Origin of the sequence: Pseudomonas sp. GL-RE-26, assembly GCF_019956275.1 — a bacterium.
GTDB lineage: Bacteria > Pseudomonadota > Gammaproteobacteria > Pseudomonadales > Pseudomonadaceae > Aquipseudomonas > Aquipseudomonas grandcourensis.
On record NZ_JAHBDI010000015.1, the window covers coordinates 1 to 55,924 of the forward strand.

Annotated in this window: 53 protein-coding genes, 4 tRNA genes and 1 pseudogene (1 of these 58 cut by a window edge); 37 read left to right on the plus strand and 21 right to left on the minus strand. The window is 59.4% G+C overall.

The features are described from left to right. Positions 1-249: 249 nt before the first annotated feature. Both glyA and KGB07_RS12225 read right to left on the minus strand, forming a co-directional pair. Positions 250-1,503, minus strand: a complete 1,254-nt coding sequence (gene glyA, locus KGB07_RS12220; RefSeq protein ID WP_223465509.1) for a serine hydroxymethyltransferase — start codon at positions 1,501-1,503, stop codon at positions 250-252. A 221-nt stretch (positions 1,504-1,724) separates the two neighbouring features. Continuing rightward, positions 1,725-5,573 carry an EAL domain-containing protein gene (locus KGB07_RS12225; protein WP_223465510.1) on the minus strand — a complete coding sequence of 1,283 codons (3,849 nt, stop codon included), beginning with the start codon at positions 5,571-5,573 and terminating at the stop codon, positions 1,725-1,727. 276 nt (positions 5,574-5,849) lie between these two features. Between KGB07_RS12225 and ettA the strand changes: the two genes are divergently transcribed. Continuing rightward, positions 5,850-7,514 (plus strand): energy-dependent translational throttle protein EttA, encoded by a 1,665-nt coding sequence (ettA, locus tag KGB07_RS12230; RefSeq protein ID WP_046041761.1) that lies wholly within the window; start codon positions 5,850-5,852, stop codon positions 7,512-7,514. Positions 7,515-7,884: 370 nt separating this feature from the next. Further along, positions 7,885-9,222: an NADP-specific glutamate dehydrogenase gene (gene gdhA / locus KGB07_RS12235; protein ID WP_223465511.1), complete on the plus strand. Its 1,338-nt coding sequence runs from the start codon at positions 7,885-7,887 to the stop codon at positions 9,220-9,222. Here the strand turns inward: gdhA and KGB07_RS12240 are convergent. From KGB07_RS12240 to KGB07_RS12250, 3 genes are all read right to left on the minus strand, one after another. Continuing rightward, a complete protein-coding gene (locus KGB07_RS12240) occupies positions 9,219-9,713 on the minus strand; it encodes a GreA/GreB family elongation factor (RefSeq protein ID WP_046041763.1) in 495 nt (164 codons plus the stop codon). The genes gdhA and KGB07_RS12240 overlap by 4 nt on opposite strands. Positions 9,714-9,999: 286 nt before the next feature. Then, positions 10,000-11,853, minus strand: coding sequence for a DUF4105 domain-containing protein (locus tag KGB07_RS12245; RefSeq protein WP_223465512.1), 1,854 nt, complete (start codon positions 11,851-11,853; stop codon positions 10,000-10,002). Positions 11,854-11,946: 93 nt separating this feature from the next. Beyond that, positions 11,947-12,435, minus strand: a complete 489-nt coding sequence (locus KGB07_RS12250) for a DUF3015 domain-containing protein (protein ID WP_007970900.1) — start codon at positions 12,433-12,435, stop codon at positions 11,947-11,949. Between the two features lie 279 nt (positions 12,436-12,714). Here KGB07_RS12250 and KGB07_RS12255 point away from each other — a divergent pair, with 279 nt between their 5' ends. Both KGB07_RS12255 and KGB07_RS12260 read left to right on the plus strand, forming a co-directional pair. Continuing rightward, a complete protein-coding gene (locus KGB07_RS12255; protein WP_046041766.1) occupies positions 12,715-15,153 on the plus strand; it encodes a Lon protease family protein in 2,439 nt (812 codons plus the stop codon). A 337-nt stretch (positions 15,154-15,490) separates the two neighbouring features. Then, complete coding sequence (locus KGB07_RS12260; protein WP_046041767.1) at positions 15,491-15,832, plus strand: hypothetical protein; 342 nt, start codon at positions 15,491-15,493, stop codon at positions 15,830-15,832. Positions 15,833-15,838: 6 nt separating this feature from the next. Here the strand turns inward: KGB07_RS12260 and KGB07_RS12265 are convergent, their stop codons facing one another. Further along, positions 15,839-17,668, minus strand: a complete 1,830-nt coding sequence (locus KGB07_RS12265; RefSeq protein WP_223465515.1) for a hypothetical protein — start codon at positions 17,666-17,668, stop codon at positions 15,839-15,841. 170 nt (positions 17,669-17,838) lie between these two features. Between KGB07_RS12265 and KGB07_RS12270 the strand changes: the two genes are divergently transcribed. From KGB07_RS12270 to KGB07_RS12280, 3 genes are all read left to right on the plus strand, one after another. After that, positions 17,839-18,327: a TIGR00645 family protein gene (locus KGB07_RS12270; RefSeq protein ID WP_007990463.1), complete on the plus strand. Its 489-nt coding sequence runs from the start codon at positions 17,839-17,841 to the stop codon at positions 18,325-18,327. Positions 18,328-18,458: 131 nt separating this feature from the next. Continuing rightward, a complete protein-coding gene (locus KGB07_RS12275) occupies positions 18,459-18,749 on the plus strand; it encodes a DUF6482 family protein (protein ID WP_223465517.1) in 291 nt (96 codons plus the stop codon). A 121-nt stretch (positions 18,750-18,870) separates the two neighbouring features. Next, positions 18,871-19,488, plus strand: coding sequence for an FKBP-type peptidyl-prolyl cis-trans isomerase (locus KGB07_RS12280; RefSeq protein WP_008052058.1), 618 nt, complete (start codon positions 18,871-18,873; stop codon positions 19,486-19,488). Between the two features lie 133 nt (positions 19,489-19,621). On the opposite strand, the gene KGB07_RS12285 is transcribed toward KGB07_RS12280, so the two are convergent. The 3 genes from KGB07_RS12285 to KGB07_RS12295 form a co-directional block, all read right to left on the minus strand. Beyond that, entirely contained in the window at positions 19,622-19,879 is a 258-nt protein-coding gene (locus KGB07_RS12285; protein ID WP_223465518.1) for a hypothetical protein, read from the minus strand. Positions 19,880-20,082: 203 nt separating this feature from the next. Then, positions 20,083-20,424 carry a zinc ribbon domain-containing protein YjdM gene (locus KGB07_RS12290; protein ID WP_020798653.1) on the minus strand — a complete coding sequence of 114 codons (342 nt, stop codon included), beginning with the start codon at positions 20,422-20,424 and terminating at the stop codon, positions 20,083-20,085. A gap of 133 nt (positions 20,425-20,557) precedes the next feature. Continuing rightward, on the minus strand, positions 20,558-21,526 hold the full coding sequence (locus KGB07_RS12295) for a polyprenyl synthetase family protein (RefSeq protein ID WP_008052062.1): 969 nt from the start codon (positions 21,524-21,526) through the stop codon (positions 20,558-20,560). Between the two features lie 239 nt (positions 21,527-21,765). Here KGB07_RS12295 and rplU point away from each other — a divergent pair, with 239 nt between their 5' ends. From rplU to KGB07_RS12320, 5 genes are all read left to right on the plus strand, one after another. Next, complete coding sequence (rplU, locus tag KGB07_RS12300) at positions 21,766-22,080, plus strand: 50S ribosomal protein L21 (RefSeq protein WP_007950961.1); 315 nt, start codon at positions 21,766-21,768, stop codon at positions 22,078-22,080. Between the two features lie 35 nt (positions 22,081-22,115). Beyond that, positions 22,116-22,373: a 50S ribosomal protein L27 gene (rpmA, locus tag KGB07_RS12305; protein ID WP_003281574.1), complete on the plus strand. Its 258-nt coding sequence runs from the start codon at positions 22,116-22,118 to the stop codon at positions 22,371-22,373. A gap of 195 nt (positions 22,374-22,568) precedes the next feature. Beyond that, positions 22,569-23,792 carry an Obg family GTPase CgtA gene (cgtA, locus tag KGB07_RS12310; RefSeq protein ID WP_008052064.1) on the plus strand — a complete coding sequence of 408 codons (1,224 nt, stop codon included), beginning with the start codon at positions 22,569-22,571 and terminating at the stop codon, positions 23,790-23,792. Between the two features lie 137 nt (positions 23,793-23,929). Then, the gene (gene proB, locus KGB07_RS12315; RefSeq protein WP_046041771.1) at positions 23,930-25,048 is read left to right on the plus strand and encodes a glutamate 5-kinase; all 1,119 of its coding nucleotides are present in this window, start codon (positions 23,930-23,932) and stop codon (positions 25,046-25,048) included. 12 nt (positions 25,049-25,060) lie between these two features. Continuing rightward, positions 25,061-25,525 (plus strand): CreA family protein, encoded by a 465-nt coding sequence (locus tag KGB07_RS12320; protein ID WP_046041772.1) that lies wholly within the window; start codon positions 25,061-25,063, stop codon positions 25,523-25,525. Between the two features lie 181 nt (positions 25,526-25,706). Here KGB07_RS12320 and rpsT read toward each other — a convergent pair whose 3' ends face one another. After that, entirely contained in the window at positions 25,707-25,985 is a 279-nt protein-coding gene (gene rpsT, locus KGB07_RS12325) for a 30S ribosomal protein S20 (RefSeq protein ID WP_007970922.1), read from the minus strand. 388 nt (positions 25,986-26,373) lie between these two features. Here rpsT and murJ point away from each other — a divergent pair, with 388 nt between their 5' ends. The 6 genes from murJ (at position 26,374) to ispH (ending at position 33,931) form a co-directional block, all read left to right on the plus strand. Beyond that, complete coding sequence (murJ, locus tag KGB07_RS12330) at positions 26,374-27,912, plus strand: murein biosynthesis integral membrane protein MurJ (RefSeq protein ID WP_046041773.1); 1,539 nt, start codon at positions 26,374-26,376, stop codon at positions 27,910-27,912. Positions 27,913-28,041: 129 nt separating this feature from the next. Further along, a complete protein-coding gene (gene ribF / locus KGB07_RS12335) occupies positions 28,042-28,980 on the plus strand; it encodes a bifunctional riboflavin kinase/FAD synthetase (protein WP_223465519.1) in 939 nt (312 codons plus the stop codon). A gap of 13 nt (positions 28,981-28,993) precedes the next feature. Beyond that, a complete protein-coding gene (gene ileS / locus KGB07_RS12340) occupies positions 28,994-31,825 on the plus strand; it encodes an isoleucine--tRNA ligase (protein WP_046041775.1) in 2,832 nt (943 codons plus the stop codon). Continuing rightward, on the plus strand, positions 31,818-32,330 hold the full coding sequence (gene lspA, locus KGB07_RS12345) for a signal peptidase II (RefSeq protein WP_046041776.1): 513 nt from the start codon (positions 31,818-31,820) through the stop codon (positions 32,328-32,330). The genes ileS and lspA overlap by 8 nt, the downstream gene beginning before the upstream one ends. Further along, the gene (gene fkpB / locus KGB07_RS12350) at positions 32,323-32,775 is read left to right on the plus strand and encodes an FKBP-type peptidyl-prolyl cis-trans isomerase (RefSeq protein WP_046041777.1); all 453 of its coding nucleotides are present in this window, start codon (positions 32,323-32,325) and stop codon (positions 32,773-32,775) included. Before lspA ends, fkpB begins: the two co-directional genes overlap by 8 nt. 208 nt (positions 32,776-32,983) lie before the next feature. After that, complete coding sequence (gene ispH / locus KGB07_RS12355) at positions 32,984-33,931, plus strand: 4-hydroxy-3-methylbut-2-enyl diphosphate reductase (RefSeq protein WP_046041778.1); 948 nt, start codon at positions 32,984-32,986, stop codon at positions 33,929-33,931. On the opposite strand, the gene KGB07_RS12360 is transcribed toward ispH, so the two are convergent. After that, entirely contained in the window at positions 33,900-34,439 is a 540-nt protein-coding gene (locus KGB07_RS12360; protein ID WP_046041779.1) for a GspH/FimT family protein, read from the minus strand. The genes ispH and KGB07_RS12360 overlap by 32 nt on opposite strands. A 130-nt stretch (positions 34,440-34,569) precedes the next feature. Between KGB07_RS12360 and KGB07_RS12365 the strand changes: the two genes are divergently transcribed. The 7 genes from KGB07_RS12365 to thiO are packed head-to-tail and all read left to right on the plus strand — an operon-like array spanning position 34,570 to position 38,655. Beyond that, complete coding sequence (locus KGB07_RS12365; RefSeq protein WP_223465520.1) at positions 34,570-35,043, plus strand: GspH/FimT family protein; 474 nt, start codon at positions 34,570-34,572, stop codon at positions 35,041-35,043. After that, a complete protein-coding gene (gene pilV / locus KGB07_RS12370; protein WP_046041781.1) occupies positions 35,040-35,489 on the plus strand; it encodes a type IV pilus modification protein PilV in 450 nt (149 codons plus the stop codon). Before KGB07_RS12365 ends, pilV begins: the two co-directional genes overlap by 4 nt. After that, positions 35,486-36,193: a PilW family protein gene (locus KGB07_RS12375; protein WP_046041782.1), complete on the plus strand. Its 708-nt coding sequence runs from the start codon at positions 35,486-35,488 to the stop codon at positions 36,191-36,193. The genes pilV and KGB07_RS12375 overlap by 4 nt, the downstream gene beginning before the upstream one ends. A gap of 10 nt (positions 36,194-36,203) precedes the next feature. Next, on the plus strand, positions 36,204-36,683 hold the full coding sequence (locus KGB07_RS12380) for a PilX N-terminal domain-containing pilus assembly protein (protein WP_223465521.1): 480 nt from the start codon (positions 36,204-36,206) through the stop codon (positions 36,681-36,683). After that, positions 36,670-37,083, plus strand: a complete 414-nt coding sequence (locus KGB07_RS12385; RefSeq protein WP_223465522.1) for a hypothetical protein — start codon at positions 36,670-36,672, stop codon at positions 37,081-37,083. The genes KGB07_RS12380 and KGB07_RS12385 overlap by 14 nt, the downstream gene beginning before the upstream one ends. Before the next feature lie 14 nt (positions 37,084-37,097). Then, positions 37,098-37,499, plus strand: coding sequence for a type IV pilin protein (locus KGB07_RS12390; RefSeq protein WP_223465523.1), 402 nt, complete (start codon positions 37,098-37,100; stop codon positions 37,497-37,499). Positions 37,500-37,554: 55 nt separating this feature from the next. Continuing rightward, positions 37,555-38,655, plus strand: coding sequence for a glycine oxidase ThiO (gene thiO / locus KGB07_RS12395; RefSeq protein WP_046041786.1), 1,101 nt, complete (start codon positions 37,555-37,557; stop codon positions 38,653-38,655). Between the two features lie 13 nt (positions 38,656-38,668). Here the strand turns inward: thiO and KGB07_RS12400 are convergent, their stop codons facing one another. From KGB07_RS12400 to KGB07_RS12415, 4 genes and pseudogenes are all read right to left on the minus strand, one after another. Continuing rightward, positions 38,669-40,006, minus strand: coding sequence for a sigma-54-dependent transcriptional regulator (locus tag KGB07_RS12400; protein ID WP_223465524.1), 1,338 nt, complete (start codon positions 40,004-40,006; stop codon positions 38,669-38,671). Continuing rightward, positions 40,003-40,305 (minus strand): annotated as a pseudogene (locus tag KGB07_RS12405) (hypothetical protein); the annotation flags it as partial. The gene KGB07_RS12400 and the pseudogene KGB07_RS12405, both read right to left, overlap by 4 nt. A gap of 46 nt (positions 40,306-40,351) precedes the next feature. Further along, positions 40,352-40,585, minus strand: coding sequence for a PP0621 family protein (locus tag KGB07_RS12410; RefSeq protein WP_080925333.1), 234 nt, complete (start codon positions 40,583-40,585; stop codon positions 40,352-40,354). Between the two features lie 125 nt (positions 40,586-40,710). Then, complete coding sequence (locus KGB07_RS12415) at positions 40,711-41,733, minus strand: outer membrane protein assembly factor BamD (protein ID WP_046041789.1); 1,023 nt, start codon at positions 41,731-41,733, stop codon at positions 40,711-40,713. Between the two features lie 151 nt (positions 41,734-41,884). Between KGB07_RS12415 and rluD the strand changes: the two genes are divergently transcribed. The 7 genes from rluD (at position 41,885) to KGB07_RS12450 (ending at position 46,980) form a co-directional block, all read left to right on the plus strand. Next, positions 41,885-42,847 (plus strand): 23S rRNA pseudouridine(1911/1915/1917) synthase RluD, encoded by a 963-nt coding sequence (gene rluD / locus KGB07_RS12420; RefSeq protein ID WP_007990414.1) that lies wholly within the window; start codon positions 41,885-41,887, stop codon positions 42,845-42,847. Beyond that, positions 42,844-43,569: a peptidoglycan editing factor PgeF gene (pgeF, locus tag KGB07_RS12425; RefSeq protein ID WP_223465525.1), complete on the plus strand. Its 726-nt coding sequence runs from the start codon at positions 42,844-42,846 to the stop codon at positions 43,567-43,569. Before rluD ends, pgeF begins: the two co-directional genes overlap by 4 nt. A gap of 130 nt (positions 43,570-43,699) precedes the next feature. After that, positions 43,700-46,264, plus strand: a complete 2,565-nt coding sequence (gene clpB / locus KGB07_RS12430) for an ATP-dependent chaperone ClpB (protein ID WP_046041791.1) — start codon at positions 43,700-43,702, stop codon at positions 46,262-46,264. 300 nt (positions 46,265-46,564) lie between these two features. Beyond that, positions 46,565-46,640: transfer RNA gene (locus KGB07_RS12435), tRNA-Asn, on the plus strand. 9 nt (positions 46,641-46,649) lie between these two features. Beyond that, positions 46,650-46,726 (plus strand) — tRNA-Pro (locus KGB07_RS12440). A 5-nt stretch (positions 46,727-46,731) separates the two neighbouring features. Further along, positions 46,732-46,807 (plus strand) — tRNA-Lys (locus KGB07_RS12445). A 96-nt stretch (positions 46,808-46,903) separates the two neighbouring features. Next, positions 46,904-46,980 (plus strand) — tRNA-Pro (locus KGB07_RS12450). A 167-nt stretch (positions 46,981-47,147) separates the two neighbouring features. On the opposite strand, the gene KGB07_RS12455 is transcribed toward KGB07_RS12450, so the two are convergent. The 3 genes from KGB07_RS12455 to KGB07_RS12465 all read right to left on the minus strand — a co-directional run bounded on the left by KGB07_RS12455 (position 47,148) and on the right by KGB07_RS12465 (position 49,411). Then, positions 47,148-48,446, minus strand: a complete 1,299-nt coding sequence (locus KGB07_RS12455) for an NAD(P)/FAD-dependent oxidoreductase (protein ID WP_223465526.1) — start codon at positions 48,444-48,446, stop codon at positions 47,148-47,150. A 60-nt stretch (positions 48,447-48,506) separates the two neighbouring features. Continuing rightward, positions 48,507-48,680, minus strand: coding sequence for a DUF3094 domain-containing protein (locus KGB07_RS12460; protein ID WP_007970531.1), 174 nt, complete (start codon positions 48,678-48,680; stop codon positions 48,507-48,509). A 104-nt stretch (positions 48,681-48,784) separates the two neighbouring features. Next, on the minus strand, positions 48,785-49,411 hold the full coding sequence (locus KGB07_RS12465; RefSeq protein WP_046041794.1) for a DUF1780 domain-containing protein: 627 nt from the start codon (positions 49,409-49,411) through the stop codon (positions 48,785-48,787). Between the two features lie 219 nt (positions 49,412-49,630). Between KGB07_RS12465 and KGB07_RS12470 the strand changes: the two genes are divergently transcribed. The 3 genes from KGB07_RS12470 to KGB07_RS12480 are packed head-to-tail and all read left to right on the plus strand — an operon-like array spanning position 49,631 to position 53,483. Further along, positions 49,631-50,974 (plus strand): aromatic acid/H+ symport family MFS transporter, encoded by a 1,344-nt coding sequence (locus KGB07_RS12470; RefSeq protein ID WP_046041795.1) that lies wholly within the window; start codon positions 49,631-49,633, stop codon positions 50,972-50,974. A gap of 3 nt (positions 50,975-50,977) precedes the next feature. Beyond that, the gene (locus KGB07_RS12475; RefSeq protein WP_046041796.1) at positions 50,978-52,198 is read left to right on the plus strand and encodes a benzoate/H(+) symporter BenE family transporter; all 1,221 of its coding nucleotides are present in this window, start codon (positions 50,978-50,980) and stop codon (positions 52,196-52,198) included. Between the two features lie 16 nt (positions 52,199-52,214). Further along, positions 52,215-53,483, plus strand: a complete 1,269-nt coding sequence (locus tag KGB07_RS12480; protein ID WP_046041797.1) for an OprD family porin — start codon at positions 52,215-52,217, stop codon at positions 53,481-53,483. Positions 53,484-53,492: 9 nt separating this feature from the next. On the opposite strand, the gene KGB07_RS12485 is transcribed toward KGB07_RS12480, so the two are convergent. Continuing rightward, entirely contained in the window at positions 53,493-53,735 is a 243-nt protein-coding gene (locus tag KGB07_RS12485; RefSeq protein WP_046041798.1) for a DUF2790 domain-containing protein, read from the minus strand. Positions 53,736-53,856: 121 nt separating this feature from the next. Between KGB07_RS12485 and KGB07_RS12490 the strand changes: the two genes are divergently transcribed. Next, complete coding sequence (locus KGB07_RS12490) at positions 53,857-54,789, plus strand: LysR family transcriptional regulator (RefSeq protein ID WP_046041799.1); 933 nt, start codon at positions 53,857-53,859, stop codon at positions 54,787-54,789. 71 nt (positions 54,790-54,860) lie between these two features. Next, positions 54,861-55,550, plus strand: a complete 690-nt coding sequence (locus KGB07_RS12495) for an energy-coupling factor ABC transporter permease (protein WP_046041838.1) — start codon at positions 54,861-54,863, stop codon at positions 55,548-55,550. Positions 55,551-55,585: 35 nt separating this feature from the next. Here KGB07_RS12495 and yacG read toward each other — a convergent pair whose 3' ends face one another. Both yacG and coaE read right to left on the minus strand, forming a co-directional pair. Further along, positions 55,586-55,786, minus strand: coding sequence for a DNA gyrase inhibitor YacG (gene yacG, locus KGB07_RS12500; RefSeq protein ID WP_007970539.1), 201 nt, complete (start codon positions 55,784-55,786; stop codon positions 55,586-55,588). Then, positions 55,783-55,924, minus strand: the 3' end of a protein-coding gene (gene coaE, locus KGB07_RS12505) for a dephospho-CoA kinase (RefSeq protein ID WP_046041800.1). 482 nt of this gene lie beyond the right edge of the window; only the last 142 of its 624 coding nucleotides appear in the window; its start codon lies beyond the right edge, outside the window; it ends in the stop codon at positions 55,783-55,785. Before coaE ends, yacG begins: the two co-directional genes overlap by 4 nt.

Genomic DNA, 55,924 nt, shown 5'->3' on the forward strand with positions numbered 1-55,924 from the left:
CACCGGCTTGTTCCAAGGCCTGTTCGACCAGCGATGGATCAAGCAACGAGTCCAATCCCTCGAGGGAATTGGGAGTCGAGACGAAGTTGTGGGTCAGTTCCAGTGCCCGAGCCAGACGCATAAAAAAATCCGATGCCTATTCAGGCATCGGATTTTGATTTCTTGCGGCCAAAGGTCAAGCAATGAGGCTTAACTGATCGGCATTAGCCATCTCTGGCCGGTTTTTATAGTTGCGGTCTAGCGGGCTGATTAAGCGCCGTACACCGGCAGCTTCTTGCAGATGGCCTTGACCTTCTCACGAACGGCATCGATCACCGCTTCGTTGTTCAGGTCAGCCAGGATGTCGCAGATCCAGCCGGCCAGTTCCTTGCACTCTGCTTCCTTGAAGCCGCGAGTGGTCACAGCCGGGGTGCCGAAGCGCAGGCCGGAGGTGACGAACGGGGAGCGTGGGTCGTTTGGCACGGAGTTCTTGTTCACGGTGATGAACGCTTTGCCCAGAGCGGCATCTGCGTCTTTACCGGAGATTTCCTGCTTGATCAGCGACAACAGGAACAGGTGGTTCTCAGTACCGCCGGAAACCACGTCGAAACCGCGCTCGATGAACACGCTGGCCATGGCCTGGGCGTTCTTCACCACTTGCTGCTGGTAAACCTTGAACTCAGGCTGCAGCGCTTCCTTGAAGCAGATCGCCTTGGCCGCGATCACGTGCTCCAGCGGGCCGCCCTGGGCGCCCGGGAATACCGCGGAGTTCAGCTTCTTCTCGATGTCGACGTTGGCGCGAGCCAGGATCAGGCCGCCACGTGGACCGCGCAGGGTCTTGTGGGTGGTGGTGGTCACCACGTCAGCGAATGGAACCGGGTTCGGGTAGACGCCAGCGGCGACCAGACCGGCCACGTGGGCCATGTCGACGAACAGGTAAGCACCTACCTTGTCGGCGATTGCGCGAAAGCGCGGAAAGTCGAGGATCTGCGAGTAGGCAGAGAAACCGGCCACGATCATTTTTGGCTTGTGCTCAACGGCCAGGCGCTCGACTTCGTCGTAGTCGATCAGTCCATTGGCGTCGATGCCGTACTGGATAGCGTTGTACAGCTTGCCCGAAGACGAGACGCTTGCACCGTGGGTCAGGTGACCACCGTGGGCCAGGCTCATGCCCAGGAGGGTGTCGCCGGCCGACAGCAGGGCCAGGTAAACGGCGCTGTTGGCTTGCGAACCGGCGTGCGGCTGAACGTTGGCGTAATCGGCGCCGAACAGTTCTTTGGCGCGGTCGATAGCCAGCTGCTCGACGATGTCTACGTACTCGCAACCACCGTAGTAGCGCTTGCCCGGGTAGCCTTCGGCGTACTTGTTGGTCAGTACCGAGCCTTGAGCTTCCATCACCGCAGGGCTGGTGTAGTTTTCCGAAGCGATCAGCTCAATGTGCTCTTCCTGGCGCTGAGCTTCTTGCTCCATGGCGGCAAAGAGATCGGCGTCGTACTTGGCAATAGTCAAATCACGGCTGAACATGGCGGTCCTCAGGGATCGGGGGCGGAAAAGGGGGGCATTCTAACCCAATGGGTTTTAGATGGCATATGAAACGGCATCATGTCGCAGACAAGTGGTGTTCATGCGTGGGATTTTTAGTGTTTGTGGCGAGGGAGCTTGCTCCCGCTGGGCTGCGAAGCGGCCCCAAATCTTGCGAGCGCTACGCACTCGAGCGGGAGCAAGCTCCCTCGCCACAAGAGCGCTTAGTCAAGCATGAACAACGCATCATTACTGAACTGCGCCTCAAACCGACTCGCCGGCATCGGTCGGCCGAACAGATACCCCTGAACCTCATCGCAACCATGCTCACGCAGGAAGTCGAGCTGCTCATGGGTTTCCACGCCTTCGGCGATCACCGCCAGGTTCAGGCTGTGGGCCATGGCGATGATTGCCCGGGCAATTTGTGCATCCTGCTCGCCACTGGGCAGGCCATCGACAAAGGTGCGGTCGATCTTCAGAACGTCGATCGGGAACTGCTTGAGGTAGTTGAGCGATGAGTAACCGGTACCGAAATCGTCGACCGCAATGCTCAGTCCGAGGTTTTTCAGTCCGTCGAGGATCTGCATCGCCTCGCTGACTTCGCGCATCAGGATACTTTCGGTCAGTTCCAGTTCCAGGCATGCCGGCGGCAGGCCGGTTTCCTTGAGGATGGTAGCGATCCGTGTACCGAGCTGGCCGTCGGAGAACTGCCGCGCCGAGATGTTCACCGACACCTTCGGCACCCGTACCCTGGCCTGATGCCAGGCCTTGAGTTGACGGCAGGCTTCGCTGATCACCCAGTCGCCGACATCCACCACCAGCCCGAGCTCTTCGAGCACCGGAATGAAATCCCCCGGCGGCACCAGCCCGCGGCGTGGATGGCGCCAGCGCAACAGTGCCTCGGCGCCGGTCAGGCGCTTGCCGTCGCCGCTGAATTGCGGCTGGTAATACAGCACGAATTCGTTCTGTTCCAAGGCATGGCGCAAATCGCTTTCCAGCTCCAGACGTTCAAGCGCACTGGCGTTCATGTCCGCCTGATAGAACTGGAAGTTGTTCTTGCCACGCTCCTTGGCGTGGTACATCGCCGTGTCGGCATTCTTCATCAACTGGCTGAGTTCGTTGCCGTCCTGCGGACTCAGGGCGATGCCGATACTGGCCGTGACGAAGAACTCGCGGCCTTCGAGCACGAAGGGTTTCACCAGACTGGCAAGAATCTGTTCGGCCACATGGATCGCCCGGTTCAAGGCGATTTCACGGTTGGCTCGCGGTTGCAGGAGCAAGGTGAATTCGTCACCGCCCATGCGCGCCACCGTGTCGTCATCGGCGACGCAACCGAGCAGGCGCGTGGCCATTTCCTTGAGCATGCGGTCGCCGGCGGCGTGGCCCAGGGAGTCGTTGATCGGCTTGAAACGGTCGAGGTCGAGGAACATCAGCACCACCCACGACTTCTGCCGTTCGGCCGATTGCAGTGCCGTGTGCAGGCGGTCCTGGAACAGCGAACGGTTGGGCAAGTGGGTCAGGGCGTCGTAGTAGGCGAGGCGGTGAATCCGCTGCTCGCTGGCCTTGCGCTCGCTGATGTCGCTGAAGAAACACACATAGCTGGCCAGGTCGCCTTCGTCGTCGAGCACGGCGGTGATGCCGACCCAGGCCGGGTAATGCTCGCCGTTGCGACGCTTGAGCCAGACTTCGCCTTCCCAGGTGCTGTGCTGGCCCAATTGCTTGAGTACGTAACGCAGATGGGCTTCCTGCTGGTCGTCGACCGTCAGCATGTTCGGCAACTGGTCGAGGACCTGTTCCACGGCGTAACCGCTGACACGACTGAAGGCTTCGTTGGCCTGGACGATGTAGCCGGCCGGGTCGGTGATCAGGATCGCCGAGGTCGAGTGTTCGAATACCGTGGCGGCCATGCGCAAGTCTTTTTCGGCCCGGCGTTGCTGGCTGATGTCGCGGCCGACGCCGAGCACGCCTTCGAACGTACCGTGTTCGTCCCAGACCAATACCAGGCGCAGTTCGATCGGGATCTTGCGCCCGTCGGCCCGCAGGCAATCGAACAGGAACAGTTGGGTTTGCACCTGGCTGCGCAGCAGCGCCAGTCGGTCCGGTTGATCCAGTGCTTTGCTGACCCGGTCCATCAGTTGGTAGATGCCGGTCAGCTGTTGCGGGTTGGCGATGGTCGATTGCCAGCCGTTCTGGAAAATCCACTCGGCGTCGTAACCCAGCACCGCTTGTACCGAAGGGCTGACGTAATTGAGGTTAAGGCGGCTGTCGGTGGAGAAGATCACGTCGCTGATGCTTTCGGCCAGCATCCGGTAGCGCTGCTCGCTGTCGCGCAGGGATTCGCTGGCTTCGATCTGGTCGGTGATGTCCTTGGCCACGCCGATGATCCGAGTGACCTGGTCGTTCTTGTCCCGTGCCAGTGCCTGCTCGCGAATCTCGAAGCGTCGCCATTGGCCGTCCCGATGGCGGAAGCGCAACTGGCACTGCATCAACTGGCGATAACCGGCCTGGCGCTGGATCTGACGGGAGCGATGGTAATAGTCGGCGTCTTCGGGATGCAGGAGGATTTCCCAGAAGTATTCGCCCATCTGGTGCAGTTCGGTGCGGTTGTAACCCAGGGTCTGGCCCAGATGGTGGTTGCTGTAGATCATGCGCTGGCTGATCACATCCTGCACATACAGGTGATCCGGCACGGTGCGCACCACGTCCGACCAAAACCCTTCGCGCTCCTGCAGCGACAGTTCGATGAGCTTGCGGCTGGTGATGTCGGTGATGCTCAGGATCACCGCTTTATAGTCGTCCGGGGTTTGCGGCAGGCGCAGCATCAGCCACAGGTGCTGGTCGCGGCCGCTGGCGTCCTGCAGCTTGATTTCCAGCTCAAGCTGTTGCTGCTGGTTGAGCATCGCGTCGAGCACCTGGTTGCCGATGGCGGTGCCGTCCTGCGGTTTACCGTCGATCAGCAGTTTCCAAACTTTGTCGGCGCTATCGACATTAAGCAGTTGCAACGCTACCTGGTTGACCTCGGTGATCCGCAGTTCCTTGAGCAATGACCGGCGTTGCTCCGGGATCGCCAGACACGCTTGCAGTTGCTCGCTGCCCTGCAGTTGCGCCTTGTCGAAAAAGACCTTGAGTCCGGACATGTCGAGGACGCACAAGGCCACGCCGGTGCCTTCGAAAATGTCCTGATAACGCCGACGGCCTTCATTCAACTGACGCTGACGCCGGCGCATGTTCAGCAAGGCGAGGAACGGCAGCATGGAAAACGCCAGGCCAAGCAGGCATTTGCCGATGAACGCCGGCAGCAGCTCTTCCAGCACGCGCTGACGGTCGAACAAACCGCGCAGTTGCCAATCGCTGCTGCTCAGCGGAACGGTCAGCACGCTGTTGGCGACATCGTCCTCGGTCAGCGTACCCGGATTGACCGAGGGCTGCGCTTCGTCGCGGCTGATGATCTGATGATTGATACGGTTTTCCACCAGCCACAACGGGCGGCCGTCGGCCTCGCGTTGCTTGGTCAGGGACGAAAAGAAGGTGGGTGTCAGGCGCAAGACCCAATAGCCTCGGGAACTGCCGCTGGCCTGATGCAACAATAAATGCACCACGGAACCGTCGGTGGCATTGCTGAAGTAGTGCGCCTGGGCGTGGCTGCGGCGTACCAGTTCACCCAGGTAGTCTCTGTCATCGCTGTCGGGAGCGCTGTCACTGATGACTCTTCCCGAGGGGCTGAGCAACGCCAGGCTGCGCAGGTCTGGCAGCGACTGTTGCAGCTTGCGCAACAGGGCCTGCAATTCATCGGCGCCCTGCGGTTGCTCGACGATCGGCAACAGGTTGAGGGCGATCTGCGCGTTGAGCGCCATGTTCAGGCTGACCTGCGCGGCCAGATCGGCTGTGTAGTCGATGGTGTACTGGCGCTGGTTCTTCTGGGTTTCCCGCAACTGGTCGAGCAACTGCCAGAACAGCAGGGCCAACAACAATAATACGAGTGTCGCCAAGGTGCCCTTCAAGGTCCCGCGCAGGGGGGCGCCGGGCGCTGTGGCCGGCGCACTTGAAGTCAGAGGCGGAGGGACAATGGACAAGCTGTAATCCTGCGGTTTGGCTGGACTGGCGCGACGTGCACTATAAGCCGGACGCCCGAAGGGCGGCTAGCATGCCTTGAGTTGTGGCGAAGTGCCAGCCCCAGCCCGTCGGCTGGACTGCCATCTGTCATTAAGGTAGCTTTGCCGGTTACGCGGGAGCGTTCCAGCTCCTAGACTCAGACTTTTTCAGCGTCGCCTCTTATGGACGACGCGCACGGTCTGGCCGGGCATTGCCTGCGCTCCAATCATTCATCAGTCACTGACCCTAGGTTCTCCATGGCTCAATACGTATTCACCATGCATCGGCTGGGCAAAGTTGTTCCGCCGAAGCGGGAAATCCTGAAAAACATTTCTCTGTCCTTCTTCCCTGGCGCCAAGATTGGCGTACTCGGCCTCAACGGTTCGGGTAAGTCCACGCTGCTGAAAATCATGGCTGGCGTTGACACCGAATTCGACGGCGAAGCCCGCCCGATGCCGGAGCTGAACATCGGTTATCTGCCGCAAGAGCCGATCCTGGACCCGACCAAAACCGTGCGTGAAGTGGTCGAGGAAGCGGTCAGCGTGATCAAGAACGCCCAGGCGCGCCTGGACGAGGTCTATGCGGCTTACGCTGAAGAAGACGCCGACTTCGACAAACTGGCTGCCGAACAGGCCAAGCTCGAAGCGATCCTGCAAGCCAGCGACGGTCACAACCTCGATCGCCAGCTGGAAGTCGCCGCCGATGCACTGCGTCTGCCAGCCTGGGACGCCAAGGTCGAATTCCTCTCCGGTGGTGAAAAACGTCGCGTGGCCCTGTGCCGCCTGCTGCTGTCCGCACCGGACATGCTGCTGCTCGACGAACCGACCAACCACCTGGACGCCGATTCCGTTGCTTGGCTTGAGCACTTCCTGCACGACTTCCCGGGCACCGTGGTCGCGATCACGCACGACCGTTACTTCCTGGATAACGTTGCAGGCTGGATTCTGGAACTCGACCGCGGCGCGGGCATTCCTTACGAGGGCAACTATTCGGGTTGGCTGGAAGCCAAGTCCGATCGTCTGGCTGCCGAATCCAAGCAGCAGTCGGCCCACGAAAAAGCCATGAAGGAAGAGCTGGAGTGGGTGCGCAAAGGCGCCAAGGCCCGCCAGTCGAAATCCAAGGCTCGTCTGCAACGCTTCGAAGAAATGCAGTCGCAGGAATTCCAGAAGCGCAGCGAAACCAACGAGATCTACATCCCGGCTGGTCCACGCCTGGGCGACAAGGTCATCGAATTCAAGAACGTCACCAAGGGCTACGGCGATCGCGTGTTGATCGACAACCTGTCGTTCTCCATGCCTAAAGGCGCCATCGTTGGCGTGATCGGCGGTAACGGTGCCGGTAAGTCGACCCTGTTCCGCATGCTGATGGGCAAGGAAACGCCGGATTCGGGCAGCATCGAAGTCGGTGAAACCGTGCAGCTTGCTTGCGTGGATCAGAGCCGCGAAGACCTGGACGGCAGCAAGACCGTGTTCCAGCAGATTTCCGACGGTTCCGACCAGATCCGCATCGGCAACTACGAGATCCCGTCGCGTACCTACGTCGGTCGCTTCAACTTCAAGGGTGGCGATCAGCAGAAGTTCGTCAAGGACCTGTCTGGTGGTGAGCGCGGTCGCTTGCACCTGGCCCTGACCCTGAAGGAGGGCGGCAACGTCCTGCTGCTCGACGAACCGTCCAACGACCTCGACGTTGAAACCCTGCGTTCCCTGGAAGAAGCCCTGCTGGACTTCCCGGGCGCCGCCATTGTGATCTCCCACGACCGGTGGTTCCTTGACCGCGTCGCGACTCACATCCTGGCGTACGAAGACGACTCGCAAGCGGTGTTCTTCGAAGGTAACTACACCGAGTACGAAGCCGACCGTAGAAAGCGCCTCGGCGAAGCGGCTGCCCAGCCGCATCGTGTACGGCACAAGAAACTGGCCTGATTTCGGGTTGGTTGCATAAAGAGCGGAGCCTTCGGGCTCCGTTTTTTTGCGTTTTTTCAATGACACCGAGTCGCGCCATTCGCGAGCAAGCCCGCTCCCACAGGGTTTTGTGAAAGGCACAAATCTCAATTCAGCAGAAGATCCCCTGTGGGAGCGAGCCTGCTCGCGAAAGCGGTGTTTCTAATGGTGCATAACTTGAATTGCGAATCCCTGTTCAGGTGCAAAAAATGCTCAAAAAACAGGATTATTTATATCCTGTGCACCATTTAATTTCATAAGTGCGACATTTTGCGCTGTTCCTGTGCGCGAATCGTTTGTTACAGTCCGGCTCAATCTCCTCCAACGACAATAAATTTGCCGAGACTTTTCCATGATCGAATCCGTCGAATGCTTCCTTGCGCGCCTGAAAAAACGCGACCCGGATCAACCCGAATTTCACCAGGCTGTCGAAGAAGTCCTGCGTACCCTGTGGCCGTTTCTTGAAGCCAATCCGCATTACCTGACCTCGGGCATTCTGGAGCGCATCTGCGAGCCGGAGCGGGCTGTGGTGTTTCGTGTGTCGTGGGTCGACGACCAAGGCAAGGTCCAGGTCAATCGTGGTTTCCGCATCCAGATGAACAGCGCGATCGGCCCGTACAAGGGTGGCCTGCGTTTTCACCCGTCGGTGAACATGGGCGTCCTGAAATTCCTCGCCTTCGAACAGACCTTCAAAAACTCCCTGACTTCATTGCCAATGGGCGGCGGCAAGGGTGGTTCGGACTTCGACCCCAAAGGCAAAAGCGACGCGGAAGTCATGCGCTTCTGCCAGGCCTTCATGAGCGAGTTGTACCGCCACATTGGTGCCGACGTTGACGTGCCGGCCGGGGACATCGGTGTCGGTGCACGGGAAATCGGTTTCCTGTTCGGCCAGTACAAGCGCCTGAGCAACCAGTTCACCAGTGTGCTGACCGGCAAAGGCCCAAGCTACGGCGGCAGCCTGATTCGCCCGGAAGCCACCGGTTTCGGTTGCGTGTACTTCGCCGAAGAAATGCTCAAGCGTCGCGGCCTGGCCGTGGAAGGTATGCGCGTAGCGATCTCCGGCTCCGGCAACGTCGCGCAATACGCGGCGCGCAAGGTCATGGACCTGGGCGGCAAAGTGATTTCGCTGTCCGACTCCGAAGGCACGCTGTATTGCGAAAGCGGCTTGACCGAGGAGCAATGGCTAGCGGTGTTGGAACTGAAAAATGTACAGCGCGGGCGCATCCGTGAACTGGCTGGCCGTTTTGGCCTGGAGTTCCGCGCAGGTGAGCTGCCATGGAGCCTGAGCTGCGACATCGCCTTGCCGTGCGCGACGCAAAACGAACTGGATGCCGAAGCCGCTCGCACCTTGCTGCGCAATGGCTGCATCTGCGTGGCCGAAGGCGCGAACATGCCGACCACCCTTGAGGCGGTGGACTTGTTCATCGAAGCCGACATTATGTTTGCGCCGGGCAAGGCGTCCAACGCGGGTGGTGTGGCGGTGAGCGGGCTGGAGATGTCGCAGAACGCCATGCGCCTGGCATGGACCGGCGGCGAAGTGGACAGCAAGCTGCACGCGATCATGCAGTCGATTCACCACGCTTGCGTGCATTACGGTGAGGAGAACGGCCGGGTCAACTACGTCAAGGGCGCCAACATCGCCGGCTTCGTCAAAGTCGCCGATGCCATGCTCGCCCAAGGCATTGTCTAAGCCGGTTCGATACGGATCACCTCAATCAGTTGATCCCCGGCGGGACGCTGCCACAGCACTTCATCGTTGAGTCGTGCACCGAGTAGTGCCCGCCCCAGCGGTGAACCCCAATTGATCAGGCCGTGGGCGGCATCGGCCTGATCTTCGCCCACCAGTTGTACCCGGCGTTCGGTGGCGTGTTCATCGGCGTAGGTCACCCAACTGCCGATCTGCACTTTCTCGGTCGAAGTTGCGGCGGGTACCACCTGAGCGCTGCCCAGGCGCTGCTTGAAGTAACGCAAATCACGTTCGAGATCCGCCAGGCGCTGCTTGTCGGCCTGCTCGCCTTTTGCCGATTGTTCGGCGTGCAGGGTTTGCAGTTCGGCGACTTTTCCCTGCAACAGGTTCAGGCCTTGCGGCGTGACGTAATTGGGCTGCGCGCTGACCTGCCGTTCGACAGGCTGATCGGCTTGCGCGGCGGCGTTATCTTCATTGACGAAGGCACGGCTCATGGAATTCTCCCGGTATAGGGTTTGGGCCATGGTCTCAGGCATTTGGTTTCACTGGATGTCTGAAAGCGACTTATGGCGAGCGATATGCCCGGGCGGCGTCCTGATCTTTCTGCTGCTGCCAGGCTTTACACCCAGCCATCCCGCATACCACCACATCTCACTCTCCCAAGCCGATACGCGGCCCATAGATAAAGTCTAGAAGTGGATTCGTCGGGTGGTTGTGAAAGGTGTGCAGGCATTTCGTCGAACACCACACAGCCCCTGTGGGAGCGAGTGGTGTGTCAGGTCAGTAGTGATACCACTTCAGCTCCAGCATCACTTCGTTCTCGGCCGTCGCCAAATGGCTGAACTCGCGCTGGGCGCTCAAGCGCAGTCCGAGATTGCGGGATATTTCCCATTGCTGATTCAGGCTCAGGCTACGGCGTACTTCGCCATTGGTGAAAAAGTCGCCCTTGGCTTCCAGGCTCAAATTGCCCAGCGGGTTTTTCCACAACACACCGCTGTTGAACCCGGCAGCCGGGGCAATGAACGCGGCGAAGTCGTTGTTGTGCTCGATCCGCACGGTGCCCAGGGCAAAGCCGAGCGTGTCATCACCCAGTTGCCAGGTGCCACCACCACCGCCGTTGACGTGGCTGACCAGGGTCTGGTCATCGTGCTTGCCCGGCACCCGCTCCAGACCGCCGGTGACTTGCCATGACAGCGGTTGCAGCAGCTCGTTTCGCGGGGTCAGGGAGCGAATGGTGGCCAGGTCCAGTTGCTGCACTTGCCATTCATTGCCTTCGTACTGGCGCAGTTTCAACTGCAGGATTTCGATCTGCGCGCCAAGGGGAAAGCTTTCGTTGTTGTCATTGAGGTCGTGATAAGCCATGCGCAAGCCGTACTCACCAAAGGCTTTATCGCCACGGGTGCCGACGCCGAGCTGCCAGGTGCGGGACTCGTGACCGTCTTCAGGCAGGCCCGGTTGCGGGATATCCAGCTCCGGCGCCGGGTTCTGGTTGATTGCCCGCAGCAGTTCGAAGCTGCGCTGGGTGCGCGCCGGGTCGCGTTCCTGGCCGTTGGCGCGGTAACGCTCCAGACGATAGGCGGCATCGATGATCAGCGCCTGACGGTCGCGCGATTGCGCCTTGAACGCCGGGTCCTGCAATTGTTTCTGATCGGCGCTGACTTTCAGCACCCATTGCTGTTCTTCAGGATTTAACGGCTCGGCGCGGCTGAGCAGTTCGCGCTCCCGGGACGGACGATACTGGATGGACTCCACCAAGCCGGCATTTTTCACGGCTTTGACGGTGTCGGTCGGGATGGCGGTGAGCGGGAATTGCTCGGTCAGGCGCAGGCCCGGGCGGGCAACTTGCAGCAGTTCCAGCAAGCGGTATGAGCAGTTTTCGTCGAAGAAGAAATAGTCGAACTTGATCTGCTTCAGCTCCCAGACGTGCTCGACCATGCGCGCGGTTTCCTGTTGGGTCAGGTTCAGGCGGTACTCCCACAGGTCGCGGTTTTCAAGGCTGCGGTATTCCGAGAGTTTTTCCTGGTAGGGCACCATCGCGAACAGGCCGGGATAGCCGCCCATCAGGCCTTTCCAGGCATAGAGGATGCTGTTGTCCGAGCCCTCGATGTAGGCGCCGAAGTTGATCGCGTAACTGAGCAGCGAAGTCTTGTCGCTCTTCACTTCGGCCTGGTCGATGCGCAGCAGGGTATGGCCGAACATCGAGGACGGGCTGTTCAGGTAAGCCGCCGGGAAGATCATCACCGTGCTGTCGGGCGAGACGTCCTTGAACCATTGCTTGAACCCGGCGCAGTCCGGTGTCGGCAGGCCGGTCAGGCCGAGTTGTTCTTTCAGCCAGCGGGTGCGGGCCGGGTAGACGCATTGAGCATGTGTTTCACCGGCACTGGCCGGGGCGTACAAGGCTTGTACAGTCGCCGCCAGTTCATGGTCCGGATGTTCATTGCCGTCAGGGGCGAGGAAGAATTTCCGGTCACTGACATAGCTGCGCCAGCCGCCGAGCTTGGCGCTTTCGTAATGGCCCAGGGATATCCAGAAAGGGTCGTTGGCCAATTGCTGCAAACGTTGTGGGTCGATCTGAGGCGCGGCGAACAGCGGGGCGCAGACACACAGCGCCAGCCAGGCAAGGCGTTTGAGCATAGAAGGCAACTTAAATACTTGAGAAAAAGACCCAAAGAGGGGCAGGTCCAAAAAACAAAACCCGCTTCCCGTAAGAAGCGGGACGGGTCGAGCTTAAGCCTGAGTCGCGTACTTGGCCAGACGAGGATCGGCTTTGAGCACGGCCAGGGTATTGGTATGCACGTCTTCTGCGGTCACGTCAGCCTTGCTGAAGATCTGCTGGAAGTGCTCGTGAGTAACGGCGGCGAAGTGCGCACGGTCTTCCGGCGCCACGCCCAGTACCACGGCATAGGTGGTCAGCGCTTCGCCCTGACCCTTGGCCATGTCTTCGGACAGCTCGTTCATCATGCCATTCATGGCAAACCAGGATTTACCGCCATAGGTCAGCGACGCATTGGTTGCGCAACCGTTGGTGCCGGAGGTCATGCCGAAGGTTGCGTTGCCGGAGGTGCCGTTGGTGGTGGATGCCAGGAAGTGAGCTGGAGTACCACGCTGGCCTTCGAACAGCATGTTGCCCCAACCGCAATCCGGGCCGCCTGGCGCTTGCGCCATGGCATTGATGGATACAGCGGTGAAGAGAGTACCAAGAAGAATCCGTTTCATAGCTTTGTTCTCTTTGTGTGCGTACCAATAAACAAGGGAGTCTGGCCCGTTCCGGTGCCAGTGGGCCGGGCATTAGCCCAGCCGCGCAGTTTGGAGTTTAGGCACGATCACGGGGTTCCGTGTTTTTTTGCAAAACATTCATGGGAAACAGCGGCGCAAGCCCGGCCCGCCTGGGGTTGGCCGATTGACGATGCTCAGGCCTGCGGCGCTCCTTGCCAGTCGGGCATGGGCAGCGCCAGAATGCTGCCATCTGCCCCGCCTGATTGTTAAGGAAGCCCGATGCCTGATCCTGTTGCTGCCAGCTTGCGTCTGGCACCCGAAGCGCTGACCCGTCCGTTTTCCGCTGAACAGTTCAGCTTCTCTACCACCAATGATCTGGAGCCCTTTCGCGGTGTGCTTGGCCAGGAACGTGCGGTCGAAGCCTTGCAGTTCGGTGTGGCCATGCCGCGCCCCGGTTACAACGTATTCGTCATGGGCGAGCCCGGAACTGGCCGGTTCTCGTTCGTCAAACGCTACCTCAAGGCCGAAGGCAAGCGCCTGCAGACCCCGGCGGACTGGGTCTACGTCAACAATTTCGATGAACCTCGCGAACCACGTGCACTGGAGTTGCCGTCGGGCACTGCCGGTAACTTCATTGGCGATATCAACGTTTTGATCGACAACCTGCTGGCGACATTTCCGGCAGTCTTCGAGCATCCGTCCTACCAGCAGAAGAAAAGCAGCATCGACCGCGCCTTCAACCAGCGCTACGACAAGGCCCTGGACATCATCGAGCGTCTGGCCCTGGAAAAGGACGTCGCGCTCTACCGCGACGCCAGCAATATCGCCTTCACCCCAATGGGCGATGGCAAGGCGTTGGACGAAGCTGAATTCGCACAACTGCCGGAAGCCGAGCGCGATCGCTTCCACGAGGATATTTCGGTACTGGAGGAGCGCCTGAACGAAGAGCTCGCCAGCCTGCCGCAATGGAAGCGCGAGTCGAGCAACCAGCTGCGTCATCTGAACGAAGAAACCATCACCCTGGCCTTGCAGCCATTGTTGTCGCCATTGTCAGAGAAGTACGCCGAGAACGCGGCGGTATGCGGTTATCTGCAAGCCATGCAGGTGTACTTGCTCAAGACCGTGGTCGAGCAACTGGTGGATGACAGCAAGACTGACGCTGTCGCCCGCAAGTTGCTGGAAGAACAATACTCGCCGAGCCTGGTGGTCGGTCATTCGGTCAGCGGCGGTGCGCCGGTGGTGTTCGAGCCGCACCCGACCTACGAAAACCTCTTCGGTCGTATCGAATACAGCACCGATCAGGGCTCGCTGTACACCACCTACCGCCAACTGCGGCCGGGTGCCTTGCACCGGGCCAATGGCGGTTTCCTGATCCTTGAAGCGGACAAAATGCTCAGCGAGCCGTTCGTGTGGGATGCGCTGAAACGCGCCCTGCAATCGCGCAAGCTGAAAATGGAATCGCCGCTGGGTGAGCTCGGCCGTCTGGCCACCGTGACCCTGACACCGCAACACATTCCGTTGCAGGTCAAGGTCGTCATCATCGGTGCCCGTCAGCTGTATTACACGCTGCAAGACCTCGATCCGGACTTCCAGGAGATGTTCCGCGTCCTGGTGGACTTCGACGAAGACATCCCGATGGTCGACGAGAGCCTGGAGCAATTCGCCCAGTTGCTCAAAACCCGTACTTCCGAAGAAGGCATGGCACCGCTGACTGCCGATGCGGTGGCACGCCTGGCGACCTACAGCGCGCGTCTGGCCGAGCATCAGGGGCGCTTGTCGGCGCGTATCGGGGACTTGTTCCAACTGGTCAGCGAGGCGGATTTCATTCGTCACCTGGCAGGCGATGAAATGACCGACGCGGGGCACATCGAGCGTGCGCTCAAGGCCAAGGCCACGCGGACCGGGCGGGTTTCGGCGCGGATTCTCGATGACATGCTGGCCGGGATCATCCTGATCGACACCGCGGGCGCGGCGGTCGGCAAGTGCAACGGCTTGACGGTGCTGGAAGTCGGTGACTCGGCCTTTGGTATACCTGCGCGGATTTCCGCCACGGTGTACCCGGGCGGCAGCGGCATTGTCGACATCGAGCGCGAGGTCAACCTCGGCCAGCCGATCCACTCCAAAGGCGTGATGATCCTTACCGGTTATCTGGGCAGCCGTTACGCCCAGGAGTTTCCGCTGGCGATTTCCGCGAGCATCGCCCTGGAACAATCCTACGGTTATGTCGATGGCGACAGTGCTTCCTTGGGCGAGGCCTGCACCCTGATCTCGGCCTTGTCGAAAACCCCGCTCAAGCAGTGCTTTGCCATCACCGGTTCGATCAACCAGTTCGGCGAAGTGCAGGCGGTCGGCGGAGTCAACGAGAAGATCGAGGGCTTCTTCCGTCTGTGCGAAGCCCGCGGGTTGACCGGTGAGCAGGGAGCAATCATTCCTCACGCCAACGTCGCCACGCTGATGCTCGACGAGAAGGTGCTGGCGGCGGTGCGTGCGGGGCAGTTCCATGTCTACGCGGTCCGCCAGGCCGACGAAGCCTTGAGCTTGTTGGTCGGCGAGCCGGCCGGCGAGCCGAACGAGAATGGCGAATTCCCTGAAGGCAGCGTGAACGCACGGGTCGTGGAGCGCCTGCGGGTTATCGCGGAAATGATCAGCGAAGATGATCTTAAGGAAGCCGAGAAGGAGTTGGCGCAAGAGGCGTTGGCGGAAACCAAACCGGCCTGATGCATCGTTGATCTGAAACTGTGCAATCCCATGTGGGAGCGAGCTTGCTCGCGATAGCGGACTTTCATTCGACCAATATGTTGAATGTTCGACCGCCATCGTCGGAACGCCGCCCGGAGCAAGCTCGCTCCCACAGTTTTTTTGTGGTGCACGTCGAAAAGCGTCGTCGAAATGACGTCAATATTCACACTATGACCATTCGGCGCCTTTCGGTCTTGCTTCGGCCTGCAAGCCAGACTTTTCTTCTATTCTCTGCTCATGGATATCGACAGTAATCACAGGATCGAAACAGCCTTCCCATGGGGGCTGAATACCGGATCTACCGAGGGTCGCCGCCATGTCGCGCAACCTCTGTCTCACCCGTCAATGCCTGGGTCTTGTGACCCGTATCGAATGTTCCATCCGTCCATTGGCGGGAGATACGGGCATGTGGACTCTGCTGTTCGCCGCCGGAATGGCCGGTGAACAACCTTCGGCCATCAAGGCCCAAGGCCCGTTTCACGGTCCGTTCGTCGCTGAATCAATCCTCGACACCATCGTTGAAAGCCTGACCCTGCACGGCTACGAGTTGGCCGACGATCCGCAAATCTGGTGCCTGCACCTGCAAGCCCAACTGCGGGAAATCAACGGTGGTCGCTGCCGGAACATGGGCGGCTTCGAGTTTCACCCCGAGCACTGAGTGGCACTATTGATCAAGGCGCGTCATGTCGGCCTTGTCGAGTTTGACTTCGAAACCATATTGCACGGTGGCGAGGTCAGTGCGCTGGTAGGTTTCCAGGCGCTTAGGCTGCCCGTAGAAGTAATGCACGGCAAACTGCGCCGGACCCTGTGCGCTCGCGCGATGGCTGACCGATAGAATCTCCTTCAAGTAATTACCGCTGTCGTCCTTGGCGAAAAAACGCCAGTCCTGGGCGGGAAATGCCTTCAGGTCCACCACCAGTGCATTGTCTTTGAGCGCGAGGCCCTTGGGCAGTTGACGGGCTTCGACGGTTTGCTTGTCGACCGTGGCCAGGAACAGCGGCATCGAGCCCACCGCATAGGCCGGGGTTTGCGGAAACAGATTCAGATCGTAAGTGATGGTGCCGCGCAGGGGATCGATCTGGTACGCCTCAGGTGGCAGTTCGATCGGCTCGTCGCGTTTGCCAAGAGTGTCTTCGGTAAAGAAGCTCACCGGACTTTCACCAGGGTTGAACGATGTGCCCAGCAGTTCATCGTTGAAGGTACGCAGGTGAGTGAATTCGATTCGCGCGGCGCTGGGGTCGTCGACCGACTGACTGATGTTGACGTACTTTTTCAGTTCATCCTCACTCAGCGTTGCCCCTTTCAGCCAGCCCGCCGCCAGGTCGTCATAGACCACCACGGACAGGTTCAAGGGCTGGATGGACTTGTCCGTGGTATTGGCATCGAAGCGCCGGATTGGCAGGTCGAGGTCCTTTCGGGTGACCGTGACGGAGGAAAAATCCAGCAGGCTGACTTCGAGGGTTTCGATCGCCCCGTTGAAGTACACCTTCGAATAATGCCGCGCCTGCTGTTTCTCAAAGTTGCGTTGTTCTTCGTCGAGCTGTTTTTCCAGGGCCTCGCTCCAGTTCTTTTGCTGCTGCATCTTGGCCAGCTGCTGCTGATAGAAGGCAATTTGTACCGAGGTTTCGTTGATTGATCCGGCGCGCGCGATGAATTGCCCGGTGCTGTCCCTGGCCTGGACGATCAGCGGGTTGAGCGGCGTTTCACTGACTTCCGGGGCCAGCGGTGCGCTGTTGTTGTATTCGATTTCCGCGTAGTTGTTCGTCAATGCCAGCAGGGTGACGCTCAGGTTGTCATTGGTGCGGGTCTGGCCTACGTCCTTTTTCGTCAGGTCGAAGCTGTAGAGGCGGCGTGGCGCGATGACTTCGACCTTGCCTTGCAGGCTCACCGGTTGCGGTTGCTGCTTTTTGTCGATGTCGAGGCCTTCGATGAAGGGGTAGGCCACGGTCAGGTCATCGGGGTTGGTCAGGTTGGAGCTCGATGGGCTGAGCTGAATGCCAGGGTCGGTTTCCGACCATTCCGGCTGGAACGCAATCACTCGTTTGTTGCTTAGCGTGACCGACTGCCATTCCAGGCCATGGGGAAACAAAAACGCGGCAGGAACGCTGAAAGTGAAGGGGAACACTGGCTGCAGATCGGTCAGGTAGTCGGAACTGGAGTCCTTTTGCAGCACGAACAACCCGTTGATGTAGGTGTCGACCAGGGCCTGCGGACTCGGGTAGTGCTTGAGCATGGCGAGGGCGTCTTCGCCGTATTCGGTTTCCACCGGCTTGTTGTCGAGCTTGAGTTGCGCGCGTTCGAGCAGCAGCAGTGAGCCGCCCAACTCCGACACGGCATCCTTGAGCTTCGGATCCTGGATGGCGTCCAGCGACTTTTCGAACTGCGCGGTTTTTTCTTCGAGGCTGACCTGGCGTTTTTCGTCGCTGGGCGAGCAGCCGCTCAGCAGCAGCGCCAGGCAAATTCCGGCACTCGTCAAAGGCAATCGCACATCCATTTCCAGTCTTCCTGTCCGACATCACTGAGCAGTCAATGATTTGGACACTAGCAGAAAAACTTTGATACACAGGCGCAGGTGGCGGATTTTTCGACGGTTTCTGGCTGCTTCTGGGTATAGACGGGCGGCTGTTATACTCGCGGCCGTTTTTAGTCCACATGTGAGATTCAATGGAACGCTTTATCGAAAATACAATGTACGCCTCGCGCTGGCTGCTGGCGCCGATCTATTTCGGTCTGTCCCTCGGGCTGTTGGCGCTGGCACTGAAATTCTTCCAGGAAGTCTTCCACGTCATCCCGAACGTGTTTTCGATGGCCGAATCGGACTTGATCCTGGTGCTGCTGTCGCTGATCGACATGGCGCTGGTGGGCGGTTTGCTGGTGATGGTGATGATTTCCGGCTACGAGAACTTCGTCTCGCAACTGGACATCGACGACAGCAAGGAAAAGCTCAACTGGCTGGGTACCATGGACTCTTCGTCGCTGAAGATGAAGGTGGCCGCATCGATCGTGGCGATCTCGTCCATTCACCTGCTGCGCATCTTCATGGATGCCAAAAACGTCGATCCCGAGCATCTGCAGTGGTATGTGATCATCCACATGACCTTCGTGGTCTCGGCATTTGCCATGGGTTACCTGGATAAAGTCACCAAGCACTGATCCATTGCGGGCCCCATGAAACACGCCGCCCGTCTGTTGCAAAACAGACGGGCGGCGTCGTTTGTGGCTTGTGCTTTGAAGCGCCGAAGCCTATCCCTGTAAAGAGGCTCGCTACTGCGTGAGGTGCGCTCATGAACCTGCAAGAGTTGAATGCGTATGCCGTCGCCGGGAAGGTCGATGAGCTGAACCTGATCTCGATGGAGGGAGGCATCTACCTGCTGGAGGCGCGGATGCATGGCACGGCGTATCCCTTGAGCGATACGCACGGGCACATGATGAGCCTGCGTTCGGTGGAGCATGCCCGTGATGTGCTGCGCTCCTTTCCCAAGTTGCAGTTCAACCTCGTGCACACGGTCGTGCATGACGAAATGTGCGGTCTGGTTGCCGATGTGGAGGAAAACCTGAAGGTGCCGATCGCCTGAGGCCCCTCATCAATGGCATGACATCTGTGCTAGTCTGCTGGCCCTTTTGGTTCCGGGCGCTCCGGGACGCGCTGTGCACGCATGGCAAGTTCCCGAGCCGTCCGCACAGCGGAGCAGTGTCATGTCCGAAGTAAATCTGTCCACCGACGAAACCCGCGTCAGCTACGGTATTGGCCGTCAGCTGGGCGACCAACTGCGCGACAACCCGCCACCGGGCGTAAGCCTGGACGCGATCCTGGCCGGTCTGACCGACGCATTCGCCGGTAAGCCAAGCCGTGTGGGTCAGGAAGAAATGTCCGCCAGCTTCAAAGTCATCCGCGAAATCATGCAGGCCGAAGCTGCAGCCAAGGCTGAAGCGGCTGCTGGCGAAGGCTTGGCCTTCCTGGCTGAAAACGCCAAGCGTGACGGCATCACCACTCTGGCTTCCGGCCTGCAGTTCGAAGTGCTGACCGCTGGTGAAGGCGCCAAGCCATCCCGTGAAGATTCCGTGCGTACTCACTACCACGGCACCCTGATCGACGGCACTGTGTTCGACAGCTCCTACGAGCGCGGCGAGCCTGCAGAATTCCCGGTTGGCGGCGTGATCGCTGGCTGGACCGAAGCCCTGCAACTGATGAACGCCGGCAGCAAATGGCGCCTGTACGTGCCGAGCGAACTGGCTTACGGCGCTCAAGGCGTTGGCAGCATCCCGCCGCACAGCGTATTGGTGTTTGACGTCGAACTGCTCGACGTTCTGTAAGACCCGCTGACTTACCTGTAGGAGCGAGCTTGCTCGCGATGGGCGTTAACGATAACGCTGCCATTCTGAATGAACGCGATGTCTTCCAGTTCTTCGCGAGCAAGCTCGCTCCTACAGTGTTTTGCAGTGTCTCTCATGGATGAAACTTGCCATTGGGATCCGTCGTCGGGCGCAACGCCCGGGCATAGCAGAACAGAAACAGATTACGCACCAGTTCCTTGAGCACCACCGGTTCGCTGGAACTCAGGCCATTGAGGTCAAGATCACCCTGATCCTGCAGTTCGCTCAAGGCTTCCTCTTCAAGCACGGCACAGACTTCCCCGGTTTCCCGATGCAGGATCCTGAGGTAAGGGTGTGGGCGGTCCAGCCAGGCATCGATCAAATAAGTCATGGTTCTCATCTCCATTTAGGATTTGATGAGAATAATTCTTATTCATCAAATAGCAAGGACCTATTGGCGGTTTGCGCTTTTTTCCGGGTAAAGATTGCGTCAGGTCAAAACGACTGGCGTTTGGCTATTGCGAGGGTTTACTGGGTGAGACGGGGAGGGGGAGGCTCCATCCCACGCCGGGCGCGGGATGGAGAACAGCAGGCTCAGACTTTTCTGACGAACTCGGACTTGAGTTTCATCGGGCCGATGCCGTCGATCTTGCAATCGATGTCGTGATCGCCATCGCACAGGCGGATGTTCTTGACCTTGGTGCCGACCTTGACCACCAAAGACGTACCCTTGACCTTGAGGTCCTTGATCACGGTGATGGTGTCGCCGTCTTGCAGGACATTGCCGACCGAATCCTTTTTCACTGCGTCATCGGACACAGCTTCGGCTTCACCGCTGGCGGACCATTCGTGGGCGCACTCGGGGCAGATCAGCTGGGCGCCATCTTCATAGGTGTATTCGGAATTGCATTTTGGGCAGGGTGGCAACGTGCTCACTAAGGCTCCTTGGATTCAGGATCGCTAAAAAGCGCACATTGTATAGGGTTTTAGGCGGGAGAGGGCGCAATGCAGGAAAACCTGTGGGGAACAACCCTGTGGGAGCTTGCTCCCACAGGGTTTTGCAGTGTTGTCAGTGTGTACGCGCGACCGCGAATTCACTCAGTTCAACCAGTGCATCGCGGTACTCGCTGGCAGGCAGCGCTTCGAGGCACTTGATCGCGCGGGCCACATAGTCACGGGCCAGTTGCGCGGTGTACTCCAGCGAGCCCGAGGCTTCCACGGCTTCGCGGATGCTTTCCAGGTCTTCGATCCCGCCTTTCTGGATCGCCTTGCGCACCAGGGCGGCCTGTTCCGGCGTACCTTCGCGCATGGTGTAGATCAGCGGCAGGGTCGGCTTGCCTTCGGCCAGGTCGTCACCGACGTTCTTGCCCAGGGTTTCGGCGTCGCCTTTGTAGTCGAGCAGGTCGTCGACCAGCTGGAAGGCCACGCCCAGGTGATCACCGAATGTACGCAGGGCTTCGGCCTGTTCCGGCGAGGCCTGGCACAGGGCGGCGGCGCTGTGGGTCGAGGCTTCGAAGAGCATCGCGGTCTTGCCGCGGATGACTTCCATGTAGGTTTCTTCGGTGGTGCTGGCGTCACGCACCTTCGACAGCTGCAACACTTCGCCTTCGGCGATGATGCGCGTGGCTTGCGAAAGGATCTTCATCACCGGCATCGAACCCAGCTCGACCATCATTTCGAACGAGCGCGAATACAGGAAGTCGCCGACCAGTACGCTTGGCGCGTTGCCCCACATGGCGTTGGCGGTCGAGCGGCCACGGCGCATGCCGGACATGTCGACTACATCGTCATGCAGAAGGGTGGCGGTGTGCAGGAACTCGATGGTCGCGGCCAGCAGACGCAGCTCGTCGCCTTCGCGACCCAGGGCCTTGCCACACAGCAACACTAATAAAGGACGCAGGCGTTTGCCGCCGGCCGAGGTAATGTAATCACCGATTTTCGATACCAGCGGCACTCGAGAAGTCAGCTGCTTCTTGATGATGCCGTCGACGGCGCTAAAATCGTCCGCCACCGCGCGGTAGAAAGCTTGGGGTTGCATCAGCGACAGTCGCTCCAGAAGGGTTGCGCGGCATGCTAGGACCCACGCTTGCAGGTGTCAAGGCGCGATGGACGGCCCCTTGCAAGGCGCTCGTGCCTTGCGTACAATCGCGCACCCTGAACTTCCTGGGCAGCACCTGCCTTACGCAATTGCAAGCGGGCCTCCAGCCCCATGCAGCCATGCCAGCCAATACCTCTTCTTATAAAGAGCTGGGTGAGCAGGATTATCGGAGAAATACCATGTCTTATGCAGTAATCGTTACTGGCGGCAAGCAGTACAAAGTCGCCCCAGGTGAATACCTGAAGATCGAAAAACTGGAAGTCGCTACCGGCGAATCCGTTACCTTTGATCGCGTTCTGTTGGTTGCCAACGGTGACGACGTGAATATCGGCGCTCCAGTTGTTGCTGGCGCTACCGTTGTGGCTGAAGTGATCTCCCAAGGTCGTCACGATAAAGTCCGCATCATCAAGTTCCGTCGCCGTAAGCACCACATGAAGCGTATGGGCCACCGCCAGTGGTACACCGAGATCAAAATCACCGGTATTCAGGCTTAATTACAGCCTAATTCCTCACTAGGAGAATTGAACTCATGGCACACAAAAAAGCTGGTGGTAGTACCCGTAACGGTCGCGACTCAGAAGCCAAACGCCTTGGCGTGAAGATGTATGGCGGCCAGGCTATCAAAGCAGGCAACATCATCGTGCGTCAGCGCGGCACCCAATTCCACGCTGGCTACGGCGTTGGCATGGGTAAAGATCACACCCTCTTCGCTAAAGTCGAAGGCGTGATCAAGTTCGAAGTAAAAGGCGCCTTCGGTCGTCGTTACGTGAGCGTAGTCGCAGCTTAATTGCGCGATCGCTGGAAAAGCCCTGTCTCGCGACGGGGCTTTTTCGTTTGTGGGGTGAGTCTCTTGCAAAGCTGTTTGTATGGGCTGTCGGCGTACGATGTAGGTGTCGTGGTTTAGGGTCGCTGCGCTCATTTTTGCAAGAGTCTTATGTCTTGATTGTTTTTCGGCTCGTCCGTATGGCGAGAGGCGTTTGTTATGAAGTTTGTTGATGAAGTATCGATTCGCGTAAAGGCTGGTGATGGCGGCAATGGTGCCATGAGTTTCCGCCGGGAAAAATTTATCGAGAACGGTGGACCGAACGGCGGTGATGGCGGTGATGGCGGTTCCATCTACATGATGGCCGACGAAAACCTCAACACCCTGGTGGACTACCGTTACACCCGGCACTTCGATGCCGAGCGTGGCTCCAACGGCGGCAGCACCGACTGCACCGGCAAGAAGGGTGAAGACCTGATCCTGCGCGTTCCGGTCGGCACCACGGTGATCGACTCCGCGACTCAGGAAGTCATCGGCGACCTGACCAAGGCCGGTCAGAAGTTGATGGTGGTACAGGGCGGCTGGCACGGTCTGGGCAACACCCGTTTCAAATCCAGTACCAACCGTGCGCCGCGCCAGACCACTCCGGGCAAGCCGGGTGAGCAGCGCGACCTGAAGCTGGAAATGAAAGTACTGGCTGACGTCGGTCTGCTGGGCTTGCCGAACGCCGGTAAAAGTACATTTATCCGTTCGGTTTCGGCTGCCAAGCCGAAAGTTGCCGACTACCCGTTCACCACGCTGGTGCCAAACCTGGGTGTGGTCAGCGTCGATCGCTGGAAGAGCTTCGTCATTGCCGATATTCCGGGTCTGATCGAAGGCGCTTCCGAAGGTGCTGGCCTGGGCATTCGCTTCCTCAAGCACTTGGCGCGTACGCGTCTGCTGCTGCACCTCGTGGACATGGCGCCGCTGGATGACGCCAGTGCACCGGATGCCGCTGAAGTGATCGTCAACGAGCTGATCAAGTTCAGCCCGTCCCTGGCGGAACGTGATCGCTGGCTGGTCCTGAACAAGTGCGACCAGATCCTTGATGAAGAGCACGATGCTCGCGTCAAGGAAATCGTTGATCGCCTGGAATGGACTGGCCCGGTCTATGTGATCTCGGCCATCTCCAAGCTCGGGACCGAGCGTCTGTGCCACGACATCATGCGTTACATGGAAGATCGTGCTGATCGCCTGGCCAATGACCCGGCCTACAAGGAAGAGCTGGCCGATCTCGATCAGCGCATCGAAGATGAAGCTCGCGCGCAACTGCAGGCGCTGGATGACAAGCGTGCCCTGCGTCGTAGCGGCGTGAAGTCGGTCCACGACATCGGCGACGATGATTGGGACGAAGAAGATGTGGATGACGAAGACGGTCCGGAAATCATTTACGTGCGTGACTGATTCGTTGCGATAAACTTAAGCGCCGCTCAATCGAGCGGCGTTTTGGTATCTGGAAATCGATTGTTGGTCACGAATAACCACGAATAACGTCACGGGCAGTGCTAGGTCGCGCTGCCCTCAAGCTAAGGTTGAAGATGATGCGGAGCAAGGTGACAGGTGCGCAGCGTTGGGTCGTGAAGATCGGCAGCGCTTTGCTGACGGCGGACGGCAAAGGCCTGGATCGCGCGGCAATGGGTGTCTGGGTTGAGCAGATGGTGGCCTTGCATGAGGCGGGTGTCGAGCTGGTGCTGGTGTCCTCCGGGGCGGTGGCGGCCGGCATGAGCCGTTTGGGCTGGACCTCGCGACCCAGTGCGATGCACGAACTTCAGGCTGCCGCGGCAATCGGCCAGATGGGGTTGGTGCAGGCCTGGGAGTCGAGCTTTGCCGAGCATGGCCGGCATACCGCGCAGATTCTCCTGACTCACGACGACTTGTCCGATCGCAAGCGCTACCTGAATGCCCGCAGCACCTTGCGTGCGCTGGTCGAGCTGAAGGTCATTCCGGTGATCAACGAGAATGACACCGTGGTCACCGACGAAATCCGTTTTGGCGACAACGACACCCTGGCGGCGCTGGTGGCCAACCTGGTCGAGGCTGATTTGCTGGTGATCCTGACGGATCGCGATGGCATGTTCGACGCCGATCCGCGCAACAATCCGGATGCCCAGCTGATTTACGAGGCGCGCGCCGATGATCCGGCTCTCGATGCAGTGGCGGGTAGCACCGGTGGTGCGCTGGGGCGTGGTGGTATGCAGACCAAATTGCGTGCTGCGCGTCTGGCGGCTCGTTCCGGTGCTCACACCATCATCGTTGGTGGGCGCATCGAGCGTGTGCTGGATCGCCTCAAGGCGGGCGAGCGTATCGGCACCTTGCTGTCGCCGGAGCGCGGCATGCTGGCGGCGCGCAAGCAGTGGCTGGCCGGTCATCTGCAAACCCGTGGCACCCTGGTGCTGGATGCGGGAGCTGTAATCGCGTTGTCCGAGGGCAACAAGAGCTTGCTACCGGTTGGGGTCAAATTGGTGCAGGGCAGCTTCCGTCGCGGCGAGATGGTGGTCTGCGTAGCGCCGGACGGTCGTGAGATTGCCCGTGGCCTGGCCAACTACAGTGCGCTGGAAGCGCAAAAAATCATCGGTCAGTCGTCCGAGGCGATTGTCGGTCTGTTGGGTTACATGGCGGAGCCGGAGCTGGTTCACCGCGATAACCTGATCCTGGTCTGAAGGAATACCTGAATGCGCGTGGCAAAAGGATTGTTGGGGTTGCTGATGGCGATGCCGTTGCTGGCTTCGGCTGAAGAAATCGGTCAGGTGTCGACGGTGTTCAAGTTCGTCGGGCCGAATGACCGGATCGTGGTCGAGGCCTTTGATGATCCCAAGGTCGACGGCGTGACCTGCTATCTGTCGCGCGCCAAGACCGGTGGGGTGAAAGGCGGTCTTGGTTTGGCTGAGGATCGTGCCGAGGCGTCCATCGCTTGCCGGCAGGTCGGGCCCATCAGCTTCAAGGGTGAGCTCAAGGATGGCGACGAGGTGTTCAAGGAGCGCACGTCCCTGGTGTTCAAGACCATGCAGGTGGTGCGTTTCCTCGACAAGAAACGCAATACGCTGGTGTACCTGGTGTATAGCGATCGTCTGATTGAGGGTAGCCCGCAGAATGCGGTGACGGCGATTCCGATTTTGCCGTGGGCGCACGCCCAGTAATTTCACGCAAATCAAACTGTGGGAGCGAGCTTGCTCGCGATGACGGATTAATATTCAGCATCTACATTGGCTGGATATCCGCTATCGCGAGCAAGCTCGCTCCCACAGTTTTTTGTGTGTCCGTCAAATCGCAGGCAATAAAAAACCGACCCTGAGGTCGGTTTTTTAATGAACGAGTCGCTTAGGCAGCAGCGGCAACGTTCAGGGCCTTAACGTGGCCATTCAGGCGGCTCTTATGACGAGCGGCCTTGTTCTTGTGGATGATGCCTTTATCGGCCATACGGTCGATAACTGGCACAGCCAGAACGTAAGCAGCTTGAGCTTTGGCAGCGTCTTTTGCGTCGATGGCCTTAACTACATTCTTGATGTAGGTACGAACCATGGAACGCAGGCTGGCGTTGTGGCTGCGACGCTTCTCAGCCTGTTTTGCACGTTTTTTGGCGGAAGGTGAGTTGGCCACCGTCGAGCTCCTCGAAAGACTTTTTAGGAAATAGCAAACAAAATAGGCCGCGAATCATGCCGATGAGTTGAAGTCTTGTCAAGGGCGGAGGAAACGTTCCGCTAAGTGGTCGGTCCCGACCCCATGAAAACTACTGCGCTCGGTAATACTGCGTTGAAAACAGACTCGAAATGCTCATTGACGTTCGTCAACTCCGCTTTCTCGCCTGTTTTCGCCTTGTCTTGCCTTCGCTCGTCACGTTTTCATGAGGTCGGTGGCACAGAATATTTCTTTCCGGCGTGTGACCTGTAAACTCGCGAGCTTTGGCTCTGTGCTGTTGCGGCGCGGAGTATCGCATAAGTGGGCGCTTTATTCGCCTGCTGTTTATCGACAGGCACAAACTCTTTCAATGAATCTGCTCAAATCGTTGGCCGCCGTCAGCTCTATCACGATGCTTTCCCGGGTTCTGGGGTTTGTTCGTGACACCCTTATTGCGCGTACATTTGGCGCGGGAATGGCGACCGACGCCTTCTTTATCGCCTTCAAACTGCCAAATCTGCTGCGCCGGATTTTCGCCGAGGGGGCGTTTTCCCAGGCATTCGTGCCGATTCTTGCGGAATACAAAAGCCAGCAGGGTGAAGAGGCGACCCGCACCTTCATTGCCTATGTCTCGGGCCTGCTGACGCTGGTTCTGGCGCTGGTCACGGTGTTGGGCATGATCGCCGCACCCTGGGTCATCTGGGTGACGGCACCGGGATTCACCGATACCCCGGAAAAATTCGAGCTCACTTCCAACCTGTTGCGGGTGACCTTTCCTTACATATTGCTGATTTCCCTGTCGTCGCTGGCGGGTGCGATCCTCAACACCTGGAACCGTTTTTCGGTCCCGGCATTCGTGCCGACGCTGCTGAACGTCAGCATGATTATTTTTGCGTTGTTCCTGACACCATACTTCGATCCGCCGGTAATGGCGCTCGGCTGGGCGGTTCTGGTGGGCGGCCTGGCGCAGTTGCTCTATCAGCTGCCGCACCTGAAAAAGATCGGCATGCTGGTGCTGCCGCGCCTGAACCTGCGCGACAGCGGCGTCTGGCGGGTAATGAAGCAGATGCTGCCGGCGATTCTCGGGGTGTCGGTGAGCCAGATTTCGCTGATCATCAACACTATTTTCGCTTCGTTCCTGGTCGCAGGTTCCGTGTCCTGGATGTACTACGCCGACCGCTTGATGGAATTGCCGTCCGGCGTGCTGGGCGTGGCGTTGGGGACGATTCTGTTGCCGACCCTGGCCAAGACCTACGCCAACAAGGATCGTCACGAATACTCGCGCATCCTCGATTGGGGTCTGCGCCTGTGCTTCGTGCTGGTGCTGCCTTGCGCCTTGGCGCTGGGGATTCTGGCCGAGCCGTTGACGGTTTCGCTGTTCCAGTACGGTCAGTTCGATGCCCATGATGCGGCCATGACCCAGCGCGCGTTGATCGCCTATTCCGTCGGTTTGCTCGGGATTATCGTGATCAAAGTGCTGGCGCCGGGCTTTTATGCGCAACAAAACATCCGCACGCCGGTAAAAATCGCAATTTTCACGCTGGTCGTCACTCAGTTGTTCAACCTGTTGCTGATCGGTCCGCTGGCTCACGCGGGCCTGGCGCTCGCCATCAGCGCTGGCGCCTGCCTCAACGCGGGGTTGCTCTTCTATCAGCTGCGTAAACAGCAGATGTACCAGCCGCAACCGGGCTGGGCAAAGTTCGGCTTCAAGCTGGTGATAGCGGTAGGGGTGATGTCTGGCGTGTTGCTGGCCGGGATGCATTTCATGCCGGCCTGGGGTGAGGGGCAGATGCTTGAGCGTTTCCTGCGTCTGGGAGCCTTGGTAGTTGCCGGTGTGGTGGCTTATTTCGGCATGTTAGTGTTGATGGGCTTCCGTTTGCGCGACTTCAATCGCAAGACGCTGGGCTGAGGTTCTGGCCTCGATAAACACGGGCGAGCCGGCGGTTTTGTCGGCTCGATCACTTTGGGTTACGGTGTTGCCTGTCGTCGGCCGCCGGGTGTGGTTATAATCGACCACTTTATGAGCAAGAAGCGCGTTATGCAGCTGGTTCGAGGCCTCCACAATCTGCGCCCCCAGCATCGGGGCTGTGTCGCCACTATTGGCAACTTTGACGGTGTACACCGTGGCCACCAGGCTATCCTGGCGCGCCTGCGTGAGCGTGCGCTCGAGTTGGGCGTGCCCAGTTGCGTGGTGATTTTCGAGCCGCAGCCGCGGGAGTTCTTCGCTCCGGACACCGCGCCGGCCCGTCTGGCCCGCCTGCGGGACAAGCTGCAATTGTTGGCCGCCGAAGGCGTCGACCGTGTTCTGTGCCTGGCTTTCAACCAGCGCCTGAGCAAACTCAGCGCCAGTGAGTTCGTCGATACCATTCTGGTGGACGGCCTTGGCGTGCAGCATCTGGAGGTCGGTGACGACTTCCGTTTCGGCTGTGACCGCGCGGGAGATTTCGATTTCCTGCAACAGGCCGGCATCGTTCAGGGTTTTACCGTCGAAGCGGCGCAAACTGTCGAGCTCGATGGCATCCGGGTCAGCAGCACACAGGTCCGCAACGCCCTGGCCGCCGCGGATTTCGCCCTGGCCGAACGCCTGCTCGGGCGGCCGTACCGGATCGCCGGTCGCGTATTGCATGGCCAGAAGCTGGCCCGGCAGTTGGGTACACCCACCGCCAACATACAACTCAAGCGTCGTCGTGTGCCGTTCACCGGGGTTTACCTGGTGGATGTCGACATCGACGGCAAGACCTGGCCCGGCGTCGCCAACATTGGCGTACGGCCCACGGTTCAAGGTGATGGCAAAGCCCACCTGGAAGTGCATCTTTTAGATTTTGCCGGCGATCTGTATGACCGGCGTTTAACGGTGGTTTTCCACCACAAGCTGCGCGAAGAGCAGCGTTTCGCCTCTCTGGAGGCGTTGAAAACGGCGATCAACGCGGATGTCGCCGCCGCCCGTGCACTAGCCGCACCTAGCGCCCATCGCTAATGAAGAGCCTTAAATGACCGACTATAAAGCCACGCTAAACCTTCCGGACACCGCCTTCCCAATGAAGGCCGGCCTGCCACAGCGCGAACCGCAGATCCTGCAGCGCTGGGACAGTATTGGCCTGTACGGAAAGTTGCGCGAGATTGGCAAGGATCGTCCGAAGTTCGTATTGCACGACGGCCCTCCGTACGCCAACGGCTCGATTCACATCGGTCATGCGCTGAACAAGATTCTCAAGGACATGATCATCCGTTCGAAGACCCTGTCGGGCTTCGACGCGCCTTATGTTCCGGGCTGGGACTGCCACGGCCTGCCGATCGAGCACAAGGTCGAAGTGACCCACGGCAAGAACCTGGGCGCGGACAAGACCCGCGAACTGTGCCGGGCCTACGCCACCGAGCAGATCGAAGGGCAGAAGTCCGAGTTCATCCGCCTCGGCGTGCTGGGCGACTTCGCCAATCCGTACAAGACCATGGACTTCAAGAACGAGGCCGGTGAAATCCGTGCCTTGGCCGAAATCGTCAAGGGCGGTTTCGTGTTCAAGGGCTTGAAGCCTGTGAACTGGTGCTTTGACTGCGGTTCGGCCCTGGCCGAAGCGGAAGTCGAGTACGAGAACAAGAAGTCCTCGACCATCGACGTAGCCTTCCCGATTGCCGATGAAGCCCAACTGGCTGCCGCCTTCGGCCTGCCATCGCTGGCCAAGCCTGCCTCGATCGTGATCTGGACCACCACCCCGTGGACCATCCCGGCCAACCAGGCGCTGAACGTCCACCCGGAATTCAACTACGCCCTGGTCGATGTCGGCGACAAGCTGCTGGTACTGGCTGAAGAACTGGTCGAGTCGTGCCTGGCGCGCTACTCGCTGGAAGGCTCGGTCATTGCGACCACCACCGGTAAAGCGCTGGAACTGATCAACTTCCGTCACCCGTTCTACGACCGCCTATCGCCGGTTTACCTGGCTGACTATGTTGAACTGGGCGCTGGCACCGGTGTGGTTCACTCCGCTCCGGCCTATGGCGTGGACGACTTCGTGACCTGCAAGAAGTACGGCATGGTCAACGATGACATCCTCAATCCGGTCCAAAGCAACGGCGTGTACGCGACCTCGCTGGAATTCTTCGGCGGCCAGTTCATCTGGAAGGCCAACCCGGCCATCGTCGACAAGCTGACCGAAGTCGGTGCGCTGCTGCACACCACCATCATCGAACACAGCTACATGCACTGCTGGCGCCACAAGACCCCGCTGATCTATCGCGCCACTGCGCAGTGGTTTATCGGCATGGACAAGCAGCCGACCACCGGCGACACCCTGCGCCAGCGATCGCTCAAAGCCATCGAAGAGACCCAGTTCGTTCCGGCCTGGGGCCAGGCGCGCCTGCACTCGATGATCGCCAACCGTCCGGACTGGTGCATTTCCCGTCAGCGCAACTGGGGCGTGCCGATCCCGTTCTTCCTGAACAAGGAAAGCGGCGAACTGCACCCACGTACCGTCGAGCTGATGGAAGAAGTTGCCAAGCGCGTTGAAGGCGAAGGCATCGAAGCCTGGTTCAAGCTGGACGCCGCCGAACTGCTGGGCGATGAAGCACCGCAGTACGACAAGATCAGCGACACCCTGGACGTCTGGTTCGACTCGGGCACCACGCACTGGCACGTCCTGCGCGGTTCGCACCCGATGGGCCACGAAACCGGCCCGCGCGCCGACCTGTACCTGGAAGGCTCGGACCAACACCGTGGCTGGTTCCACTCGTCGCTGCTGACCGGTTGCGCCATCGACAACCACGCGCCGTATCGCGAGCTGCTGACTCACGGCTTCACGGTCGACGAGTCCGGCCGCAAGATGTCCAAGTCCCTGGGCAACGTGATCGCGCCACAGAAAGTCAACGACACCCTGGGCGCCGACATCATGCGTCTGTGGGTCGCTTCGACCGACTATTCGGGCGAAATGGCGGTTTCCGAGCAGATCCTGCAACGCAGTGCGGACGCCTACCGGCGTATCCGTAACACCGCGCGTTTCCTGCTTTCCAACCTGACCGGCTTCAACCCGGCCACCGACCTGCTGCCGGCCGAAGAAATGCTGGCGCTGGACCGTTGGGCCGTGGACCGTACCCTGCTGCTGCAACGCGAGCTGCAAGAGCACTACGGCGAATACCGCTTCTGGAACGTGTACTCGAAGATCCACAACTTCTGCGTGCAGGAATTGGGCGGCTTCTACCTCGACATCATCAAGGACCGTCAGTACACCACTGGCGCCGACAGCAAGGCCCGCCGTTCGTGCCAGACCGCGCTGTTCCACATCTCCGAGGCGCTGGTGCGCTGGATCGCGCCGATCCTGGCGTTCACCGCCGACGAACTGTGGCAATACCTGCCGGGCGAGCGTAACGAGTCCGTCATGCTCAATACCTGGTACGAAGGCCTGAGCGAACTGCCGGAAGGCATCGAGCTGGATCGCGCTTACTGGGACCGGATCATGGCGGTCAAGGTCGCGGTCAACAAGGAAATGGAAATCCAGCGCGCAGCCAAGGCTGTCGGTGGCAACCTGCAGGCCGAAGTGACGCTGTTCGCCGAAGACGCGCTGACCGCCGACCTGGCCAAACTGAGCAACGAACTGCGCTTCGTACTGATCACGTCGACCGCCAGTGTTGCGCCATTGGTGCAGGCACCGGCCGATGCCGTGGTCACCGAAGTCAGCGGCCTGAAGCTGAAGATCGTCAAGTCGAGCCACGCCAAGTGCGCCCGTTGCTGGCACTGCCGTGAAGACGTCGGCGTGAACCCGGAGCATCCGGAAATCTGCGGCCGTTGCGTGGACAACATCAGCGGCGCTGGCGAGGTCCGTCACTATGCCTAATGCCGTTGGCCGTTTCGGACGGCTGGGCTGGCTCTGGTTGAGTTTGCTGGTCCTGGTCATCGACCAGGCCAGCAAGTTCTACTTCGAAGGCAAGCTCCAGATGTACCAGCAGATCGTGATCATCCCCGATTACTTCAGCTGGACCCTGGCCTACAACACTGGCGCGGCGTTCAGCTTCCTGGCTGACAGCTCCGGCTGGCAGCGCTGGCTGTTCGCGTTGATCGCTGTCGTGGTCAGTGCGGTGCTGGTGGTGTGGCTCAAGCGTCTGGGGCGTAACGAGACCTGGCTGGCGGTTGCGCTGGCACTGGTGCTTGGCGGCGCGCTGGGCAATCTGTATGACCGCATTGCCCTGGGCCATGTGATCGATTTCATTCTGGTGCATTGGCAGAACCGCTGGTATTTCCCGGCGTTCAACTTTGCCGACAGTGCCATCACTGTTGGTGCCGTCATGCTGGCACTGGATATGTTCAAAAGTAAAAAGACCGGAGAAACCGTTCATGACTGAACAGGTATTGGCTGAGCAACGCATTGGCCAGAACACGGAAGTCACCTTGCATTTCGCATTGCGCCTGGAGAACGGCGACACGGTGGACAGCACCTTCGACAAGGCCCCAGCGACCTTCAAGGTCGGTGACGGCAACCTGTTGCCAGGTTTCGAAGCGGCGCTGTTTGGCTTCAAGGCCGGTGACAAGCGTACGCTGAACATCGCGCCGGAAAACGCTTTCGGCCAGCCGAACCCGCAAAACGTGCAGATCATCCCGCGCTCCCAGTTCCAGGACATGGAACTGTCGCCTGGCTTGCTGGTGATCTTCAACGATGCGGCCAATACTGAATTGCCGGGCGTGGTCAAAGAGTTCGATGACGCGCAAGTGACCATCGACTTCAACCACCCGCTGGCGGGCAAGACGTTGACCTTTGACGTGGAAATCATTTCCGTCAAAGGGATCTAAGGCATTACGGGGGCAGCTTCTGTTGCCACCGGACCCTGTGGGAGCGAGCTTGCTCGCGATGAGGGTATGACAGTCGATATTGATGTTGACTGACACTGCGCTATCGCGAGCAAGCTCGCTCCCACAGGAAGTTTCACTGTTCTCGAACCTTGTGTTTGAGCAACAGGACCGCATTATTATTTCTTGCGCGCAAGACACGAGGCACAGCATGCAAATCAAACTCGCCAACCCCCGTGGCTTCTGCGCCGGTGTGGACCGGGCGATCGAAATCGTCAACCGCGCCCTGGAAGTCTTCGGGCCGCCGATCTATGTGCGCCACGAAGTGGTCCACAACAAATTTGTCGTCGAAGACCTGCGCTCCCGTGGTGCGATCTTCGTCGAAGAGCTGGATCAGGTGCCGGACGACGTCATTGTGATCTTCAGTGCCCACGGCGTTTCCCAGGCCGTGCGCAGCGAAGCGGCTGGCCGTGGGCTGAAAGTGTTCGACGCCACGTGCCCGCTGGTGACCAAAGTCCACATCGAAGTGGCGCGCTACAGCCGTGACGGCCGAGAGTGCATTCTCATCGGCCACGCCGGTCACCCGGAAGTCGAAGGCACCATGGGCCAGTACGATGCCGGCAATGGCGGCGCGATCTACCTGGTCGAAGACGAGAAGGATGTCGCGGCACTGCAGGTGAACAACCCTGAAAAGCTCGCCTTCGTGACCCAGACCACACTGTCGATGGACGATACCAGTCGCGTTATCGACGCCCTGCGTTCGCGCTTCCCGGCCATCGGTGGACCGCGCAAGGACGATATTTGCTACGCCACGCAAAACCGTCAGGATGCGGTCAAGCAACTGGCCGACGAGTGCGACGTGGTGCTGGTGGTCGGCAGCCCGAACAGCTCCAACTCCAATCGCTTGCGCGAATTGGCAGAACGCATGTCCACTCCGGCCTACCTGATCGACGGTGCCGAAGACCTGCAAAAGAGCTGGTTCGAAGGCGTCGAGCGTATCGGCATCACCGCTGGCGCATCCGCCCCGGAAGTCCTGGTGCGCGGCGTGATCGAGCAGTTGCAGGCCTGGGGTGCTACCGGCGCCGATGAACTGGCCGGTCGCGAGGAGAACATCACGTTCTCGATGCCTAAAGAACTGCGCGTTCGCTCGTTGCTCTAAAGTTATTCCTTTCTTCGCATAACGCCTGCTCAGCCTTGTCGTTGCGCAGGCTGACGCGACCGGTCCGTGCCAACACCACTTGATGTTGGCTCACCGGTTTGCGAACTGTGCAAATGTGTAGTGTCCCTCCAAACAGTGGCTCGCCCTGACCTCTGAATCGTATTGAGCTTTCGACCGTACTGTTCCCCACAATCGACAGGCGTGCGCCGCTCTGGCGTTCGGCCAGCAGTGGATTGTCGCTGTCCATCTCCCCTTTGCCGCTGATATCCAGAATGATCCGCCAGCCTTGGCTCCAGTCGCCATTGATGCCGTGAATCACCACGGCCTGGTTGCGGGTGATGGCTTCACTCCGGGCGGTGCGAATACCACTGAAAAGGGCCTGCGCCGCTTGCTGTCTTTGGTTCGACTCGATCAGCGTTGCGAACGCCGGACTGACCAGTTGCAGAACAATTCCTGCAATTGCCAGTCCCATGAGCAGTTCGATCAGGCTGAAGCCTTTTTGCCGCATGACATGGCCCTCCGTGGCGTGCTGTGGCTCGCGCAATCCCTGCGCGAGAAAAGACAACGCAAACGCAAAGCATCGTTCGGATGTTGTGCTGCGCAACAGCAGGTATAGCCGAAGGAAACAGAAGGCCGCGATGGATCATCCTACAAAAGGTTTCACGCTGATCGAGTTGCTGGTCGCGATCGCGATCCTTCTGATTTTGCTGACTCTGGCTGTCCCGGCGTTCACCCGCTCGACGCAAACAACCAGGGCTGATACTGAAATCGCTGACCTGCGACGAGCCCTGAATTTTGCCCGGCTCGAAGCCATCGATCGGGGCAATATCACACGAGTGCGCCCGACGGCCGGTGGGGATGTCTGGAGCGGGGAGCTGACGGTTTACGACGGTACTGGCGCTTTGGCCAATGTATTACGTGTTGTTCCGGCGATGAGCAGCGGTGCAACTCTGGCGCTAACCTCTGGCGTCACTGCCATCGATTTCAACAGCATGGGCGGATTGTCATCACCCTCCTCAGAGGTGGTGATCAGCTATGGGCGGGGCGCACAAGGCAGGACGTTGACTGTATGTTTGAACGGACGAATTCTATTGGGTGGAAGTTGCGGATGAGGGCAAGGAGGCAAGGCGCGCAGGAGGGCATGACGCTGGTCGAAGTCCTGGTGGCATTGGTTATTCTGGGAGTAGGCCTGCTGGGGGCGGCGGCGTTTCAGCTCAATGCGCTGAAGTACACGGACAGCGCGCGCATGACCAGTCAGGCCAGTTTTATCGCCTACGACCTGATGGACCGCATTCGCGCCAACGCAGCTGCGGACTACACCATTGCGCCGCCGGCTTCGGGCAATCCGGACGTTACCCGGGATCAGGACCTGTTTGACTTCAACGCCAACATTGTCAGTTCACTCGGTGCCTCCGCGACGGGAAGTGTCACCGTCGACCAGCGGGTGTACACCATCACGATCACCTGGGACGACTCACGGGCTGCAAAGGCAGCAGACTCGCGGCGCAGCTTCGTCCTGAGCAGTCGCGCGGCCATTGATCCGAAGGTGATCCCGTGAGCCGTCTAAGCAGAGGTTTTAGCCTGGTCGAGTTGCTGATCGCCCTGGCATTGAGCCTGATCGTGGTACTGGGCGTGGTGCAGGTTTTCATCGCGGCCAAGAACACCTATCTCAGCCAGAATGCGGCCGCGAACATGCAGGAGGACGCACGCTTCGTGTTGAGCAAAATGATTCAGGAAGTCCGCATGGTCGGGATGTTCGGTTGTCTGGAAACGATCACCGATTCAAGTAAGAAAGGTGATTTCCACGCGAGTCAGCTAGCACCGATTCGTTGGGACAACGGCGGCCGCAAGTTGACGCTGGTTACGGCGGATGTTGGCGGCAATGGCGGCAAGCCGGACTGGACCGTGCTTTCCGATTGTCGAACCCATTCGACGGCCTACAGTGAAGGTCGGACGCCAGTGGCAGGGCAACAGGCCTTTCCGATACGGCGGCTGGATTACAGCTTCAGCAACAACCAACTGCTTATGAAGAGCGGGGCTGCACCAGACCAGGTATTGGTGGATAACGTCAGCGCTTTCGACGTGAGCTTCGGCCTGGCCAGCACGGCCACTGATCTGTCTGCTTCGCGCTACAGCAGCAATCCGCCGGACCCCGCGCTGATTCGTAGCGTTCGCCTGAGCCTGACCCTCTTCGATCCGAACCACCGGGTGGCCGATCAAACCTTCAATGTGGTTGCCGCTCTGCGCAACCGCTTGCCATGAGGGAGTGCCGATGAATCGTGCTCCCAAGACGAGTTACAGCCAACGCGGCATGGCACTGTTGGTCAGCCTGGTGTTCTTGCTCTTGCTGACGTTGATTGGTCTTTCATCGATGCAGAGTGCCACCTTGCAGGAAAAAATGGCCGGTAGCGTCGCCTTGCGCAACCAGTCGTTCCAGAGTGCAGAAGCCGCATTGCGGGTGGGCGAGGGTACAGTGCAGCGGGACAGTTATGCGCTACCTGTTTGCAGCGGCATCGTTCAATGTGCACCGCCGTCCGAGTCTTCGACTATTACCGCTGCCGGTTTCAACGCCTCTTCCGGAGTGACCTGGATTGCATCGGGCAAGGGCTTTTATGGCGTGCAAAACATCGGTGTCAGCCGAAATGCGGTGAATGTGCCAATTAATACCCCGGCAACCTTGTATCGGGTAACGGCAGTCGGCATCGCGGGGCATTCGCGCAGTGTGGTGGAGAGCATCTATGCGAAGTACTGAGCGACCTGTCAGGTTATGGTCACAACTGTTTGGTGTCGTCGTCGCGCTTGACCTGTCGATGTCGGCGCACGCTGCCACGTCAGCGGATTCGCCCGCGCTGAACCGGCCAACCTGTCTGGCCAATGGCAACTGGTACGGTTTTTATCACAGCAATCAGGGACTGAAGGCCGTCTGCCTGAAGCTGCCCGAGGCGATCAGCGTTAAGATGCTCGACAGCAACGCCGATGGAGTGGTCGACAACAGCGACACGCTGTCCGATGGCGTGATCTTTATCGGAGAGCATTCGACCCAGGACTCCAGCGACAATGGCGGGGCCGTGAACGATTCCACTGGCGACGGTACTGCGGGGATGGATAAATCCGGCGGAAGCCGTCGAATCATGTGGCGACAAATACAGTGAGTGAGAATTGATGCATGCGTAGTTCCAACCGCGGTTTTACCCTGATCGAAATCATGATCGTGATTGCGATCATCGGTATTGTCATGACCATTGCCGCCCCGAGTCTCACCGAATACCTGAACAAGGGCCGTCGCGCAGAAGTAGCCGGTCTGCTCTCGGAGCAGGCGCAACTACTGGAGCGCTTCTACTCGCAGAAAAATGCCTACACCGATGCTGCGGGCCTCAGTGCCGGCAATGATTACTACAGCATCACACCGACCCTGACCGACCAGACCTTTCTGCTGACGGCGGTGCGCAAGGCTGGCTCGAGCATGGCCACTGACAAGTGCGGTGATCTGACCATTACCAACACCGGTGTGCTCGGTATGGTCAACGCGAAATCCGGCCTGACCAGCAAAGACTGCTGGGGACGCTGAGTTTCTCTTTCGGGTGCCTTTTGTACCCCTGTCTATTTAACGATTGGATCAGAACATGACCAGGCAACAGCAAGTGGTGATTGTCGGCGGTGGGGTGATTGGATTGCTGACGGCGTTCAATCTCGCCTCCGAAGTGCAAAGCGTTGTGCTGCTGGATCGCTCGAGCGTCGGCCAGGAGTCGTCCTGGGCCGGTGGTGGCATCGTTTCGCCGCTTTACCCGTGGCGCTACAGCCCGGCGGTCACTGCGTTGGCTCACTGGTCCCAGGACTTTTATCCACAGCTGGGTGAACGCTTGTTTGCCGCCACTGGCGTTGATCCGGAAGTGCACACTACCGGTCTGTACTGGCTGGATCTGGATGACGAGGCTGAAGCGCTGGCATGGGCCGCTCGGGAAAATCGTCCGCTTAGCGCGGTAGATATTTCGGCAGCACACGACGCCGTGCCGGTGTTGGGCAGTGGTTTTTCTCGGGCGATCTACATGGCCGACGTCGCCAACGTACGTAATCCGCGTCTGGTGAAGTCACTCAAGGCCGCGTTGCTGGCGCTGCCGAACGTGACGATCCATGAGCAGTGCGAAGTCAGCGGGTTTGTTCGTGACGGCAACAAAGTGGTCGGCGTGCAGACTTCCACAGGTACTGTCCTGGGCGATCAAGTCGTCCTGACGGCGGGGGCCTGGAGCGGTGATTTGCTCAAGCTTCTTGATCTGACGCTGCCGGTCGAGCCGGTGAAAGGGCAGATGATTCTCTACAAGTGTGCGGCGGATTTCCTGTCGAGCATGGTCCTGGCCAAGGGCCGTTATGCGATTCCCCGGCGCGACGGGCACATACTGATCGGCAGTACGCTGGAGCATGAAGGCTTTGACAAGACACCGACCGGGGCGGCACTGGAAAGCCTGAAGGCGTCCGCGGTGGAGTTGATCCCGGCGCTGGCCGATGCCGAAGTGGTGGGGCATTGGGCCGGATTGCGCCCGGGATCACCCGAGGGCATTCCTTATATCGGTCCGGTGCCGGGGTTTGACGGGCTCTGGCTCAACTGCGGGCATTACCGTAACGGGCTGGTGCTGGCGCCGGCTTCGTGCCAGCTGTTTGCCGATGTGATGCTGGGCCGGGCGCCGATTATCGATCCGGCGCCTTATGCGCCTGCCGGAAGACTTTGACAAGATCGCAGCCTCAATCCAGTCCCAACTTCTTGAGCCTGTAGCGCATCGACCTGAATGACAGGTTCAACCGCTGAGCCGCCGCCGTGCGGTTCCAGCGGGTTTCCTCCAGGGCCTGGAGCAGCAGTTGGCGTTCGACGTTTTCCAGGTAGGCTTCCAGATTGTCGATCCGGGTCAGGTCCGGCACGCCGCCCTCAGCCCCACAGTTGCCCTCAGCCAGGCGCAGGTCACCGGCTTCGATCTGTTTGTTCTCACACAAGGTGTGCGCCCGTTCGAGCATGTTTTCCAGTTCCCGCACATTGCCCGGGAAGCGATAGCTTTTCAGGGCATCAAGGGCTTGGGGGTGGAGTCTTGCCGCAGGTTGATCTGAATCGGCGGCCAGGCGCTTGAGTATGTGGCTGGCTAGCATTTCGATATCGTCACGACGCTCACGCAAGGGCGGCACTCGGAGTTCGATCACGTTCAAGCGGTAGTAAAGATCATGACGAAATCGCCCGGCGGCGACTTCGACGCCAAGATCCTTGTGTGTGGCGCAGAGAATGCGCACATCCACAGCCACTTCCTGCTGCCCGCCGACGCTGCGTACGGATTTCTCCTGGATCGCGCGCAGCAGTTTGACTTGCATGGTCAGCGGCAGGTCGGCCACTTCGTCGAGGAGCAGGGTGCCGCCGTGGGCTGTCTGGAACAGGCCGGGTTTGTCTTCGATGGCGCCGCTGAAACTGCCTTTGCGATGACCGAAAAACTCGCTCTCCAGCAGCTCAGAGGGAATCGCCGCGCAGTTGATCGCGATGAACGGCTGATTGGCGCGGGGGCTTTGATCATGGATCAGGCGTGCGACCAACTCCTTGCCGCTGCCGGACTCTCCGCTGATGTAGACCGTCGCATGGCTGCTGGCCAGTTTGGTGATGTGCTTGCGCAGGTTGCGCATGGGCAATGAGTCGCCCAGCAAGCGTCGATCGATGCCGACCCGATGGGCAGGAACCAGCAGGGCGCTGGTGACCAGTTCACGCAGGCGCGTAAGGTCCACCGGTTTGGTCAGAAAGTCGAACGCCCCGGCCTTGAGCACATTGATTGCGTTTTCGAGACTGTCATAGGCGGTGATCATCGCCACCTGGACCTGAGGGTGGCGTTGCTGGATGTGCTGCACCAGCTCCAGGCCGGTGCCGTCCGGCAACTGCATGTCGGTCAGGCATAGATCGAAGGTTTCGCGTCTGAGCAGGGATTGCGCTTCGCCGACGTTGCGGGCGTTGAACGTCTCCAGCTTCATCCTTCCCAGGGTGATTTCCAGGAGCTCTCGGATGTCCGGTTCGTCATCGACGATCAGGACTTTTTGTCGTGGTCTGGTGTTCAACGTGGTTTTCGTCCGTGTGCATAGGTCATGCAAAAGCAGCCGCTTTCCTGGCGTGCCTTGAAGTCTAGGCGGGACAGAATGCTTTCGCCCGGCTGGCCGGACAGATAAAGCCCCAGCCCCTTGATATGGCGGGCTGGGGCTTCATTATCGAGTATTTCCAGTGATTTCAGGTCGAGCCGTAGCGGCGACATTTGCTCGCGGCGCTGCAGATGCAGGACGTTTTCGATTACCCGGTTCATTCGCAGAGTGAGGTCTTGAATAATCTGCGTCAGACGTCGATCAACACCTTTCAGTTCCTTGGGTACGCGCGATAGTCGTTAAACAGCTGCCAATTCTGCTCAAGTGTCAGTGGCCACTGGAGCCCTTGCCTTGCTCGAGATGAGCCTGACTGCAATACCATTGCTGGTCGAGGCTCAGCGCGCGGTCACGGGGCAGGTGAACACCGCAATGGGCGCAACGGACCATGGGCGCCGCTTCCCGTTCGGCAGGAGATCTGGGGGGGGAAGCCTGACCCTTGAACTTGCGCCAGAACCACACTGCGGCGGCAATCAGGGCAATCCAGAACAATAAACGAAGCATGGTGAGCTGCTTTTCGACTGATGATCCGGCAGTTTAGCCAAGGACCTGACAGGCGCACAGTGTAATAAAGCGCTGAAATAAAAAAGGGAGACTCGAAAGTCTCCCTTTTTGCACAACCTAAGGTGTCAGTCGAACACGCCGAAGGTCATGTAGCTGAACCACGAGCGGTCGCTGTTGTTGCCTTCCGCTTCGTGATTTTCTTCTTCGACCGCGTCGCCATTGTCGTCTTTAGGCTTGAGCTCGCTCGGGATGGCGTCCTTGGCGTCCTGGAATTGCTTCTGCACGTCCTGGTTGGCGCGGGTTTCGCCTGGTGGCAGCGGCGGACGGGACTCGATCAGGCCCAGGGTCGCCTTGCTCAGCCACGTACGGTTGTCGGCTTCGGCCACGGTCGGTACGAACTGACCGTCCACCAGCGTCGGGTGGTTCGGGTAGTTGAGCTTCAGGGTTTCCAGGCTGGTAGCAGCCAGTTCGTCCAGGTGCAAGCGCTGGTAAGCCTCGGTCATCACCGCCAGGCCGTCGCCGACCGAAGGGGTTTCCTGGAAGTTTTCCACCACGTAACGACCGCGGTTCGCGGCAGCGACATAGGCCTGACGGGTCAGGTAGTAGTCGGCCACGTGAATTTCGTAGGCCGCCAGCAGGTTGCGCAGATAGATCATGCGCTGCTTGGCATCCGGTGCGTAGCGGCTGTTCGGGAATCGGCTGGTCAGCTGGGCGAACTCGTTATAGGAGTCGCGGGCGGCGCCCGGGTCACGCTTGGTCATGTCCAGCGGCAGGAAGCGCGCCAGCAGGCCGACGTCCTGGTCGAAAGAAGTCAGGCCCTTGAGGTAGTAGGCATAATCGACGTTCGGATGCTGTGGGTGCAGACGAATGAAACGCTCCGCAGCGGACTTTGCAGCCTCTGGCTCGGTGTTCTTGTAGTTGGCGTAGATGAGTTCGAGTTGCGCCTGATCGGCATAGCGACCGAACGGATAACGCGATTCCAGAGCCTTCAGCTTGGCGATGGCGCTGGTGTAGCTGCTATTGTCCAGGTCGGCTTGAGCCTGTTGATACAGCTCGACCTCACTGAGGTTTTCGTCTACGACTTCCTTCGATGAGCAAGCAGCGGTCAATGCGAGGATGGCGATCAGCAGCAGGTGTTTCACTTGCATGGCGGCTTGCGTCCCTATGACGGCCGCTGTCTTGGGCGTGGCCGTCCTGTTATGATGAGCGCCCCGTTGAATAGCCTCGGGGCAAAAGACGCCGTATTTAACCACAAGCGCGCAGCCGAAACCAAAGGCTGTGCCGACGCCTAGTCTGAGCATGTCCGATAAAATTGAACTTCGCGCAGAGGTGCCGTCCGAATTGGGCGGCCAACGCCTCGATCAAGTCGCCGCACAATTATTCGCTGAGCACTCGCGCTCGCGCCTTTCCGCCTGGATCAAAGACGGCCGCCTGACTGTGGATGGGGCGGTTATCCGCCCGCGAGACATCGTCCACGGCGGCGCCATCCTTGAGCTGACTGCCGAGCAGGAAGCTCAGGGCGAATGGGTCGCTCAAGACATTGCCCTGGATATCGTCTACGAAGACGACGACATCCTGGTGATCAACAAGCCTGCGGGCCTGGTGGTGCACCCGGCTGCCGGTCATGCCGATGGCACCTTGCTCAACGCCTTGCTGCACCACGTGCCGGACATCATCAATGTGCCCCGCGCCGGTATCGTGCATCGTCTGGACAAGGACACCACCGGTCTGATGGTGGTGGCCAAGACCATTCAAGCGCAGACGCAGCTGGTTACACAGTTGCAGAGCCGCAGCGTCAGCCGGATCTACGAGTGCATCGTGATCGGTGTGGTGACAGCCGGTGGCAAGATCAACGCGCCGATCGGTCGTCACGGCCAGCAACGCCAGCGCATGGCCGTGATGGAGGGTGGCAAGCAAGCCGTCAGCCATTATCGCGTGCTCGAGCGCTTCCGCTCCCACACTCACGTGCGGGTGAAGCTGGAAACCGGTCGTACGCACCAGATTCGCGTGCACATGGCGCACATCAACTACCCGTTGGTCGGAGATCCTGCCTACGGCGGTCGTTTCCGTATTCCGCCAGCCGCCAACCCGACCATGGTCGAGTCGCTGAAAAACTTCCCGCGTCAGGCGTTGCATGCGCGATTCCTGGAACTGGATCATCCGACCACCGGTAAGCGCATGAGCTGGGAATCGCCGTTGCCGGAAGATTTCGTCTGGTTACTGACCCTGCTCAAGCAAGACCGCGAGGCGTTCATCGGATGAGTGACTGGCTGATTCCTGACTGGCCCGCGCCGGCCGGGGTCAAAGCCTGCGTCACCACCCGTGCGGGCGGCGTCAGTCTGGCGCCGTTCGACAGCCTCAACCTCGGCGATCATGTCGACGACAGCCCTGAAGCTGTTGCCGAGAATCGCCGTCGTCTTACCGATCATTTCTCCATTCAACCGGCCTGGCTGCAGCAGGTCCACGGCATTGTCGTGGCCCATGCCGATCCTGGTCGGGTGGATACGGCTGATTCCAGTTGGACATCAACGCCGGGCGTCGCCTGTGCGGCGATGACGGCCGATTGCCTGCCTGCGCTGTTTTGCGACCGTGCCGGCACCCGCGTTGCTGCAGCTCATGCCGGTTGGCGCGGGTTGGCGGCGGGCGTGCTGGAGGCCACTCTCGACAGTCTGGCGATACCGCCTGCCGAGGTATTGGTCTGGCTTGGCCCGGCTATCGGTCCGCAAGCCTTTGAAGTCGGCCCTGAAGTGCGTGAAACCTTCGTGCAGCAGTTGCCGCAGGCGGCAGAGGCCTTTGTACCGAGCCAAAACTCCGGTAAGTTCATGGCCGACATCTATAGGCTTGCGCGCCTGCGTCTGGCAGCTCGCGGCGTCACCGCTGTCTATGGCGGCGGATTCTGCACCGTGACCGATCCGCGCTTCTTTTCTTACCGCCGTGCCCCTCGCACCGGCCGCTTCGCCTCCCTGATCTGGCTCGACCGCTAGACTTGCCTGACCTGCATCAACGTCCCGACGCTTGAAACTCCCAGAATCGACCACATCTATTGTGGTATCTGGCAGGTTTCTCCATTCAGGATGTTTTATAGGTCCGGCCTGCTCAAAAGGAAGGTGACCCATGCGTATAGACCGTTTAACCAGCAAATTGCAGTTAGCGTTGTCCGATGCCCAATCCCTGGCTGTCGGCCACGATCATCCGGCCATTGAACCGGCGCACTTGATGCAAGCCTTGCTCGAACAGCAGGGCGGCTCGATCAAGCCCCTGTTGATGCAGGTGGGCTTCGACGTCAACAGCCTGCGTAAAGAGCTGACCAAAGAGCTCGACCAGCTACCGAAAATCCAGAACCCGACCGGTGACGTGAACATGTCGCAGGATCTGGCGCGCCTGCTCAACCAGGCCGACCGCCTGGCCCAGCAGAAGGGCGACCAGTTCATCTCCAGTGAACTGGTGCTGCTCGCCGCCATGGACGAGAACAGCAAGCTCGGCAAGCTGTTGCTGGGCCAGGGCGTAAGCAAGAAAGCCCTGGAAAATGCGATCAACAACCTGCGCGGTGGCGAGGCGGTCAACGACCCTAACCACGAAGAGTCCCGTCAGGCGCTGGATAAGTACACGGTCGATCTGACCAAGCGCGCCGAAGACGGCAAGCTCGATCCGGTGATCGGCCGTGACGATGAAATTCGCCGGACCATCCAGGTGCTGCAACGTCGTACCAAGAACAACCCGGTGCTGATCGGTGAGCCTGGCGTGGGTAAAACCGCCATCGCCGAAGGCCTGGCTCAGCGCATCATCAATGGCGAAGTGCCGGATGGCCTCAAGGGCAAACGTCTGTTGTCCCTGGACATGGGGGCGCTGATTGCCGGTGCCAAGTATCGCGGCGAGTTCGAAGAGCGCCTGAAGTCCCTGCTCAATGAACTGTCGAAGCAGGAAGGGCAGATCATCCTGTTCATCGACGAACTGCACACCATGGTCGGCGCCGGTAAGGGCGAAGGCTCGATGGATGCCGGCAACATGCTCAAACCGGCCCTGGCCCGCGGTGAGCTGCACTGTGTCGGTGCGACCACGCTCAACGAGTACCGCCAATATATAGAGAAGGACGCCGCTCTCGAGCGACGTTTCCAGAAAGTGCTGGTGGATGAGCCGAGCGAAGAGGACACCATCGCCATCCTGCGTGGCCTCAAGGAGCGTTATGAGGTTCACCACAAGGTGGCGATTACCGACGGCGCGATCATTGCCGCAGCCAAGCTCAGCCATCGCTACATCACTGACCGGCAGTTGCCGGACAAGGCCATCGATCTGATCGATGAAGCCGCCAGCCGCATCCGCATGGAGATCGACTCCAAGCCGGAAGTGCTGGACCGTCTGGAGCGTCGCCTGATTCAACTGAAGGTGGAATCCCAGGCGCTGAAGAAAGAAAGCGACGACGCGGCGAAGAAGCGTCTGGAAAAATTGCAGGACGAAATCGCTCGTCATGAGCGTGAGTACTCGGATCTCGAAGAAATCTGGAACTCGGAAAAAGCCGAAGTCCAGGGTTCTGCGCAGATTCAGCAGAAGATCGAACAGTCCCGTCAGGAACTGGAAGCGGCCCGCCGCAAAGGCGACCTGAACCGCATGGCCGAGTTGCAGTACGGGGTGATCCCGGACCTGGAACGCAGCCTGCAAATGGTCGACCAGCATGGCAAAGCCGAAAACCAGTTGCTGCGCAGCAAGGTGACTGAAGAAGAGATCGCCGAAGTCGTGTCGAAGTGGACCGGTATCCCGGTGTCGAAGATGCTCGAAGGCGAGCGCGAAAAGCTGATGAAAATGGAAAGCCTGTTGCACCAACGTGTGATCGGCCAGGACGAAGCGGTGGTTGCGGTTTCCAACGCTGTGCGGCGTTCCCGTGCCGGGTTGTCCGACCCGAATCGCCCGAGCGGCTCGTTCATGTTCCTCGGCCCGACCGGTGTCGGTAAAACCGAGCTGTGCAAGGCGCTGGCCGAGTTCCTCTTTGATACTGAAGAGGCGATGGTGCGGATCGACATGTCCGAGTTCATGGAGAAACATTCCGTGGCTCGCTTGATCGGTGCGCCACCAGGCTACGTGGGGTATGAAGAGGGCGGTTACCTGACCGAGGCCGTACGTCGCAAGCCGTATTCGGTGATCCTCATGGACGAAGTCGAGAAGGCGCACCCGGATGTGTTCAACATCTTGCTGCAAGTGCTGGAGGATGGTCGTCTGACCGACAGCCATGGCCGTACGGTGGACTTCAAGAACACCGTGATTGTCATGACCTCCAACCTGGGGTCGGTACAGATCCAGGAACTGGTCGGTGACCGTGAGGCGCAGCGTGCGGCGGTGATGGATGCGATTTCCAGCCACTTCCGGCCGGAGTTCATCAACAGGGTCGACGAAGTGGTGATCTTCGAGCCATTGGCGCGGGATCAGATCGCCGGTATTACCGAGATCCAGTTGGGGCGTCTGCGCAGTCGCCTGACCGAGCGCGAGCTGAAGCTTGAGCTCAGCCCTGAAGCCATGGACAAGCTGATCGCGGTCGGCTACGACCCGGTGTACGGCGCACGGCCGCTCAAGCGCGCTATCCAGCGCTGGATCGAGAACCCGCTGGCACAGCTGATTCTGTCCGGTCGATTCATGCCGGGCGATACCGCTCACGGCGTGGTGGAAAACGACGAAATCGTCTTCGTCTGATCCAAAACGGCAGCAAAATCGAAAAGGCCTCGCATTACGAGGCCTTTTTTTCGTTAGGCTGTTGAACTCAAAGGAAAATGCTTGTAAAGTGCGCCCCGCAGTAAGTCACCCGCCAGGGTTTCCGCTCCCCAAGCAGGAATCCAAAATAAGTTGCAAATCATTAACTTGAAAGCAATTTAGGGGGTTGACAGAGGTGCTGAAGATTGTAGAATAGCGCGCCTCAGACACACGAACGCAGCGATGCGAACGGGTCGAAGAGAACGCAGTAAAGCTTCAAAGTTGTAAATTGAAATGTGTAGTTCCGTGATAGCTCAGTCGGTAGAGCAAATGACTGTTAATCATTGGGTCCCAGGTTCGAGTCCTGGTCACGGAGCCAATTTCAAACCGGGGTATAGCGCAGTCCGGTAGCGCGCCTGCTTTGGGAGCAGGATGTCAGGAGTTCGAATCCCCTTACCCCGACCATTTTTGGGTCGTTAGCTCAGTTGGTAGAGCAGTTGGCTTTTAACCAATTGGTCGTAGGTTCGAATCCCACACGACCCACCATTTTTGAAACCAGTTAGCGCTGGAATCGAATCTTAAGATCAGAGGCCAAAAGCGCTGATCGAAGAAGGCGCCTTTCAAAGGGTGCCTTTTTTTTACCGGGGTATAGCGCAGTCCGGTAGCGCGCCTGCTTTGGGAGCAGGATGTCAGGAGTTCGAATCCCCTTACCCCGACCATATTAAAAATCCTCGTATCGAAAGATACGGGGATTTTTTTTGTCCAAAAGTTCTCATGCGTACTGCAAAAACAACTGTGGGAGCGAGCCTGCTCGCGAAGGCGTCTTTACAGTCGACATCAATGTCATCTGACAGACAGCTATCGCGAGCAGGCTCGCAGTTTTATATCAGTGCAGTTTCAGGCGTGGCTCAGTCCCGCGCCCGATCTTGCTGCCCAGCATCAGCATTGCCGTGCGGAACGGCCCGTACAGCGCCATCTGGTGCATGCGGTACAGCGACACGTAGAACATCCGCGCCAGCCAGCCTTCGAGCATCACGCTGCCGGTGAGGTTGCCCATCAAGTTACCCACAGCCGAAAAACGCGACAGCGAGATCAGCGAGCCGTAATCGGTGTACTTGTACTCCGGCAGCGCCTTGCCTTCGATGCGCAGTTTCAGCGATTTGGCCAGCAACGACGCCTGTTGGTGAGCGGCCTGGGCGCGTGGCGGCACGTTGCGGTCGCTGCCCGGTTGCGGGCAGGCGGCGCAGTCACCGAAGGCGAAAATGTTCTCGTCGCGAGTGGTTTGCAGGGTTGGCAGCACTTGCAGCTGATTGATGCGGTTGGTTTCCAGGCCATCGATGTCCTTGAGGAAACCCGGTGCGCGAATCCCCGCGGCCCAGACCTTCAGGCTAGCGTTGATCACTTTGCCGTCGGCGGTGATCAGGCTGTCGGCCGTCACTTCGCTGACCGCTGCATTGGTCATGACGTTGACCCCGAGCTTCTCCAGGGTTTTATGCACAGGCCCGCCAATGCGCTCCGGCAGCGCCGGCAGCACCCGTGGACCGGCTTCGATCAGGGTGATGTGCATGTTTTCCGGTTTGATCCGGTCCAGGCCATAAGCTGCCAATTCATGGGCGGCGTTGTGCAGTTCGGCGGCCAGTTCGACCCCGGTGGCACCGGCGCCGACGATGGCCACGCTGATTTGCTCGATCGTATCGGTCTGACCGGCGTGAGCGCGCAAATAGTGATTGAGCAGTTGCTGGTGGAAACGCTCGGCCTGTTTGCGGGTGTCGAGGAACAGGCAGTGCTGAGCTGCGCCCTGGGTGCCGAAATCGTTGGTGGTGCTGCCGACGGAGATCACCAGCGAGTCGTAAGGCACTTCACGGGCTGGCACCAGCTCCAGACCGGCTTCGTCGTAGGTAGCGGCCAGCTGGATTTTTTTCTTCGCGCGATCGAGCCCGCTCATGCGCCCCAGCTGGAACTCGAAGTGGTTCCATTTGGCCTGGGCGACATAGTTGAGTTCGTCTTCGGAAGAGTTCAGGGAACCGGCCGCCACTTCGTGCAACAACGGTTTCCAGATGTGGGTGAGGTTCGCGTCGACCAGCATCACGCTGGCCGTACCGCGCTTGCCCAGAGTCTTACCCAGGCGGGTAGCCAACTCCAAACCGCCGGCGCCGCCGCCGACAATGACAATACGATGGGACATAAGGATAACTCGCAAGGCTAAAAGAAATCGGTGTCAGTACCTTCGCGAGCGCAAGGCAGCTCATAGCGTCAGGTAACTGATAAGTCGGCTCAACAGGCCCAGACCAATGGTCACTGCCAATACCAGTACAAGGAGCATCCACGGCCGGAAAGGCCGGCGCTCGACTTGGTGCTGGGACAACTGCAGGTACTCTTCGACATGCTTTTGGTCGTCGGGGTTCAGGCGGCTGGTCATATCGGGCCTCGTCAGGAGTAGACGTTGCTGAATGTGTAGAAGCTACAGGGAAATTATTCAGCTGTGAACGAAGCTTAGCTGCTGACCGGGGAAAGGCTCGAGGCTCACAGGCTGATCCCGACGTCGAACACAATGCTGCGCCCCAGGTTGCTGCGCAAGAAGTCCGGCGCATCCGGGTGAGCGAACAGCACGCGGGCGAATGTCGGCCCAACCAATGACAGCGAACGCCAGCCCTGGCGCAGGTATTCGGTCGGCGGCGGGAAATGGCTGTTGAGGTCCAGCACTTCGCGTTTGAGGCTGGCGAAGGCAATGATGTCCAGCTCACCCAGATCCATGCCGCGTTCTTTATAGTTGTGTGCTTTTTTGCGCAAGGTCGGCGCCAATCGCAGCAAGAACTCGTTGGCGGGGATGCGTCGTGGCTTGGCCTCGCGGCGCACCAGTTGGCTCAGGGAAAACGCACTGCGTCGGCGTTTCAGTTCGTCGCGCCATTCATCGTTGAGGCGCCGCCCCTCGTCGAGCACGAAGAACACCTCGAAACTGGCATCGCGAAACAACACATCCGGCGGCTCCCCGGCGGGGGCGAACTCATCGGCGCGATAGGGAATGTTCAAACCTTGCAGCAGGCGCTGGCAAACCCAACGCTCACGCTCCCATTTGCGGGCATTGGACAGGAACGCGTTGGCTTGCTCGGCCGCGATGGTCAGCAGGCGTAAATAATCTGAGTCATCCATAGGCCCAAGCTTAGCGTTCAAATGTGATCGCAAAGAAGACAATTTGTCGGAGAGGCTCATAGCCTTCCGTTCCCATGCCCGTTCCAGGGCCCTGCACAAAACGGATAGTGATCTGCGCTCATTGGCTATTGCCACGTATCGGGCGGCTCTACCCTCGGCTGTACGGACGTAAGCCGTGTTACCGCCGCTCTAAAAAAACAACAACAAGAGATATATGCCATGCGCAAGATCGACGTACATGAGGTTATCGACAACGCTCGCTTCAACCGCTTTCACTGGATGGTGCTGTTCTGGTGTGCCCTGATCATCATCTTCGACGGTTACGATCTGGTGATCTACGGCGTGGTCCTGCCGATGCTGATGAAAGAGTGGGGGCTCAGTCCTCTGCAAGCTGGTGCCCTGGGCAGCTATGCACTGTTCGGCATGATGTTCGGCGCGCTGTTCTTCGGACCGCTGTCCGACAGGATCGGCCGCAAGAAAGCCATCACGATCTGCGTGATGCTCTTCAGTGGTTTCACCGTGCTCAATGGTTTCGCCCGAAACCCCACCGAGTTCGGACTGTGTCGCTTCATTGCCGGTCTCGGCATTGGCGGCGTGATGCCTAACGTCGTGGCACTGATGAACGAGTACGCGCCGAAAAAAATCCGCAGCACGCTGGTCGCGATCATGTTCAGCGGTTACTCGGTGGGCGGCATGCTGTCCGCCGGCCTGGGCATTGTGCTGATCCCGAGTTTCGGCTGGCAGTCGGTGTTTTACGTGGCGATCCTGCCGTTGCTGTTGTTGCCGCTGATCATGTATTTCCTGCCCGAATCGGTGGGCTTCATGTTGCGTCAGGGGCGTAATGAAGAGGCGCGCAACATTCTTCAGTGCATCGATCCGGCCTACGTCGCGCAAACCACTGATCAATTGCACATGGCCGAAGTGAAAGGCACCGGCACACCAGTGTTGCAGTTGTTCCGTGAAGGCCGTGCGCTGCGCACGCTGATGCTCTGGCTGGCGTTTTTCTGCTGCCTGTTGATGGTGTACGCGCTGAGTTCCTGGCTGCCGAAACTGATGGCCAACGCCGGTTACAGCTTGGGTTCGAGCCTGTCGTTCCTGCTGGTGTTGAACTTCGGGGCGATCTTCGGCGCGGTCGGTGGTGGGGTGCTGGGCGACAAACTCAATCTGCCGAGAGTGCTGGCGGTGTTTTTCGCCATGGCGGCGGTGTCGATAACCCTGTTGGGCTTCAACAGCCCGATGCCGGTGTTGTACCTGCTGATCGCCATTGCGGGTGCCACCACCATTGGCTCGCAGATTCTCTTGTACGCCTGCGCCGCGCAGTTTTATTCCATGACGATTCGCTCTACCGGTCTGGGCTGGGCGTCGGGCATTGGGCGCAACGGGGCCATCGTCGGTCCGCTGCTGGGTGGTGCCTTGCTCGGGATCAGCTTGCCCCTGCAACTGAACTTCATGGCGTTTGCCTTGCCCGGTGCGGTGGCGGCCCTGGCCATGACCGTGTTCGCCATCAGCAGCCGACGCAGCGCTGCTGGCGTCAACCCTGCGTTGTCAGCGACCGGTGCCTGAATCATGAAAGCGTTTTTCCAGGACTTCTCGTTGTCAGCCGCCGTGGCTGGATTCGTTGCCACGGTGATTTCCTACGCCGGCCCGTTGGTGATCATCTTTCAGGCGGCAGAAGCGGCACATCTTTCGCGGGAAGTGTTGTCGTCCTGGATCTGGGCGATCTCCATTGGCAGCGCCGTGCTCGGTATCGGTCTGAGCCTGCGCTATCGCGTTCCGGTGATCATCGCCTGGTCGGCGCCGGGCTCGGCGTTGCTGGTGACGCTGTTGCCGGACATCTCCATGGCAGAGGCGGTGGGGGCTTATCTGGTCAGCAGCCTGATCATTTTCGTGGTTGGCATCTCGGGGGCTTTCGACCGGATCATCAGCAAGCTGCCTGCAGCCATCGCGGCGGCGATGCTGGCGGGGATCCTGTTCAGTTTCGGCACCGGGTTGTTCGTGTCGATGCAGCGCAAGCCGTTGCTGGTCCTGGCGATGTTTGCCTGCTACCTGATCTGCAAGCGTGTGATGCCGCGTTATGCAGTGATGATGGTGCTGCTGGTGGGCTGTTCGATTGCCGCGTTCACCGGTGATTTGCATCGTGAAGCGCTGGTGATCGGCCTGGCCGCGCCGGTGTGGATCACGCCCGAGTTCAGCTTGGGCGCGATCCTGAACATCGCCTTGCCGCTGGTGATGGTGGCGTTGACCGGTCAGTTCGTGCCCGGCATGGCGGTGCTGCGGGCCAGCGGATATCCAACGCCGGCGAGCCCGATCATCGCCAGTAGCGCGCTGGGCACGGCATTGCTGGCGCCGTTTGGTTGCCATGGACTGAATCTGGCGGCGATCACAGCGGCGATCTGCACCGGTCGCGAATCCCACGAAAATCCTCGCAAACGCTATGTGGCCGGGGTCGTCGGCGGCCTGTGTTACCTGCTGTTGGGGATCTTCGGCGCCACGCTGGTCTCGCTGTTTTCAGCATTCCCCAAAGAGTTGATCGCGGCGCTGGCCGGGCTGGCCTTGTTCGCCGCCATTGCCGGCGCGTTGACGGGCGCGATGGCGGTGCCGAGCGATCGTGAAGCCGCGCTGGTGACCTTTCTGGTCACGGCTTCGGGCATGTCGCTGTTCGGTTTGTCCGCGGCGTTCTGGGGGCTGATTTTCGGCATGGTCACCCATGTGCTGTTGAGCGCCCGTCGTTCCGTCCCCCGTCGCAAATCCACTGCAACTGAAGTCCTTCAACCAGTCGATCAATAACAATAAGAGAAAAACGATGAAACAGATTTTCCCAACAACCGGTTCTGCGTTGTCCCTGGCTGTCGTCTCGAGTTTCTCCACAGGCGCGATGGCCGCTGAAAAAGGTTTTATCGAAGACACCACCGCGACGTTGCAGGCGCGCAATTACTACTTCAGCCGCGACTATTCCGACATCGTCGGCGCCAACCAGCAATCGAAGGCTGAAGAGTGGGCCCAGGGTTTCATCCTCAACGTGAAGTCCGGATACACCCCGGGCACCGTCGGGTTTGGGGTGGACGTCATCGGCTTGCTCGGCCTCAAGCTCGACAGCGCCCCGGACCGGACCAATACCGGTTTGCTACCGGTGCAGAGCGACGGCCACGCGGCGGATAACTACAGCCGTCTGGAAGGCGCGTTGAAGATGCGTTACTCCAAAACCGAGCTGAAAGTCGGTGAGTTGCAACCCAATCTGCCGGTGTTGGCATTCAGCGATATTCGCCTGCTGCCACCGAGTTATCAGGGCGCAAGCATCACTTCCAACGAGATCAATGGCCTGACGCTGCAGGGGGGGCACTTGAGTTCAACCAGCCTGCGCAACGAAGCTGGCGACGAAAAGATGCAAGCGATGCTGGGGCACGTACCGCAGCGTCAGGTCAGCAGCGACGGTTTCAATTTTGCCGGCGCTGATTATGCCTTCAATGACAAGCGCAGCTCGGTCAGCGCCTGGTACGGGCAACTGGAAGATATCTACAACCAGCGTTTTCTGGGTTTAAAGCACAGTGAGCCGGTGGGCGACTGGATCCTCGGCGCCAATCTCGGTTACTACGATTCGCGCGAGGACGGCAAGAAACTGCTGGGCAACATCGACAACCAGGCGTTCTTCTCGTTGCTGTCCGCCAAGCGTGGCGGCCATACGTTTTACGTCGGCTATCAAGGCATGTTCGGCGACAGTGCGTTCCCACGGGTGTTTGCCAACATCTCACCACTGGGCAACGAAGTGCCGACCTACGAGTTCGCCTTCACCGATGAACGTTCCTGGCAGGCGCGCTACGACTACGACTTCGCGGCGCTCGGCGTACCGGGGCTGACCAGTACCGTGCGCTACATCAGCGGCAACAATGTCGATACCGGCAAGGGCTTTGAAGGCAAGGACCGCGAACGTGACCTGGACATCGGCTATGTGCTGCAGAGCGGCAGCCTCAAAGGTTTGGGCATTCGCGTGCGCAACGCGATGGCGCGTTCAAACTACCGCAGTGATATCGACGAGAACCGCTTGATCCTCAGCTACACGTGGACCTTGCTGTGAGCCCTTTGATCACAGGTTGCTGGTGCAATCACCCATGACGTTGTACGTCACGCGGTGGGTCTGGCCCTGATGATCGACATACTCCATGGTCGCCGGTACAACCCCGCACGCTGTCGCCGTGTCGGACACAGAAACCACCTTGGCGATGTCCAGTGGCTGCGCCGGGTTGTACAGGACCGCGAGGGGGTCGTTGTCGGCGGCCATGGCCGAGGTGGCGATGACGGTCAGCAACAGGCTGATCAACGTTTTCATGTTGGCGTGCTCCGTGTCGGTTTCGATGTCTGAATTTTAGTCTTTGCCACCCACGGATAAAGGGGCGAACGGCGGATGCAGCCTTACATGAAACGTAACAATCACCGCTCGAAGGAGGCTTATGGATGTGCTTAACAACTTGCGCGTGTTCATCCGCGTGGTGGACTGCGCCAGTTTCACCGGGGCTGCCGATGCGCTGGATCTGTCGACCGCGCAGGTATCCCGATTGGTGGCGGATCTGGAGGAGCATGTTCAGGCGCGTCTGCTGCAACGCACCACGCGGCGCTTGAGCCTGACCGACGCCGGCGAGCGCTTGCTGCTGCGCAGCCGGCAAATCGTCGATGCCATGGATGAGGCGACGGCCGAGGCCCGTGGCGCTCATATCAATCCGGCCGGACGCCTGCGGGTGCACAGCATGAACGGCCTGGGTGTGCTGCTCACGCCGTTGATCGCCCGCTACAGCGAGCTTTATCCCGATGTGGTGTTCGAACTGACCTTGTCGCAGCGCAATCCCGATCCGCTGGAGGAGGGGCACGATGTGGTGATTTCGATCGCTCCCGAACTGGCCGATTCGCAAATGGTTGCGCAGGCCATCGGGCAGATCTACAGCGTGCCCTGTGCTTCCCCGGCTTACTTGCAACGCCGGGGTGTGCCGCAGCAGCCGCTGGCGCTGAGCGATCATCAATGCCTGCGCATGCTCGACCCGTTGTACAGCGATCAATGGCTGTTCCAGGACGCGCACGGCGAGCATGCCGTCAGCCCGGCCAAGACCTTTCAGTGCAATGTTGCCGAGTCGATGGTCAAGGCTTCGGAAGCGGGCATGGGCATCAGCCTGCTGCCGTTCTACACCGCGACGCGACCCTTGAACGACGGTACTTTGCTGCGCGTGTTACCTGCATGGCGCCTGCGCGAACGCAATGTGTATGCGCTGTATCCTTCGCGACGCTTTCTCGATGCCAAGGTCCGCACCTGGGTGGACTTTCTCAAGTCAGAGCTACCGAAACTGTTCGCCGAACATGACGCGGTGATGAACGATCCGAGGCATTGGGCCTGAAGTCGAAGGGCAGACGAGCGGCGGTGTAGACTGAGTGTCTGTTGTTCTTCGCCTGGGAGGCGCGCGTAGCCATGATCGGTGCAGAGTTGCTGTCATCGCAAACCCTTGCGGTCGGCTGGCTGATCTATGTGCCGGTGTTGATCTGGGCGATCTGTCGCGCGCCGTGGGTTGAACTGTTCACCGACAGCCGTCGCCAGCATCTGCTGTTCGGGACGGTGTTTGCGCTGTTTCTGTTGTGGTTGGTGCGGCGCGACTTTGATACCGGCGTGTCTTACCATTTCATCGGCATGACAGCGGTGACGCTACTGCTGGACTGGCCGCTGGCGCTGGTCGGCGGGTTGGTTGCGCAAACGGGGCTGGTGCTGCTCGGCCGACAGGACCTGGCGGCGGTCGGGGTCAATGGCGCGCTGTTGATTGCGCTGCCGGTGCTGGTCACCGAGTGCTGCGCCATTCTGGTGGAGCGTGCGCAGCCGCGGAATCCCTTCGTGTATATCTTCGTTTCCGGATTCTTTGCCGCCGCGCTGTCGGCGTTGCTGTGCCTGCTGCTGGCGCTGTGGTTGCTATGGTTCGATGAGCGTTTCGAGATGCCGTACTGGCTTGAGGATTTTGTCGGTTACCTGTGGCTGATCATTTTTCCCGAAGCGTTTATCAACGGCATGATCGTCAGTGCGCTGGTGGTGTTCTGCCCGGAATGGCTGGAGACGTTCAACCGCACCCGCTACCTCTCGGCCCCCTGGAAAGACGACGATCCCAAGTCCTGATCCACATCAAAACCTGGAATCGCCTTCTCGATGGATCAGTGGCGCGGGTCGAAGTCACCGCTGAACATCTCGTCCTCGGCATCGGGAGCCACTGGAATCTTGTGCTCTTCGGACGCCCAGGCACCCAGGTCGATCAGTTTGCAGCGGTCGGAGCAGAATGGCCGGAATTTGCTCTCGGCGGTCCATTCCACGGGGGCGCCACAGGTTGGGCATTCGACAGTTGTTGGTTGGCTCATGACTGGCCTCCACGCAAAGAAAGATAAAAGTGATGCAGGCGTTCAACCTCGCTGTGCAGCCAGGCAAGGTCGCGGTCATTGACCACGACGTCGTCGGCATGGCTCACGCGATCCTGGCGGCTGGACTGGGCCTTGAGG

Excerpts from the sequence above, each read along its gene's own strand:
- pgeF (WP_223465525.1), top strand. The coding sequence starts at position 42,844 with ATGAGTGACTGGCTGATTCCTGACTGGCCCGCGCCGGCCGGGGTCAAA.
- KGB07_RS12260 (WP_046041767.1), top strand. The coding sequence starts at position 15,491 with ATGTCGCGCAACCTCTGTCTCACCCGTCAATGCCTGGGTCTTGTGACC.
- thiO (WP_046041786.1), top strand. The coding sequence starts at position 37,555 with ATGACCAGGCAACAGCAAGTGGTGATTGTCGGCGGTGGGGTGATTGGA.
- ribF (WP_223465519.1), top strand. The coding sequence starts at position 28,042 with ATGCAGCTGGTTCGAGGCCTCCACAATCTGCGCCCCCAGCATCGGGGC.
- KGB07_RS12255 (WP_046041766.1), top strand. The coding sequence starts at position 12,715 with ATGCCTGATCCTGTTGCTGCCAGCTTGCGTCTGGCACCCGAAGCGCTG.
- pilV (WP_046041781.1), top strand. The coding sequence starts at position 35,040 with ATGAGGGCAAGGAGGCAAGGCGCGCAGGAGGGCATGACGCTGGTCGAA.
- lspA (WP_046041776.1), top strand. The coding sequence starts at position 31,818 with ATGCCTAATGCCGTTGGCCGTTTCGGACGGCTGGGCTGGCTCTGGTTG.
- rluD (WP_007990414.1), top strand. The coding sequence starts at position 41,885 with ATGTCCGATAAAATTGAACTTCGCGCAGAGGTGCCGTCCGAATTGGGC.
- KGB07_RS12320 (WP_046041772.1), top strand. The coding sequence starts at position 25,061 with ATGCGCGTGGCAAAAGGATTGTTGGGGTTGCTGATGGCGATGCCGTTG.
- cgtA (WP_008052064.1), top strand. The coding sequence starts at position 22,569 with ATGAAGTTTGTTGATGAAGTATCGATTCGCGTAAAGGCTGGTGATGGC.
- KGB07_RS12265 (WP_223465515.1), bottom strand. The coding sequence starts at position 17,668 with ATGGATGTGCGATTGCCTTTGACGAGTGCCGGAATTTGCCTGGCGCTG.
- KGB07_RS12270 (WP_007990463.1), top strand. The coding sequence starts at position 17,839 with ATGGAACGCTTTATCGAAAATACAATGTACGCCTCGCGCTGGCTGCTG.
- KGB07_RS12490 (WP_046041799.1), top strand. The coding sequence starts at position 53,857 with ATGGATGTGCTTAACAACTTGCGCGTGTTCATCCGCGTGGTGGACTGC.
- KGB07_RS12295 (WP_008052062.1), bottom strand. The coding sequence starts at position 21,526 with ATGCAACCCCAAGCTTTCTACCGCGCGGTGGCGGACGATTTTAGCGCC.
- KGB07_RS12465 (WP_046041794.1), bottom strand. The coding sequence starts at position 49,411 with ATGGATGACTCAGATTATTTACGCCTGCTGACCATCGCGGCCGAGCAA.
- KGB07_RS12410 (WP_080925333.1), bottom strand. The coding sequence starts at position 40,585 with ATGCTTCGTTTATTGTTCTGGATTGCCCTGATTGCCGCCGCAGTGTGG.
- KGB07_RS12485 (WP_046041798.1), bottom strand. The coding sequence starts at position 53,735 with ATGAAAACGTTGATCAGCCTGTTGCTGACCGTCATCGCCACCTCGGCC.
- KGB07_RS12245 (WP_223465512.1), bottom strand. The coding sequence starts at position 11,853 with ATGCTCAAACGCCTTGCCTGGCTGGCGCTGTGTGTCTGCGCCCCGCTG.
- glyA (WP_223465509.1), bottom strand. The coding sequence starts at position 1,503 with ATGTTCAGCCGTGATTTGACTATTGCCAAGTACGACGCCGATCTCTTT.
- rplU (WP_007950961.1), top strand. The coding sequence starts at position 21,766 with ATGTCTTATGCAGTAATCGTTACTGGCGGCAAGCAGTACAAAGTCGCC.
- gdhA (WP_223465511.1), top strand. The coding sequence starts at position 7,885 with ATGATCGAATCCGTCGAATGCTTCCTTGCGCGCCTGAAAAAACGCGAC.
- KGB07_RS12470 (WP_046041795.1), top strand. The coding sequence starts at position 49,631 with ATGCGCAAGATCGACGTACATGAGGTTATCGACAACGCTCGCTTCAAC.
- KGB07_RS12365 (WP_223465520.1), top strand. The coding sequence starts at position 34,570 with ATGGATCATCCTACAAAAGGTTTCACGCTGATCGAGTTGCTGGTCGCG.
- KGB07_RS12240 (WP_046041763.1), bottom strand. The coding sequence starts at position 9,713 with ATGAGCCGTGCCTTCGTCAATGAAGATAACGCCGCCGCGCAAGCCGAT.
- clpB (WP_046041791.1), top strand. The coding sequence starts at position 43,700 with ATGCGTATAGACCGTTTAACCAGCAAATTGCAGTTAGCGTTGTCCGAT.
- proB (WP_046041771.1), top strand. The coding sequence starts at position 23,930 with ATGCGGAGCAAGGTGACAGGTGCGCAGCGTTGGGTCGTGAAGATCGGC.
- KGB07_RS12495 (WP_046041838.1), top strand. The coding sequence starts at position 54,861 with ATGATCGGTGCAGAGTTGCTGTCATCGCAAACCCTTGCGGTCGGCTGG.
- KGB07_RS12415 (WP_046041789.1), bottom strand. The coding sequence starts at position 41,733 with ATGCAAGTGAAACACCTGCTGCTGATCGCCATCCTCGCATTGACCGCT.
- KGB07_RS12285 (WP_223465518.1), bottom strand. The coding sequence starts at position 19,879 with ATGACTTATTTGATCGATGCCTGGCTGGACCGCCCACACCCTTACCTC.
- ettA (WP_046041761.1), top strand. The coding sequence starts at position 5,850 with ATGGCTCAATACGTATTCACCATGCATCGGCTGGGCAAAGTTGTTCCG.
- KGB07_RS12390 (WP_223465523.1), top strand. The coding sequence starts at position 37,098 with ATGCGTAGTTCCAACCGCGGTTTTACCCTGATCGAAATCATGATCGTG.
- ileS (WP_046041775.1), top strand. The coding sequence starts at position 28,994 with ATGACCGACTATAAAGCCACGCTAAACCTTCCGGACACCGCCTTCCCA.
- ispH (WP_046041778.1), top strand. The coding sequence starts at position 32,984 with ATGCAAATCAAACTCGCCAACCCCCGTGGCTTCTGCGCCGGTGTGGAC.
- KGB07_RS12480 (WP_046041797.1), top strand. The coding sequence starts at position 52,215 with ATGAAACAGATTTTCCCAACAACCGGTTCTGCGTTGTCCCTGGCTGTC.
- KGB07_RS12250 (WP_007970900.1), bottom strand. The coding sequence starts at position 12,435 with ATGAAACGGATTCTTCTTGGTACTCTCTTCACCGCTGTATCCATCAAT.
- KGB07_RS12280 (WP_008052058.1), top strand. The coding sequence starts at position 18,871 with ATGTCCGAAGTAAATCTGTCCACCGACGAAACCCGCGTCAGCTACGGT.
- KGB07_RS12360 (WP_046041779.1), bottom strand. The coding sequence starts at position 34,439 with ATGCGGCAAAAAGGCTTCAGCCTGATCGAACTGCTCATGGGACTGGCA.
- KGB07_RS12385 (WP_223465522.1), top strand. The coding sequence starts at position 36,670 with ATGCGAAGTACTGAGCGACCTGTCAGGTTATGGTCACAACTGTTTGGT.
- fkpB (WP_046041777.1), top strand. The coding sequence starts at position 32,323 with ATGACTGAACAGGTATTGGCTGAGCAACGCATTGGCCAGAACACGGAA.
- KGB07_RS12460 (WP_007970531.1), bottom strand. The coding sequence starts at position 48,680 with ATGACCAGCCGCCTGAACCCCGACGACCAAAAGCATGTCGAAGAGTAC.
- KGB07_RS12380 (WP_223465521.1), top strand. The coding sequence starts at position 36,204 with ATGAATCGTGCTCCCAAGACGAGTTACAGCCAACGCGGCATGGCACTG.
- murJ (WP_046041773.1), top strand. The coding sequence starts at position 26,374 with ATGAATCTGCTCAAATCGTTGGCCGCCGTCAGCTCTATCACGATGCTT.
- yacG (WP_007970539.1), bottom strand. The coding sequence starts at position 55,786 with ATGAGCCAACCAACAACTGTCGAATGCCCAACCTGTGGCGCCCCCGTG.
- KGB07_RS12455 (WP_223465526.1), bottom strand. The coding sequence starts at position 48,446 with ATGTCCCATCGTATTGTCATTGTCGGCGGCGGCGCCGGCGGTTTGGAG.
- KGB07_RS12275 (WP_223465517.1), top strand. The coding sequence starts at position 18,459 with ATGAACCTGCAAGAGTTGAATGCGTATGCCGTCGCCGGGAAGGTCGAT.
- KGB07_RS12475 (WP_046041796.1), top strand. The coding sequence starts at position 50,978 with ATGAAAGCGTTTTTCCAGGACTTCTCGTTGTCAGCCGCCGTGGCTGGA.
- rpmA (WP_003281574.1), top strand. The coding sequence starts at position 22,116 with ATGGCACACAAAAAAGCTGGTGGTAGTACCCGTAACGGTCGCGACTCA.